The following is a 53,735-nucleotide window of genomic DNA, read 5'->3' on the forward strand; positions in this document are numbered from 1 at the left end:
GAAAAGAGCATGAAACTACTTGACAATGAAGCGCTAATAGCCTAGATTTACACCAGTTGGAGACCTGGATTTTCAACTAAAAAAGGGACAAATTCCAAAGCCCATGAAGGTGGACATGAACCGTTGCGGTTGGTACTATTACGTGTTTTTCGGTGAAAAGGCGACGAATGACGTTCTCTTTTTGCGTAGCGATGCTATTACTGCGGATGAAGGTCTTGGCTTGAATGGTTTACAAGAGACCGGGAAGCCCACTCTTATACCCTTGAGATTTCTGTTTGAATTGAATGATAATATTTTCTTTGTTTCCGATGCCAACTACATTCCGGACAACAATACTCAAGGGATTTATACTACGGATCCTATGGTGGAGGGCGTATGCTCGTATGTGCTTTCGGCGGTAATCTACGATACCGACGCCATGCTGCATCCGTCATTCTCTTGTGCTGTTTATCCTTCTATGGAAGGCTGCCAAAACGGGGCGCTGGGACTGAGTTCCAATGTCGCTCAGGATTATGTAAAAAACTGTATTGGCGTTACGACGGGGATTGTGAAGGATACATTGGGTGCCGATAAAAAGCCCCACTTGTCCGGTTCCGCCAATGCCAAAAAGTGCTTCCCCAGTGACGAAATCTTTAACATGCTTTTCAATCAAACGAATGGCGTGAACGAAATGTCGTGTTACGACTTGCCTTTGACAAAAACAGAAAAAAACCGGTGGATGTTTAACTCGGATTATTTCCAGGGGGAGGGAACTCCGATTGTCGGAGGTTTTTACCCTCTGGAACTTACAACGGATGAAACGATTTTGTTGGCTTCCAGCTCGCAGACTCCTGTTCCGTATGCAAGATTCAAGCGTACCGCCGAAGGCCCCGTATACATGCACCCCTACCTGAGGGCCGTTGATCCTGAAATTGAAGAAGACTTCCCTCGCCAAGATCTTTTGTGCAATGGCCCGGGATGGTCCGGTGGCATGAATTGCGAAGGACTGTATGCTGACGGAGATGATTTGAATACGATTCTGCACTTGCCTATGTCGGAAAGTTTTAACAAAGCATGGTGCTGGGGCTCGTATTGTGCAGATTCCCGACCCGCAGGTTGGCCTTTGATAGTAGAAGGTACAGAAACATTGGCGGGGGCGGGGGCTAATGCAAGTATCCGCTGGGTTTCAAAAGAAAATGCGTCGGGAACGGGTGGCCGTAACCAGCATTTCTGCTTTGAATCCCATTCCAGGTTCGTATACCAGCCTGGCCAGATCTTTAGCATCCGCGGTGATGACGATATTTGGGTATTTGTCGACAATCAGCTGGCGGTGGATCTTGGCGGTACGCATTTGGCTGCTCCGGGCTTTGTAAAACTGGACTCTTTTAAGGGGAAAAGTGGAAAGCTTGTGCCGGGGCAATCTTATGACTTTGACTTGTTCTTCTGCGATCGCCGTACGACTATGAGTAATGTCAAGGTCGAAACAAATGTCCACTTTACTCAGCCTAAGCCGGAACTGAAGGTGGTTAAGAGTGAGAATGGGGATTCGTATTCCGTATGCTCGATTCAGTATAAGGACCCGGGATGCGCGAGTCGCTTGAGTGCTGATCCAGAAATGGATACAGTTTGCACTGTGGAGCCATTAAAAATGGAGCTCGAGTACTCCTTGCTCGGAGAAGACGGAAAAGTTATAGAGAATCAACTGGAATTAGGCCTTGTGCATTATGGCTGCATCGACCTCACTAATTCTTCAAATCCTGTGATTTATAGCGAAAAGTGTACACTTGATGTGGGGCGTTACGCCTTGCAAGTGAAACTAGGTGATAAAACGCATAAAATATCCTTTGTAGTCAACGGTGGGCTCGGCATTGCGACTAGAGACGCGATAACTCCCGAGGGAACCAAATACCAGTTTGTATCTAGGGCGCTTGAGGGCGAGGCTGTCCCGCTGTATATATCTTCGTATGTAGATCCGTGTGCAGACGCATCTGTTTGCGATAGTGCGTTAAAAATGGATTTGACAAACGCCGCAGGCCTTAGCTACGCGTTGGTGTTGCCGGCAAAGATTCGTGCTGTCGCTACTTCTGAAACGGGCGGCCTTGTGAACGTTTCTTCTGGTGTAACAAGAACCGTGGGGCCTGCGGGTGTAGATACGGTATTTGTTGTTTTGGACGCTCTGGACAAAGGCGACTCTGTACAAAAATTTGACATCGCCCTCGTTGGTTCTAGTCAAAAAGTCACCGTGTCCTTCTTCAAGACGGAAGAAGTCCTTATTGAAGATGAAGAGAAGGAAAAAGAAGAAGCTCAGAAAGCGGATTCTACGGGAACGTCCAGCGATAGCAAAGGCTCTAGCGACAGCAAGGGTTCTGGGGACAGTAAGGGCTCCAGCGATAGTAAGAATGTGGATGACGATTCCGATGACGAAGCCGATTTCGCGGAACCCACCTTCAGAATCAAGCTGGTGGCTCCGTTCACCTTCGCGATTGTCTTTGAAGAGAGCTCCGACAAACCCAAGACCAAGAAATTCGCGGTCATGGACTTGATGGGGACCGTTGTCAAGCAGGGAACAGTGAACTCCGCCGAGACCAAGGTGACTTTGCCGCATGCGGGCACGTACATTGTGCGCGTGGGCCGCGGCAAGCAGCTGGTGACGTTCAAGTAAGCGGCATCTTGCGCATCTCGAGCTTCATCAAGGTGAGGCCGAGAATGGCGGCGCCGGTATCGGCGATGGGCTGCGCGATAAACACTCCCTTGAGGCCAAAGAAATGCGGCATAATCAAGAGGAACGGTATAAACAGGATGATTTGACGGCAGGCGTTCAGGAATAGTGAACGACCTGCCTTTCCTGTCCCTTGGAAAAAGCTTCCTGCCGTCATGCCGAGGGGGATCATGAACATGGCGCCCATGAAGATGCGGAGCCCCCAGGCGGCAATCTCCAGTAGGCGCTCGTCGCCTGCGGCGAATGGGGCGATAAAGAACTCGCAGTTCCACTGCAAAATAGCATACGCGGTGAGTACAAAGCTCGTGGAGTACAGAAGTGCAATCTTCATGGTCTCCCGCACGCGGTTGAATAGCCTGGCGCCGTAGTTGTAGCCAATGATGGGCTGCATGCCGTGCACAAAGCCGAGCACCGGGAACAAGACCACCGTGGCGATACTGTTCAAGATGCCGAACGCCGAAATCGCCATGTCGCCGCCCACGAGGCCGCCTTTGAATGTGTAGGTGCTCCCGTAGGTGGTGAGGCTCTTGGCGAGGATCGCGTTCATGAGGCTCGCCGAGATTTGCATCACGGAGGGAGGGAGTCCCAAAATGAAAATCTTGCGCACGTACACGAACTTGAGTTTCATGTAGCGGGTGCGGAACTTGATGGGGGTGCTCTTTTTGAGGAAGAACTGCATCACGAAAATGCTCCCCACGAGCTGCGAGAGCACGGTCGCCCAGGCGGCGCCCTGGATGCCCCACTTGAACACCATGATAAAGAGCCAGTCCAGAATCACGTTGGTCCCAGCGCCAATCATCACGCGGAACATGGCTGTTTTGGGGTGCCCCATGCTACGGATGAAGTGGTTCATGCCGGGGGTGATCGTTTGGAACAGCACCCCGCAAAGAACAATGCGCATGTAGGAGCTGGCGTAGGGCATGAGCTCGTCACTTGCCCCGAGGAGCCTCAAAATGGGGGACATGAACGACTCGCCGAGCACAAAGGCCGCGACGGCCATGATGACGAGCAGCATAAAGCCGTGGTTCATGATGATGGATGCCTGCTCGTACTTTTTTTCGCCGAGGCGGATGGCAAAGAGCGTGTTGCTCCCGACGCCAATGATCATGGACATGGCCGAGATGAACAGCACGATGGGGAAGCAGATGGTGATGCCGCCGATGCCGAGGTAGCCGACCCCCTGGCCCACAAAATAGCGGTCCACTATATTATAGAGGGCCTCGACGAGCATGCTGATGATGGCGGGCACCGAGAACTGCAAAATGAGCCTGCCGATGCTCGAAGTGCCCATGGAGTTGATTCTGGAATTCTTTAGCGCTTCGCTCATTTGGAGGCCAAATGTAGAAATAATGGGGCTTGCCTTTAAAGGGTGGGTCGGTAAAAGGGATTTCCCTCGGGTTTGTGCGACCTATCTTTTTGATGTTCAACGGGTTACGGGTTGTCCCCCTTGCCGGGGGCGCTTTGACGGTCATAATTTGGGCAGTTTTTTACAACTTCTGAAAGCCCGGCGAGGTAGTGGCTTGGGGGCTAAAAATCTATCTTTACACGCGAATTTTACGAGGTAAAGCTCTATGACAGCTGAGGCAGAAAAGCCAAACATCATTACGTCCTCGCTTGACTTTATTGTCAACTGGGGCCGTACGAACTCCCTTTGGCCGTTCCCTTATGGTACGGCCTGTTGTGCAATCGAATTCATGAGTACCGAAGTGGGCCGCTACGACCTTTCCCGTATTGGTTCCGAATACGTCCGCTTTACGCCGCGCCAGTCCGACGTGCTTTTGGTGTCGGGGACCATCACCTACAAGCAGGCCCCGATTTTAAAGCGCATCTACGAGCAGATGGCGGAACCGCGCTGGGTGATTGCGATGGGCGCCTGCGCCTGCTCCGGCGGTTTTTACGACTGCTACTGCACGGTGCCGGGCATTGACCACATTATCCCGGTCGACGTCTACATGGGTGGTTGCCCCAGCCGTCCGGAGGCGTTCTTTGACGCCATGTTCGACCTGCAGAACAAGATCAAGGACGAGTCGTACATGAAACAGCGTGCGGAACGTGTCAAGGAACAGCTCGAAATGATCAAGGCCAAGACGGCCGAGGCGAAGGCTGAAGTCAAGGAACTTGCCCACGAGAAGGTCGTGGACATCAAGGATTTTGTGGTTTCCAAGGAACAGGAAATCGCAAAGAAAGTGCAATTCTGGAAGGAGTAGAAGATGAAGACCGTTGAAGAAATCTTCGCTGTCCTGGAAGAAAAGTTCGGCGTCAAGCGCGAATCGCTCGACAAATGGGGCGTGACGGCGGTAGTTTCTGCAAATTACCTCCACAACGTGGTGCAGTATTTACGTGACGAGTCCGACCCCAAGTTCGAGATGCTCGTGGACATCGCCGGTATCGACTACCTGACGTACCCCAATCACGAGGGACCTCGCTTTGCGGTCGCCTACGCCCTCAAGAGCATGTCCCAGCCGGGGCTTCGCATCCGTCTCAAGGTGCTGGTCTCCGAGGGCAACCTGAAGGTCCCGACCATTAGTGACCTTTATGCGAACGCCAACTGGTATGAGCGCGAGACCTGGGACCAGTTCGGCATTGTGTTCGAAGGCCACCCGGACCTCCGCCGCTTGTTGAACCACGTGGAGTTCGTGGGCCACCCGCTGCGCAAGGACTATCCCGCCCAAAAGCGCCAGTGGCTCTCGACAAACGACTTTTTGCTCCCGGAACTGGAAAAGCGCCTCGAGACCTTGGGTTACAAGGTGGTCAAGCGCTCCAAGGAAGTGGAACCCAATCCCGATGAATTTTTGGAAGGGAGTGTGCAGGCATGATAGTACTGGACAAAAATGGTGAAAAACTGAATTTGATGCCCTTGAACGTGGGGCCTTCCCATCCGGCGACTCACGGCTGCTTGCGTTTTATGGCGGCTATGGACGGTGAAACCATCGTCGCGAGCGTTGAGGAAATCGGCTACCTGCACCGCGGGTTCGAAAAGATGGTGGAACGCGGCACCTGGCAGCAGGTGGTGCCCTACACGGACCGCCTCAACTATTGCTCGGCCATCATGAACAACATTGCCTACTGCCGCACGGTCGAAAAGATGTTCGGCGTGGATATCCCGGACCGCTGCAAGGTTCTCCGCGTGATTGTGAACGAGCTCAGCCGCATTAACGACCACTTTGTGTGCGTCGCCGCGGCGTTCCAGGACTTGGGCGGCACGACTCCGTTCATGTACGCATTCAACCCGCGCGAAGAAATCATGTGCATTTGGGAAAAGCTCACGGGCGCACGCCTTACGAACAGCTTTGCCCGTATTGGCGGCCTCTACCGCGACAGCTACGAAGGCTTTGAGCAGGATGTGCTCGCTGCCCTCGACTCGACCGAGAAGGCGCTCAAGGACTTGCACGCCTGCTTGGATAGGAACCGCATCTTCCTCGACCGTACCGTGGGCATCGGCAAGATCTCTGCCGAGAAGGCCATCAGCTACGGCTGGACGGGCCCGTGCCTGCGCGCCTGCGGTGTGGCGAGCGACCTGCGCAAGGACGAACCCTATTACGATTATGAGACCTACGACTGGGAAGTCGTGGTCGGCACCCAGGGCGACTGCAACGACCGCCTGCAGGTGCGCCTCGCCGAAATCGAAGAATCTGTGAAGATTGTGCGCCAGGCGCTCAAACGCCTCACTCCGGGCCCGGTCGATATCGTGGACCCGCGTATCCGCGTGCCGGCGCACAAGCTCGCCTATCAGGACATGGAGGGCCTCATTGGCCGCTTCAAGAGTGTGTACGAGGGCGTGCGTGTTCCCGAAGGTGAGTTCTATTGCGGCAGCGAGTGCGCCAACGGCGAACTCGGCTTTACCATCATTAGTGACGGCAGTGGCCACCCGTACCGCATCAAGGTGCGCCCGCCCTGCCTTACACAGTTTGCCGCGTTCCACGAACTGGTGGAAGGAGGCCAGCTGGCCGACTCGATGGCCGTACTTTCTGGCCTGAACATCATTGCTGGAGAACTTGACCGATGAGAGAACATATTACTGGTGCAGTTCAATTTGTATCGAACAATCGTTTGAAGTTCGACCGTCCGGAACAGCCAATCTCGGCTCCGGCCGACGCCGCCGATACCTTTGGCCATGTGCACAAGGCCGTGCCGCAGCCGCCTACAAAGGAAGTGCTCGAAAAGCTCAATACTCCCGAAATCAAGGAACGCTGTGCCGACTTGCTCAGCCGTTACCCGGAAGGGCAAGGGGCTCTGCTCGAAGTGCTTTGGCTGGTGCAGGGCGTGTTCGGCTGGGTCCCGCGCGAGGGCATTCGTTGGGCTGCCGGCGTTTGCGGTTGCGCTCCCGCCCATGCCTTGGGCGTTGCCACCTTCTATACCATGTACAACCACGCTCCCAAGGGCAAGTTCCTGTTGCAGTTCTGCCGCAACATCAGCTGCACCATCAAGGGAGCTCCGAGCCTGATCTCGTATGTGGAAAATGCCCTCAACATCAAGACCGGCGAGACGACCCCCGACGGCTTGTTCACTATTCTCCAGGTGGAATGCCTGGGCTCTTGCGGCAATGGTCCCATGATGCTGGTGAACGACGACTTTGCGACCGACGTCGAGAACGACCAGTTGGTGATGAAGCCGGGGACGACTCTTACTCAAGAAAGTATCACCCGTATTTTGAAGTGGTGCTATGCCCACGAGAACAACATGCCCAAGCACGATGTGCTGGGCGGTGTGGTGAAGGGGCATTGCGGTCACCCGGGCGCCCCCGGTGCGACAGCGAAGCCGCAGGTCGCCGACTATGCGCCTCCTTCTCCTGTTTTGAATGTAAAGGCCGAAGCCGACGAAGCGGGTGCTTCGCTTACGTGGAAGGGCGCTCCTGAATTCACCAAGCTTGTTGTCGAAAAGAAGAACGGCAGCAAGTGGGAAGTGGTGGGCGAGCCCGGCGTTAAGGACAAGGTCTTTGTGGATGTCGCCGGCAAGGTCGGCGACGTGTACCGCATGATCGCCACCTCTGGTGAACGTACGGCAAAACCTTCCAAGGAAGCGGAGGCTACCCAGAAGCCCGCTCCGGTAGAGGAGGCTAAGTAATTATGGCTGAAGTAGTAAAAGTTTGTACGCAGAACTTTGGCAAGGGCGCCCAGGACATTGAAGTCTACAAGAAGCTGGGCGGCTATGCGAATATTTCCGAACGCCTGTTCGAGATGAGCCAGTTCGAGCTCATCGACTACGTGCAGCGTTCTAACCTCCGTGGCCGCGGCGGTGCAGGCTTCCCCACGGGCATGAAGTGGAGCTTCGTGCCCCGCAATTCCGGCAAGCCCGTCTACATCGTGGTGAACGCGGACGAAGGCGAAGGTGGTACGTTCAAGGACCACTTCCTCATGATGGAAGATCCACACCGCCTTATCGAAGGCTTGATTATCGCCGCGTGGGCGCTCGGTTCCCGTGCTGCCTACATTTACGTGCGCGGCGAATTCCTCCCGTGCATCGAGAGCTTGAACAAGGCGCTCAACCAGGCTTATGCTGCGGGCTACCTCGGCGAGAACATTTGTGGGACCAAGTTCAGTTTCGACATCTTTGTGCATCGCGGTGCCGGTGCCTACATTTGCGGTGAAGAAACGGCCTTGATCAACTCCCTCGAAGGCCAGAAGGGACAGCCGCGACTCAAACCGCCTTTCCCGGCGGTCTCCGGTGCGTGGAAGTCCCCGACCTGCGTGAACAACGTGGAGACCATCATGAGCCTCCCGTGGATTTTGCAACACGACCCGAGCGAATACGCCAAGATGGGTACGCCCCGTGCCGGTGGCACGAAGGTGTTCTGCATCAGTGGCGACGTGAAGAATCCGGGCGTGTACGAGGCTCCTCTCGGCACTCCGATGATGACAATGATCAACGACTACGCCGGTGGTGTCGTGGGCGGCAAGCTCAAGGCCGTGTTGCCGGGCGGATCCTCTTGCGCTCCGCTGACTGCGGAAGAAGCGGCTGTCGCCACCATGGACTACGAATGCCTCGCCTCCATGAAGACGATGTTCGGTTCGGGCGCCATGATCATTATCAACGATACGCACAACATGGTGGACCTGCTCAACTGCCTTGGCAACTTCTACAGCCACGAATCCTGCGGCCAGTGCACTCCGTGCCGCGAGGGGACTGGCCTGTTGCACCGCATTTTGAACCAGATCGTGGCCGGCAACGGGCACGACGGCGATGTGGAATTGATGCAGAGCCTCTGCGGTGGTTTCGGTGGCGTCACCATTTGCCCGCTCTCTATTTCACTGGGCGGGCCGGTGGGCGCCTACAGCGCGAAGTTCCGTAGCGACTTCGACGAGTATATTGCAAAGAACCCGGATCACGCCAAGCCGCGTATCCAAGAAACCTATCGTCCTGGAATTTTCTGGTAATATTATGAGTAACTACTACAACATGCCGAAACTCCCGACCGAGAATAGCCCGAAGGTGGAAATCTTCGTGGACGACAAGCCGGTGATGGTTCCTGGCGATACGAACCTCCTCGAAGCCCTCAAGGCTGTCGGGATTGAAACTCCCCACGTATGTTACCATCCTTACCTTCCGGTATCGGGTAACTGCCGCCAGTGTCTGGTGGAGCAGGAAGGCCCGCGTGGTCGCATGCTCGTGATTGCATGCTATACGCCGGTCGCTCCGGGAATGAAAATCTACACGCCCGCCTCTAGCGCCCGCGTGAAGAACGCCCGCAAGGCGACGCAGGAGTTTATGCTGGTGAACCACCCGCTCGATTGCCCGATTTGCGACAAGGCCGGTGAATGCACCCTGCAAGAAAACTACATGGAAGCGGGTCAGAACGAATCCCGCATGCGCCCCGAATATGGCAAGAACTACCACGGCAATCCCGAGCACCAGTTCATTGATGCGAAGGGCCAGGTGCGTGGCGGAAAGCACGTCGACATTGGTCCGCGCATTTTGCTTGACGAAGAACGCTGCGTGCAGTGCGACCGCTGCGTGCGCTTTATGCGAAGCATTGCGAAGGACGAACAGCTGCAGCTCGCCGGCCGTGCCGACCACACTTATATTACCACGTTCCCGGGCGAAAAGCTGGACCACGAGTACGACTTGTGCGTGACGGATGTGTGTCCCACGGGCGCCATGACCGCCAAGTACTTCCGCTTCCAGAAGCGCGTATGGCTTTTGAGCCACACGCCGACCATCTCGATGGACGATTCCCTGGGCGCAAACATTTGGTTGGACCATGCCGACGGCCGCATCTACCGTGTGATGCCGCGCTGCAACCCCGAAGTGAACCGCAGCTGGCTCTCCAATACGAGCCGTCTCGCTTTCCAGGGCTTTAACAAGAACCGCTTGCCTTCGATGAACATCTCGAACTACACCTTCGGCAATGGGAAAATCGCCCTGGTTGCCGGCGGCTCCTGCACCATTGAAGACCTTGCCGCTCTCCGCGTCCTCAAGGAATCCCTCGGTGACCGTGCGGAACTCTTTGGTGGAAGTCTCCTCAAGGTCGGTAATCCCGACGGCATCGCCAAGAGCGGTGACCCGGTGGCGAACCGTGCCGGCATGAAACTCTTGGGCTTTGCCGACGTGGCCGACTTTGTGAAGCGCATTGGCGAGTTCGAAACGCTTTTGACGCTCAATGCCGATCTCTATGGCGAAGATCCCTCTGTCGAGAAGACGCTCGATAAGCTCAACTGCCGCATCGCCCTCTCTGCCTTCGACGATGCCACCGCCAAAAAGGCGACGCTCGCCCTTGGTGTGAAGCACTGGAGCGAAGTGCAGGGCACCATGGTGAACTGCCTCAACATTCTGCAAAAGTTGAACCCCTGCCCGGTCTGCCCCGACGAAAACATCCCGGCTGCCTACGAAGTGGTTTCGGCGCTCGCCGGCCAAAAGTTCGAAAGCGCCGCCGCCGCGTTCAAAAAGGCGGGCGAGTTCGCTCCGGTCCTTGCCGGTTTGACTTACGACGCCATCAAGAGCACAGGCAAGCTCCTTGAAGGAGGTAACGCATAATGGATATTATTGAATCCAAAACCTGGATTGAATGGGTCATCACCATAGCGAAGTTCGCCTTCTGCTTTGTGCCGGTCCTTTACATCCTTCTTTTGATCCCGATGGAACGCCGCGGCGCTGGCTTTATGCAAGACCGCCAAGGCCCGAACCGTTCCTACATCAAGATTCCCTACTTTGGCAAAATCCGCCTGTTCGGCTATGTGCAGAACATGTGCGATGGAACCAAGCTGTTCTTCAAGGAAATGTTCGCGCCCGCGGGCGTGAACAGAGTGCTCTACTACGTGGCGCCGGCCATCCCGTTCGCTATCGTGTTCTTGAGCCCCTGCGTGATTCCGTGGTTCGGGCCGATGGTGTTCGACTGGGGCGGCAAGATGGTGCGCATTCCGGGCTCGATTATCGATTCCGACGTGGGCGTGCTCTTGCTCATGGGCTTCTCTTCGCTTTCCGCCTTCGGTGCGATTCTAGCGGGTTGGGCTTCCAAGTCCAAGTACACTTTCCTCGGTGCCCTGCGTACGAGTTCCATGACGATCAGTTACGAAGTCTGCCTGGGCCTCTCCCTCATGGGCGTGCTGCTCCTCGCGGGTTCCTTCAACCTGACCGACATCGTGACTTGGCAGGAACACCACGTGTGGGGCATCGTTGCCCAGCCGGTGGCGTTCTTCTGCTTCCTTATTGCAAGCATCGCCGAGACCGGCCGTGCCCCGTTTGACGTTGCCGAAGGTGAACCCGAACTGGTCGCCGGTTACCATACCGAATATGGCGCCATGCAGTTCGGCCTCTTCTACATGGGAGAATACTCCCACATTTGCATCAACAGCTTCCTCATCGCAACGCTCTTCTTGGGAGGCTATGCGGTTCCGTTCGTGACGACCGAGACCATGCAGGCCCACATGGGTGGCGCTCTCGCCATCCTTTGCGGAATCCTCGCGTTCCTCGTGCTCGCCTTCCTCCACATGCTTTACCGTTATTCCAAAAAGCTCGCTGCGACCAAGCAGACGCACCGCATGGTCGTGCTGCAAGAGTACAAGCTGTACAAGCTGGTCGCCTGGGTGGCGGTTGTTGTGCTCGTCGCCTTGGGTGTCGCCTCCTGGTTCTTCTATAACCCGGCGAACTTTGTGGTGAACGGCGTGGCCGTGGGCAGCCTTGCTACTGCCGTTGGCACAGCGCTTATCCACTTGCTCGTGCTCGTGGTCAAGAGCGTGTTCTTCTGCTGGGTGTGGATTTGGGTCCGCTGGACACTCCCGCGCTTCCGCTACGACCATGTGATGAACCTCGGCTGGAAGATCATCTTGAACGTTGCGTTGCTGAATCTCGTGGTGACTGCGGTCATCGCGAAACTCCTGGGAGGTAACTAATGGCTCGCGTTATTAGACAAAAACCCATGAACTGGATTGAACGCCTCTACATTTTTGAGTGCCTTAGGGGCTTGTTCACCACTTTGAAGCATGCGGCCCGCGGTCTGTTCCGCTACGAGACCCTCCCGACGATTTCTTACCCGGAAGGCCAACCCGAAATCCGCAACACTTACCGCGCCAAGCACCGCTTGATGCTCCGCCCTGATGGCACGCCCCGTTGCGTAGCTTGCGGCATGTGTGCGGCAGCCTGTCCGGCGCACTGCATTTTCATTGAGGCCACCCAGAGCGACGACCCGCGCATCGAAAAGCGCGTGATGCGCTTTGACATTGACCATTTGACTTGCGTGTTCTGCGGTCTTTGCGTCGAAGCCTGCCCGGTGGACGCCCTTCGTATGGATACGAAGAAGATTGTGTTTGAACACCGCACCCGCGAAGAATTTGTGGCCCACTTGAGCGACCTCACGGACTGGGATCCGGCGGATTACCCCGAAGACGCCCAGAGCCAAGTTGCCCCCGGTGGAACCAAAAATGCCGAGGCCCTCAAGGTCTGGGGAATGGAGGTTAAGTAATGCTCGCTCTATTGTACTTCATTATCTTGGCGGTCATCGCCTTGGGTGCCGCGGTTTGCGTGCTCCTGAGCCGTCATCCGCTTTATGGTGGGCTTTCGCTCATCGTCTCGATGGTTTCCCTTGCCGGTATTTACGGCCTTGTTGGGAGCCCGTTTTTGGGAGTTGTGCAAATCATGGTCTACGCCGGAGCCATCATGATGCTCGTGACGTTCGTGATCATGGTGCTGAACGGCGCCCGCGATAGCCACACGCCCATGTTCGACAAGGTCTCGCTCTTTGTGATTCCTGCGGTCATCGTGCTTGCCGGCCTTGTGGGTTTTGCCCTGGTCCGTGCCCCGCTCGCCTTTGACGCGGCGACGCTTCGCGGTTCTGTGGCTCTCACTTCCCGTTCGCTCTTTGACGTGGCCCAGACGGGTCCGGGTTACTTTATGCTTTTTGAAGTCCTCGGTCTTTTGCTGCTTTCGGCTATGGTCGCCGCTGTGCTCCTCGCCAAAAAGCGCCTTGGCTCTGTGGCGTCTGAAAATACGGAGGAAAAACACTAATGGAACTCCAGCCTATATTTATTCAGATTCTCGCCTTGGCGATTTTCGCCATCGGCCTCATGGTGGCGATTTCCCGCCGCAATATGTTCTTTGTGCTCATGGGCATTGAACTTGCCCTGAACGCCGTGAACTTGAGCTTTGTCGGTTTTGCAAAGACCTTGCCTGCCGACATGAGCATTGCGGGCCAGGTGGTTCCGCTGTTCGCTATCGCCGTTGCCGCCGCCGAGGCGTGCGTCGGTTTTGCCATGGTCATCATGTTGTTCCGCAAAAAGGAGAGCATCGATGCCGATAACTATTCGAACATGAAGGGGTAATAAGCTATGACATATTTACCGCTTTGGCTCATTCCTCTGTTCCCGCTGGTGGCGACCCTCTTGCTGGGCGCTATCGCGGTGACTTCCGCTTCCAGCAAAAAGGGACCCGATGAGGGAATCGTTGGCGGTCTTGCCGTCATTTTCCCGGCGCTCTCATTTGCCGTAGTCGCGGTCCTCGCTTACTCCATGCCCGAGGCCGGCATTCGCGAAACGCTTTGCAACTGGATTGACATTCCCATGTTCAAGGCCGATTTCGGATTCCTGTTCGACGGTCTTTCACGCATCATGCTCCTCTTTGTGACGGGCATCGGCACCCTCATCACGCTGTACTCGATTGGTTACATGCATGGCGATCGCGGCTTTGCGCGTTTCTTTGCCTACATCAACCTCTTCCTCTTCAGCATGATTGTGCTCGTGCTCTCCGACAGCTTGCTCTTGACGTTCCTCGGTTGGGAAGGCGTGGGCCTTTGCTCTTACCTGCTCATCGGTTTCTGGAACAAGGACCTCAATAACTGCAAGGCGGCGAACAAGGCTTTCATTGTGAACCGCGTTGGCGATATTGGGTTCCTGCTCGGCATGCTCTGCCTCGTCACTATCGGTGGCGCCGGCATTTTGAATTACGATGCGCTGAACCAGTTTATCCAGATGATTGTTGCCGGGAACCATGTCGACATCGTGATTCCGGTACTCTCTCTGGCAGGCCTTCTCTTCTTTATCGGTTGTACGGGCAAGTCCGCCCAGATTCCGCTCCTCACTTGGCTTCCCGATGCCATGGCGGGTCCGACTCCGGTTTCGGCCCTTATCCATGCGGCGACGATGGTGACTAGCGGTGTCTACCTGTTGGCGCGCCTTGGCAATATGTTCGCGCTTTTGCCGCTGATCCTGAACATCATTACGGTCATCGGCATGTTCACGGCTCTCTGGGCCGCCATTGCAGGCCTCTTCCAGAATGACATCAAAAAGGTGCTCGCTTATTCGACCATCAGCCAGTTGGGCTACATGTTCATGGCGGCAGGCGTTTGCGCCTATGACGCCTCCATTTTCCATGTATTCACCCACGCCTTCTTCAAGGCGGCGCTCTTCCTTGGCGCCGGTGCCGTGATCCACGCGCTCGCCGGTGAACAGGACATGCGCAAGATGGGCGGCCTTATCAAGAAGACTCCGGTGACGGCTTGCGTCATGATTTTCGCGTTCCTCGCGATTATCGGCTTCCCGGGCTTTGCCGGCTTCTGGTCCAAGGACTTGATTTTGGAAAGGCTGTTCATGAACGGCTCTGCCGGTGTGGTGTTCTATACAGTCGGCCTCTTCACGGCTGTGATTACCGCAGTGTACATGAGCCGCCTGATGATCCTCACTTTCTTTGGCGAGTATCGCGGTTCCAAGGAGAGCGAGGAGCATATTCACGAGGCTCCGGCTTCGATGCTCATCCCGATGGTGGTGCTCGCGTTCGGTGCAATCTTTGCCGGTTACCTGTGGGCCGATTCCATGGGCATCAAGTTCTTTAGCGAGACGCTCGCCCCGGTGGTTGGCGCTGCCCAGGCCTACAACGCCCCGGCGCACGCCCATGTGAACCCGATGATCTTTGCCGGTCTTGGAACGCTTGCCGCTCTGGTCGGTATGTTCATTGCCTACAAGGTTTACGGCAAGGCCCGTGTTCCTGCCGCCAAGGGATCCTCTGCCCCCGAGGGCTACAAGGCCACTTGGACGTTCTTCTTCGATATCCTGCACAAGTATTGCGGCATCATTCCGGTGACCATATTGGCTTGGATTTGCGATGTCGTGGTCGACAAGATTTTGCAAGCTATCCAATGGACTGTCGGAGCTATTGCCACAATCGTGGGCGACGGCGCTACGGTTTTCCAGGTCCGCAAGGTTCGCCTGCAGGTGGCGTTTAGCATAGTAGGCGTCGCCGCACTTGTTCTAGTTGTACTTTTGACTGGAGGGATTGTCTAATGCTGTTGCATCTCCTTGTCATTGCCCCGTTTATTGCCGCCATCCTCATGGTGGCGACTTCCAAGGAAGACCCCAGTTCTTCTTCGCGTTTGGCGTTCTTGTTTGGCATTGGCTTTGTCGCCCTCTCGGTGATGCTTGTGGCCAACGGCAACATGGCGACCAACCCCGTGGAATGGTTCCGTATTCCCGGGACCAAGGGCCCGGTCTTCTATTACCTGTATAGCCATGGGCTGGGTGCTTGGATGGTGTTCCTGTCTTGCACCCTCTCACTTGTGGCGCTTGTTATTGCCCGCGCGACAACTTGCAAAAACTACCGCAACTTCGCCATTGGCATCTTTAGCCTGATGGGCGCCATGAACGGCACCTTCCTCGCTGCCGATGCCGTGCTGTTCTTCTTCTTCTTCGAAGCCATGGTGATTCCGGCCGCGGTGCTTATCGCTGGCTTTGGCGGCAAGGACCGTAGCAAGGCCGCGATGACCTTTGCTATTTACACGTTGGTGGGCTCCGCCCCGATGATGGTCGCCTTGTGGTACTTGCTCACGATTGCTGACAACTCTTTGTTGCTCTCCCTCGCGGTCGCTCTGCAGAGCCTCCCGGCCGATAGGCAAATGGTTATTCTCGCAAGCTTCTTGCTAGCCTTCCTTGTGAAGACTCCTATCTTCCCGTTCCACGGTTGGCAGGCAATCACCTATGCCGAGGCCCCGGCTCCGCTTTCGGCCATCCTCACGGGTGCCATGAGCAAGGCGGGTGTGTTTGGCTTTATCGCCTGGGTGCTCCCCATTTTCCCGCTCTCCATGAACGTGGTCACGGTCATGATGTGGCTGGGACTTGTGACGGCTGTTTACGGTGCCCTGATGGCGCTCCGTGCCACCGACGGCAAAAAGCTGTTGGCGTTTAGCTCCATGAGCCACTTGGGTCTTGCCGTGGCGGGTGTGTTCAGCCTTTCGGAGGCGATGCTCCCCGCGGTTCTCGTTCTCTTGGTCGCCCATGGAATTTCTGCCGGTGCGCAGTTCTTCTTGATGGGCGTTGCCGAGCGCATGACTGGCACTCGCGAACTCGACCAGCTTGGTGGTCTCGCCAGCAAGAATCCTGTGTTCAGCACCCTCTTTGGGGCTGCCGGTATTATGAGCCTTGCGGTTCCCGGTACGGCGGGCTTTGTCGGTGAATTCACGGTGCTCCTCTCCCTGTGGGATATGGGGCCGTTCCCGGCCTTGGTCATGGGCTTCAGCATGATTCTCTCGGCCGCCTACATGCTCCGCTTTATCCAGAAGGTCATCTTTGGCAAGCAGGCTCGCGAATACGAAGAAGGCAAGCGGATTTCTGGTTTGGAAGGCGCCTCCATTGGCGTCATGACCGCGCTCCTCTTGGTGTTCGGTTTCCATCCCGCCTTCATTACCAATTCCCTCCACTTGTTCGATGAACAGGCTGTTGAACAAATGGCTGACGTCAACAAGATGCTCGACGGCGATGCCGAAGATGCCGACGAGGAAGAAGCCGATGAACCGGTGCAGGCGATGACCGACGAGGAAATCGCCCGGCTCGATTCGACGCTCAAGGCGAACGGCTTTAGCGACGAGGAACGCAAGTCCCTCATTGCCCAGGTGACGGGCATGACGGACCAGCTGGCTGCCGCCGATTCCGCCGATGCGGCGAAGGCCGCCGGCTCCGCAGCCGCTACGGATTCTGCCAAAACAAATGTTGAAGCTCTGGACAAGGAGGCTTCCCATGACTAATTTCATTAACCTTTTGCCGATTGCCATCGTCGCCGTGGGCGCGCTTGTTTCGCTTGCCGCCGAACCGTTCATTAAGGACGAGAACAAGCACAAGATCCTCCCGTGGATTGCGGCGATTGCCATTGTATTTGGCATGGGCGGTTTTGCCTTTGTCAATACCGATACGCTCTACAACCTGTTTGCCATGGATCCCGTCCGCCGTCTGCTCGGTATCGCGGTGCTCCTCTGCGCATTCCTCGGTGTGGCCGGTACTCAGTGGACTTTAGGCCGCGAAAAGTTCAAGGGTGGCGAAGCCTACGGCCTCCTGCTCTTGGCGACTTGCGGCGCGCTGTTCATGACGCAGGCGATTGACTATGTTGCCTTGTTCCTCGGCATGGAACTGACTAGCTTCCCAGTGTACGCTCTTGTGGGTATCCGTCGTCACGAAGAAAACGCTGGCGAAGGCGTGTTCAAGTACTTTGTCTCGGGTGCGGTATTTAGCGCCTTGTACCTCTATGGTGTCGCCATGATTTATGGCGCTACCGGCAGTACGCATTTCTTTGCCTCGATTCTCGATGGCCGTGGCCCGATTTTTGCCGTGGGCATCTTGTTCGTGATCTTTGGCCTGCTCTTTAAGGCGGGCGCTGCTCCGTTCCACTTCTGGGTGGCCGACGTCTACACGGGCGCATCTGTCGCCGTGACGGGCTTTATGGCCGCCGTCGTGAAGGTGGGCGCCTTGGCGGCTCTCGGTTCTGTGTGGCTTGGCCTTTTGGTGACCAAGGCTGCGACCGCCCCTGCTTGGAATTTGGCGGAGCCGGTCACAATCGGTAGCCAGTCGCGTTCGCTTTACTTGGTGGTCTTGGTTGTCGCCATCCTCTCCATGGTCGTTGGCGCCTTTAGCGGCTTGGCTCAAAAGTCCATCCGCCGCATTATGGCGTTCTCTGCCGTGATGAACGCCGGCTTCATTGCAATCGGTTTCTTGCTCCCGAACTATGCCGGTAACGGTTCTGTGCAGCTCGGCCCCATGGTCTACTTCCTTGTGACCTACGCCGTGGCGAGTGCGGGTGCCCTCACGGGTATCGCTTACCTCTCTGGCAGGGAAGACAAGAAGGAAAATCTCGATGATATCCAGGGCGTAGGACGCCGCCGTCCGTTTGTTGCCTTGAGTGTTACGGTTTGCTTGGCAAGCCTTGCCGGCCTCCCGCCGGTGGCCGGGTTCCTCGCCAAGTTCACCTTGTTCACGGACGCCTTTAGTGCCGGCCTTGGCAAGCTCGCCGCCTTTGGCTTTGCGCTTTCCCTGGTGGCTGCGGTTTACTACCTCCGTGTAGCATACGCCCTGTTCGCTCCGCGCAAGTGCGACTGTGAAGAGGAAAAGTGCTGCTGCAAGGGGACGAACCCGTCTTACGGTTACCTGCTCAAGTTCGGCGTGGCTATTGCTGGCCTGGCACTCCTTTTGGTCGGAGTGATGCCGAGCCTTGCGCTGATAGTGTAAGGCTCGCCCCGGCTCACAAAGAAAAGGTACGAACATGGACAAGATTTATCGTTCGGGCATCGGTTTTGACGTTCACAAGTTGGTGGAAGGCCGCAAGTGCATTATTGGCGGGGTGGATATCCCGTACGAGAAGGGTCTCCTTGGACACAGCGACGCCGATGTGTTGCTCCATGCGATTAGTGACGCCCTTCTGGGAGCCGCGGGCCTCGGCGACATTGGTACGTATTTCCCGGATACCGACCCTGCGTTCAAGGGCGCCGACAGCCTGGAACTGTTGCGCAAGGTGGGCGAGGAAGTCCACAAGGCTGGCTTCGAAATAGTGAACATCGACAGCATCGTGATGTGCGAGCGCCCGAAGGTGAACCCGCACAAGGACGCCATGAAGGCGAACATCGCCCGCGTGCTGGGCCTGGATATCAGGCAGATTGGCATCAAGGGCACCACGACCGAAAAACTCGGGTTTACGGGCCGGGGCGAGGGCATTGCGAGCCAGGCCGTTGCCATGGTAAGAAGTCTGTAAGGAAAAAGGCTCGGGGTACGAGGCTCTCGTTGTCCCTAATTCAACGAGTTTGGTTTACCATTTTTTTTGGTGGTTAAATTTTACCTAATTTTTTCTATATTTTACGCCAGCTTTACAATCAACAATTCACCGCCATGAGCCCGAACTAGCTGAAAGGCAGCGACGATGATCCGGTAGTGGCGCTTCATAGGAAGGTCCTATAATTATGACTTGGATGGCGTTAAAAATGTTAGGGTGCCTAGCCCTGCTCATGTTCGGTATGAAGTCCATGAGCGAGGCTTTGCAAAAAATGGCCGGTCCGCAGCTCAGACATGTGCTCGGAACCATGACCACGAACCGTTTCACGGGGATGCTCACCGGCATGTTCGTTACAGCCTCAGTACAAAGTTCGACCGCCACCACGTTGATGACGGTCTCTTTTGTTAATGCGGGGCTCCTTACGCTCATGCAGGCCATCTCGATTATCCTCGGCGCCCACATCGGTACGACGGTAACGGCATGGATCATGAGCCTCGGGTTCTCGTTCAACATCGCGAACTTCGTCTACCCGGCGTTCTTCATCGGTATCATTCTCGTGTACCTGAACAAGAAGCGCGTGCTAGGCGAGTTCCTGTTCGGTGTCGGTTTCCTCTTCCTCGGTCTTACGACCCTCAAGGAAACTGGTTTCGCGGTAGTACAGGATCCGGGTGCGAGCGCTTCCATCAGTTCGTTCTTTGCCCGCTTCAGCGACCCGAACTTCTTCAACTCGCTGTTCTTCCTCGTGATGGGTACGGTGCTTACCCTGTGCGTGCAGTCTTCTGCCGCCATCATGGCCATCACGATGATCCTCTGCTCCACCGGCGTGCTCCATATTGACCAGGGCATCATGCTCGTGCTTGGCGAAAACATCGGTACGACGATTACCGCGAACATCGTGGCGCTTTCCGCCAATACGCAGGCTCGCCGCGCGGCCCTTGCTCACTTTACGATTAACGTGATAGGCGTTATCTGGGTAATCATCGTGCTCAAGTGGTTCCTCGCTGCCGTCTGTAACGTGGTTGGCTTCGACCTCTCCATCCACATGGGCGAACCGGGTTACGAAAAGAACCTTGCGAAGATTTCCGTGGTGCTCGCCACGTTCCACTCGGCGTTCAACGTCTCGAACACATTCATCCAGATTTGGTTCATCAAGTACATCGAAAAATTTGTTTGCAGGGTCATTAAGCCCAAGAAATCCGATGAAGAGGAAGATTCCCGCCTGCACTTCATTAGCTCAGGCCTGATGGGCACTCCGGAACTCTCGCTCCTTGAGGCCCGCAAGGAAATCAGCCTGTTTGCGACCCGCACTCGCAAGATGTTCAACTTCGTACCGAACCTGCTCGAAATGAAGGAAGAGAACGACTTCGTGAAGTTGTTCGCCCGCATCGAGAAGTACGAAGGCATCAGCGACAACATGGAAATAGAGATTGCGAAGTACCTGAACCAGGTGAGCGAAGGCCGCCTGAGCCCGGAGAGTAAGACGAACATCCAGTCGATGCTCAGGGAAATTTCTGAAATCGAAAGCATTGGCGATTCCTGTTACAACATGGCGCGCGCCATCAACCGCAAGTTCCGCAGCAAGGAAGATTTTACCGCGGAGCAGTACGAGCATATCAAGCATATCATGGGCCTGTGCGACAAGGCGCTCGAGCATATGATAGCTGTTCTCGACGATAGCCAGCAGGTGGATGCGAACCGTACGCTGAACCTGGAAAACGAGATTAACGACTACCGCAAGCTCCTCAAGGAGAAGAATGTCGACGATATCGAAAACCAGAAGTACAGCTACCAGATGGGCGTGCACTACATGGACGTGGTGAACGACTGCGAAAAGCTGGGCGACTACGTGGTGAATGTGGTAGAGGCTCACGCCAACAAGAAATTCTCTACATAAATTTGCCTATAAATGTCGCCATACGGCATCGCGCTCGCACTCGCTGTATTTTTATACAGCTTCGGTTCGCGCTCTTTGCTACTGAGACTCCGCGCTTTAGCGCGGGAAATGGGCTTTGCCCATTGTTCGTCGAAGGATGTCGTAATCATATCTTGTCGGAAACTTGTTTCCGTTTCAAGATATAGATTAGGACCTTGCTCGTTTCTAGGTGAATTTTGAAGATAGGCTTTTCTAGTCAAAGTCTGATTTGTAAAATCCATGTAAAGTATAAATAAAACCTTTGCGAAGTTTTTGTTTTAGACATTGCATTGACTGTATTGTGTTTTTATCTTGGTGATTGGATAATCCGCAAACTATGAATACAATCTACATTGTTGAAGACGATTCCGAAATCCGCGAGATGGAAGCCTACGCGCTTAAAAGTAGCGGTTTTGATGTGAACGCTTTCGACTGCGGGAAGGGCTTAGACGAGGCTGTCAAGACATGCGTGCCCGACCTGATTATTCTCGATATCATGTTGCCGGGAGAAGATGGCCTAAGTATTCTGAGGCGCCTCCGCGCACAGGACGCTACTAAGAGTGTCCCTGTCATCATGATTACTGCCAAGGGCTCTGAAATCGAAAAGGTCAAGGGTCTCGACGCGGGTGCGGACGATTACATTGCAAAGCCTTTCGGTATTCTGGAATTCATTTCGCGCGTCAAGGCACTGCTCCGCCGTGCGGGCACGCTGAAAGCCGATTCCGAGGAACAGACTTCGCTATCGCTCGGGGGTGTTTGCATCGATATGGGCAAGCGCATCGTTACCGCCGATGGCGGGAACGTGGAACTCACCTATAAGGAATACGAGCTCCTGAAACTTCTCATGTCTCAACCGGGGCTCGTCTATTCCAGGCAGCAGATTCTGGAAAAGATTTGGGGCATCGATTTCAAGATGGACACTCGAACGGTGGATATGCACATCAAGACCCTCCGACAAAAATTGGGTGAGCAAGGGTCCATCATTCAAACCGTCCGCAATGTAGGTTACAAGGCGCAATGAAGGACCGCATAAGATATAGCTTGATCTATATGGGGGTGATTGCAGCCCTGTGTGCGGTTTACTTTACAATGCAGGTTTTTGAAGGGGAAATGGCGGGCCAGCTCAAGAGCCAACTTCGCGAGAACTTGCGCCTGATAGAGACTGCGTATGTCGGGGAAGCCCTTGGCGACGAGCCTCAAAAGCTTTCAAAGTTTGCAAGCAAGGACCTTCGCATAACGCTCATCGATTCGAAGGGAGGAATCCTTTACGATAGCGATGCCGAAACGGTCAAGATGGAAAATCACAATGACCGCGAAGAGGTCATAGATGCCTTTGCGAAAGGGGCTGGCGAAGATCTCCGCTATTCCTCTACCTTGCAGGCAAAGGTGTTCTACTTTGCCAAGCGCCTGAATGATGGCAAGGTGCTGCGCCTCGGAATGCGCCAGGCGAACTTGCAGCAGGTATTTTCCAAGACGATTCCGTACCTTATTGTTTTGTTGGCGGCCATTGTCGCTGCGGCAATTCTCATTGCAATCGGGCTTAGCCGAGCCTTCATTAGTCCGCTACAAAAGCTAGTGGACCAGTTGGGAACTCCCGAGTGGATGAAAATCGAGAACGTCTACAAGGAAATCGCACCGCTTGTCAATACCATACGCAAGCAGGATCTTGAGCTGCAGTTGACCATCGAGCAGCTCTCGAACGAAAAGCAGAAGATAACGCACCTGAAGGACGAGTTTACGGCGAATGCTTCTCACGAGCTGAAGACGCCGTTGACCTCTATTTCGGGCTATGCGGAACTTATCGAGAACGACATGGCAAAACCTGAAGATGTCAAGATGTTTGCGGGCAAAATCCACAAGGAAGCGCTCCGCCTGCAGTCCATCGCGAACGACATCATCACGCTCTCGAAACTGGATGGGCAACAAGGCGAACTGTTTGACCTGAACGAAAAGGTCAACCTCTGGAACGTGGCGCACGGCTGCGTCGAGGACCTTAGCCTGAAGGCAAGCAAAAAATCCGTATCAGTCTCGCTGGATGGCGATAAGGCTGCGGAAATCCAGGGAAACTCGAAACTGCTTTACGAGATGGTCTTTAACCTAGTGGATAACTCCATTCGCTATACGGAGCAAGGCGGCAAGGTTGCCGTTATTGTTGAACCGGGCGCTATCGTGGTGAAGGATACCGGCATCGGCATTCCGGAAGAATGCCAGTCGCGTGTCTTTGAGCGCTTTTACCGCGTAGACAAGAGCCGTTCCAAGGAAACAGGTGGAACGGGGCTCGGGCTTGCTATCGTAAAGCACATAGCGGAAGTTCTCCACGCAACAATACAACTGAATTCGGCTGTCGGATTCGGTACTGAAATTAGGATTGGATTTAAAGTATGATTCTTGCAATTCTCAAAATGATCGGTTGCCTTGCGCTCCTCATGTTCGGCATGAAGACGATGAGCGAAGGCTTGCAGAAACTCACCGGCGGTCACCTCCGCGCAGTCCTTGGCACCATGACCAAGCACCGTATCGGAGGCCTCCTCACAGGTACGTTCGTTACGGCCTCGGTGCAATCTTCTACCGCCACGACCGTCCTTACCGTAAGCTTCGTTAACGCTGGCCTGCTCACATTGAGTCAGGCCATTCCTGTTATTATGGGCGCGAACATCGGTACCACTGCCACGGCGTGGATCATGTCGATATTCGGGTTCCAGTTCAACATGAGCTCGGTGGTGTGGCCGTTCTTCGCACTCGGCATCATCCTTTCTTACACCAAGAAGAACTCGACCAAGAGTATCGGCGAATTCGTGTTCGGTTTCGCGTTCATGTTCCTCGGCCTTACTACGCTGCGCGAAAATGCAGTGGCGATGGACTTGGCCCACAACCAGGCCGTAATCAACTTCTTCTCGACGACCGGCGGCTGGGGCATCTTCAGCACGCTCCTCTTCTTGTTGCTGGGCAGCATCCTTACCATGTGCGTGCAGTCGTCTGCCGCCATCATGGCGATTACGCTCTTGCTCTGCAGTAGCGGCGTGCTCCCGATTTACCAGGGCATTGCGCTCGTGATGGGCGAAAACATCGGTACCACGGTGACGTCGAACCTTGCGGCCCTTTCGGCAAGTACGCAGGCGAGGCGCGCGGCCTTGGCCCACATGTTGTTTAACGTGTTCGGCGTGGTGTGGGTGTTGATTGTGTTCCGCCCGTTCGTGAACATGGTGTGCAGCATTGTAGGGTTCGACCCGAATTTCGTACCGCATTCCGAAGAAGAAGTTGCCCAGGCGAGCGTTCGTGTGACCTACGCGCTATCTGCCTTCCATACGGCGTTCAACCTCTGCAACGTGCTTATCCTCATCTGGTTCATCAAGCCGATGGAAAAAATCATCTGCAAGATTATCCGCGAAAAAGAAGATGGCGAAGATTTCAAGGTCAAGTTTATCAGCGCGGGCCTCATGAGTACCGCAGAACTTTCGCTTTTTGAAGCCCGCAAGGAAATTAACTTGTTTGCGGCCCGCACGCAAAAAATGTTCCGCATGGTGCCCGAACTGCTCGAGATGAAGGACGAAAACGAATTCGTCAAGCTGTTTGCCCGCATCGAGAAGTACGAAGGCATCAGCGACAATATGGAAATCGAGATTGCGAACTACCTTAACAAGGTTTCGGAAGGCCGCCTGAGTCCCGAAAGTAAGACGAACATCCAGTCGATGCTCAGGGAAATTTCTGAAATCGAAAGCATCGGCGACTCCTGCTACAACATGGCCCGTGCCATCAACCGCAAGTTCCGCAGCAAGGAAGACTTTACGGAGAACCAGTACGGCCATATCAAGCATATCATGCAACTTTGCGACAATGCGCTCACGAACATGGTTGATGTCATTAGCGATTATGCATCGGCCGATGCGAACCGCACGCTGAACCTGGAGAACGAAATCAACGACTACCGCAAGCTCCTCAAGGAGAAGAACGTCACCGATATCGAGAACCAGGAATACAGCTACCAGATGGGCGTGCACTACATGGACGTGGTGAACGACTGCGAAAAGCTGGGCGACTACGTGGTGAACGTGGTGGAGGCGCATACCAACAAGAAATTCTCCACCTAGTCTAATTCGCCTATAAGCTTCGCGATACTGCATCACGCTCGCACTCGCCGTACTATTTGTACGGCTTCGGTTCGCGTTCTTTGTCTGGCTCGCTTCTAGGCGAATTATTGATATAGCTTTATAAGCTTCGCGATACTGCATCACGCTCGCACTCGCCGTACTATTTGTACGGCTTCGGTTCGCGTTCTTTGTTACTGAGACTCCGCGCTTTTAGCGCGGGCAGTCTCGCCTAGGAAAATGCAAAAAAAAACGGCGCTCTGAAGAGCGTCGTTTTTTTTGATTTGTGTGGATTTAGAGAGAAACCTTGAACGTCTTGTTGCCGACTTTCACGAGGTACTTGCCCTTCGCGCCAGAGAACACCTTCTGTACCATGCCGAGCCCGCGTGTGGTGCGGATAACCTGACCCATGTGGTTGTATACCGTAATCGGCATGCCCTTTGCGCCGGAAACTTCGATGTAGTTGTCTGCGGTCCTGTAGACGGCAACCGCGGAGAAGTCCACAGTTTCAGCCGTGAGTGCGGTGGTCGAAGAAGATTGCGGACCCCACGGATTCGGACCCCACGGATTGGTTGCAGACGAGGAAGATTGTCCCCACGGATTGTTGCGGGATGATGAGGATACCGGCGTGTTGCTGCTGGAAGTCTGCGGAATTTCTACGCTGCTAGAGGATTCTGGAATGGGACCCGAGCCGCCTTCGCCCGCGATGACGATGTCGCCTTCGTTCGGCACGGCGTCGAAGTACACGTAGCCGCCGTCAATCTTGGATTCAAGCTTGGCGCCCGCCTGCGTCACGTTGGCCGTGGAGCCGCTGTACTTGACGCGCAGGGAGAGCGGGTAGTCGTAGTCGGAAATGTTGTCCTTGATGTTGTGGGTCAGCTTGACCGTGATGTTGCCGCCGCTCGTAGAAGCTTCTGCCTTGGAGGCATTGCGTTCCTTGATGTACATGGCGACAAATCCCATCGGAGCGACCCAGATGTCCTTGTCGTTCTGCTGGGCCCACTTGAGGGCACCATCGATGGCGTTGATATCCGTCGGCGAGTAGTTGGCGTTGCCGTTTTGCTTGCCCTGGAAACCATGGGTGAGGAATGCTGCCCAGCCGTTGCTCTGGATGACTTTCTGCATTCTGCCGGTAAAGTCGTTCGTGGTCTTGAGCTGGCCTTCGTCACCGGTCATGGTGGCGGGGGTTTGAGCCCAGTTGGAGGGGCCGTCCTTGCCCATTTCATCATTCATGCCCTTCCAGCTGCCGTTGCAGATACGGCCTACGATGTAGTTCTGCTTGACTGCGCTTTCGTTAGGAACGTTGCAGTTCGGATAGGCGACCGTGATGATACCGTATTTCTGCTTGATTCTGCCCCCGATATTTGTCTTGGAAGAGGCTTCCTCGCCGCTCATGTTATTGCCGTGGCTATTGCTGTGGCTTGCGATTTCGTGCCCCTCATTGGCAAGTCCCTGGAAACCGTTCCAGTCGGGGTTCCAGTTGTAAACCACGTTGAAGGTTGCCTTGTAGCCGTACTTCTTGAACATCGGACCTGCGTCGCTCACGTGGCTCGGCGCGCCATCGTCAAACGTAAAGGAAGCTGCGCCCTTGCGGAAGCCTGCCCAAGTACCGATTTCGGCCGTCTGGGCGTAGACCATGCCGCAACCAAACGAAAAGGCGAGAAGAGAAGAGAGAATTTTTTTGTCCATAATCATACCCTTTTGTATCTATGTTAAAAATAGATTCGGGAACCATGTTTTCCCCTTTTTGGGGGGAGTTTTCGTTGTATAGGTTTGCAACGCAAAAATGCCTTTTTTGAGCAGAATAGCGCAAAAATTCTAGCTATATTAGTGAAATGCTGTTCGACGAGATTGTAAATTCTGCATATACACACCGCGAATACCCCGCCTTGGACTCCCTTTCGGCGGAGTGGAGGCAGTCGCGCCCCTTCGAGGGCCTCCGCGTGCTGGTGGCGACCCCCATCTTCAGAAACACCCTGCTTGAGTATCGCGCCTTGCTTGCGGGCGGTGCAGGACTTGTCGCCGGTCGTGCTGGGGGGGAGGGCGGTACGTCCATGCCCTGCGATGCAAAGATCGTCGACCTGCTCCGTGAAAGCGGCATCCCCTTGCTTACCCCCGCCGAGGTCCTGGCGGGCGAATCCGAAGGCGCCTTTTTTGACCTGATCCTGGACTGCGCCGGGCAATTCTCGGCGTGCCACCCGCGTCACGGCTTTGTGGAACTGACCCGCAGCGGCGTCCAGTTTTTTGAAAAATCCTCGCTGCCTGTTTACGTGGCCGATAGCGGAATCGTTAAGCGTATTGAAACGTGCCTTGGCACGGGCGAGGGCTACTTTAGGGCGTTGGAGCAGCTTGGCTTTGCGGAGGGGGCGTCGGAGGGGGGTACGCCCCCGGCAACAAGGCTACTTGTTTTTGGAAGCGGCAAGGTGGGGTCGGGAATCGCTTTGCAGGGCGTACGTCGCGGGTGCGCGGTGACCGTCGCGACCGATACGCAAAGGGCTGGCGGCGCGAACGATTTTTCGCAGGTGCTTTCGCAGAACGGGGTTGCCGTCCTAGATTTTCGCGACTACGCCGCCGTTTCCAGTGCGATTGCGGAGTCCCGCCTCGTGGTGACGGCGACAGGCGTGAAGGGAGCGCTTGACCACCCGCAAATCGTGGAGGCCTTGCTCGCCTCGGATGCAGTGCTTGCCAACATGGGCGTGGAAGACGAATATGGGCCGGGTGTTCCGGCAGCCCGCGTGCTCGCCGAAAAGAAACCGCTGAACTTTATCTTGGAAGAACCGACGCACCTCAAGTACATCGATGCATCGCTCGCGCTGCATGTCGCGCTTGGCGAACTGCTGGTGCGCGGTACACAAAAAGAAACGGGCCCCATGGACCCGCCAAGTGAATTGGAACAAAAGATAATCATGGTCACCATCAACCAGGGCGCCATTGGCGACGAACTCTGCGGGATGATGGGACTATAGATTTTTCAATTCCCTAGTCGCCGGTAAATACCGGGCGGACTGCGAAACCGTATCTAATCGCCCCGCCATTAGTATTAAAGTTTGATGGTACAAAAGAATTTCCGGCTCTATCAAGCCTATAGCCATGAGAATTGTTGACAAAGCCTGTTTCGTTATAGTAGCCCGCTTTAGGGAGGGCGATTTCGGTCTTGTGGATAGGGTCGATATGGTTATAGCAAACGGTGTGGTGGTCGATAATCGTCTCTGTAGTGGCTCCTCCAAAGTATCGGTAGCGGTATAAGTACCATATTTCGTCATATCTCGGTAATCTCCATTTCCCGCCCAGCTTGGCCCGGGCGATGTCGTAGGCATCGTTGCCAGCTATATCGCTACTATTGATTATCTCCTCCAAGTAGAAGTATCCGCTTGTGTCCCCATGGACGAACAGGTCCAAGGTGTCGGCTTCGATATCGTAGTACATCTCGTTGTGGTACTTGACGCGTGCTCCCTTCGAAATTATTCCGGGGGACGCAGGGACTACGCCTTCGTAGTTGCCTTCGCCTTTCTTGATCAAAAGCAGGTTGGCCTTGGCAAAATAGATTGGTTTTACGCTGACAATGCTATTGTCGCTATCGTAAGTGGTGTCGTTTGCGCCAATGTAAACGCCTTCGATTCCCTTTTCGGTGGCGGTCAGTGGATAGAGTGTATTTTTCAGGCAAACTTTCTGCAAGGTGTCATAGGCGGTACCGCCGCATTCCACCTTGATAGTTCCCCCGTCACAGGTTGCGACTTCCGGGTCGTATTCAGCTTCGCCGCATAGCTTGTAGACGGCATAGTTTCCACTCAGTCGACTCCTGAAGCAGAAGGCGGTATCGGTTGTGTATTTTTTTGAATTGCAAGTTAGGGTGTCTAGTGGAGGAACCATCAATACCGAGGAAGAATGGGTTTCTTCAGAACTGGATGAAGATGATTCTTCATTGACGGAAGAACTTTCCGGTTTTGCGGAAGACGAGGAATTTCCCGGTTTTACGGATGAGGAAGAATCCTACGACTTTACGGAAGAAGAACTCTTTTCAGAGGATTCCTTTTGACTTGACGAGGATGTGTTTTCATTACCACTCGAGACGTTTTCATCTTTGCTGGCTGAAGATCCGTTTTCCGTGCCACTCGAGACGTTTTCATCTTTGCTGGCTGAAGATCCGTTTTCCGTGCCGCTTGAAACTTTTTCTTCTTTGGTGGAAGATGAACTTTCGTCCTTGTCGGTCGTGGCGGACCATACGACACGCGTGGAATCCCCGCAGGTAATTCTCACCCCGGCGTTCCCGGACGTGTTGACGGTGTCCTTCACGTGGCAGGTCCCCTGTTCGGTCTCCTCGTCGTGGATGGTGTCGATGGAATCCCCGTTGCAGATAATGTCGAAGCCTTCTGCGGATTCCTTGACGGTGCAACCGGAATCGACCTGAGCCGTATCTTTTGGGGGAGTGATTTCGGCGGTGCTGGGCGAGTCGTTTTTCGACGCGCTTGTGGAGGAATCGTCACCGCAGGCGACGAAAAAGAACAGGGCGCAGGTTCCGGCCAAGAGAGCGAATTTCTTCATAGGGCGGTCTCCTTAGAGGATTATTCGTTGTAAAAATAAATCAACAAGGGGCGATAGTCAAGAAAAAAAACAGCCGAAAACAAAAAAAGGGGGGATGCCCCCCCCCTTGTACTGCGGCTTCTAGCCTTAGGCTAGTTCCTCTCCTTCTCGAGCTTCACGAAGAACTTCTTCGTCTCGCGGGCGACAATGCCGGAAAGTAGAATCAGAGCAACGAGGTTCGGGAAGGCCATGAGCCCGTTGAAGATGTCGGCGCTGGTCCACACGGCGCTCACCGTGAGGTAGGGGCCCACGAACACGGCGGCGATGTAAAGCCAGCGGTAAGCGAGGATGGCGCCTTTTTTGCCGCGGCCCACGAGGTATTCGAGGCAGCGTTCCGAGTAGTAGGCCCAGCCGAGGATGGTCGTGAATGCAAAGAACACGAGCGCGATGGTGAGCACGAACGGGGCGATGGTCGCACCCGCCGGGAAAATGGAGAGTCCGCGGGTGAAGGCTTCGAGCGTGATGTTCACTCCCTGGAGGCCGAGTTCCGGGCTCCAGGCGCCCGTCACCACGATGGCGATGCCCGTCATGGAGCAGATGACGATGGTGTCGATGAAGGTTCCCGTCATGCATACGAGTCCCTGGCGTACCGGTTCCTTGGTGCGGGCGGCGGCAGCGGCAATGGGGGCGGAACCGAGGCCCGCCTCGTTGCTGAAAATGCCACGGGCGATGCCCTTTTGCATGGCGATAAAGATGGTGCCCACCACGCCGCCGGTCACGGCGCTCGGGTTAAACGCGGCGCGGATGATGGTCTCGATGGCGGTAGTCACCTGCGAGAGGTTGAGGCCGATGATGAGCAGGCAGAAGATGATGTAGAAAATCGCCATAAAGGGCACGATGAGCGTGGAGACCTTCGCGATGCGTTTGAGTCCGCCGATGATGACGGCTGCCGCAAAGAGCGTAACCAAGAGGCCCGCAAGCGCGGTGGAGTACGAGATGGAGTTGCCGCTGATGTTCACGAATTCGGAGGTGGGGATGACGGTCGCGACGGCCGAGGCGATACCGTTCACCTGCGTGATGGTGCCGATGCCGAGCAGGCCCGCGAGGACGCCGAACACGGCGAACATCACGGCGAGCCACTTGAAGTTCAGCCCAAAGCGCTCCTTGATGCCGGTCTCGATGTAGTAGAAGGGGCCGCCCAGGATTTTGCCGTCGGTATCGACCTTGCGGTACTTGACGGCGAGAAGCCCTTCGGCGTACTTGGTCGCCATGCCGAGAAAAGCGGCGACTTCCATCCAAAAGAGGGCTCCCGGTCCACCGGTACCGATGGCGGTCGCGACACCCACGATGTTGCCGGTGCCGACGGTCGCCGCGAGCGCCGTGCAGAGGGCGGCAAAGCTGGAGACTTCGCCCTCGCCATCCTTCTCGTTGCGGATAACATACCGCAAGGCGTTCTTGAGGTTGGTGATTTGCAGTACGCCGAGGCGCATGGTGAGCAGGAGGCCCACGAACAAGATGACGGCGATGAGCGGGATGCCCCACACGAATCCGTCCACGGTATCGAGAAATGCGTTCAATGCTTCCATTGACTCGTATCCTTGTTAAAAAGTGGTCTGTAACTCTTTGATGCTCAAAAAGATAGCAAAGATTCGGTGGTTTGCGGCTTTGGTGATGGCAAAAGTCGGAAAATCGGTCGTATCGCCCTGAGGGCGGGTCTTTTTTTTGCTTTTTTGCTAAATTTGTGACGAAATTTGACCATTTTCAAAGAGGATATCATGTCTGAATCTCGTCCTGTCCGTGTCCGTTTTGCCCCCAGCCCCACGGGCTACCTGCATGTGGGCGGCGCCCGTACCGCCATTTACAACTACTTTTTTGCCAAGGCCACGGGTGGCACGTTCTACCTGCGTATCGAGGACACCGACCGCAAGCGTTACAACGAAGCCGCCCTGCACGACCTGATGCGCGACCTCAAGTGGATGGGCCTCCAGTGGGACGAGGGCCCGGGTTGCGAAGGCGATTGCGGCCCGTACTTCCAGAGCGAGCGCCTGGACATTTACCACAGGGAAATCAAGAAGCTCTTGGATTCCGGCGACGCCTACTACTGTTTTTGTACCGAGGAGCGCCTGCAGGAAGTCCGTGCCGAGCAGGAAAAGAGCCATGTGCCCGTGACGGGTTATGACCGCCATTGCCGTAACATTAGTCGCGAAGAGGCTGAGGCGCGCATCGCCGCCGGCGAAAAGTACGTCATCCGCCTCAAGGTCCCCGAGACGGGCGTCACGGAGTTCGACGACATGATCCGCGGCCACATTGAGTACCAGAACGAACTTCTGGACGACCTGGTGCTTATCAAGCGCGACGGTTACCCGACGTACCACTTTGCAAGTGTCGTCGACGACCACCTGATGGGTACGACCCACGTGCTGCGCGGCGATGAATGGATCAGCTCCACGCCCAAGCATATGCTTTTGTACAAGGCGTTTGGCTGGGAACCGCCCGTATGGTGCCACCTTCCGGTGATTCTCGACAAGAACGGCGGCAAGCTTAGCAAGCGCAAGGGCGCCGCATCCGTAGGCGAATTCCGCGACCTCGGCTACCTGCCCGAAACGCTCATGAACTACCTCGCGCTCCTCGGCTGGAACCCAGGTGACGATCGCGAGGTCATGACCGTGAATGAGATGATCGACTGCTTTACGCTGGAACGCATCAACCCGAAGTCCGCCATGTTCGACGAAAAGAAGTTGCAGTGGATGAACGGCCAGCACATTCACCTGTGCGACGACGCCTTCCTCAAGGGAATCATGAAGGAAGGCTTGGCTGCGAAGGGTATTGACCTCTCGAAGGAGCCGGAAGAACGCCTCGACGAGATCGTGAAGCAGCTCAAGCCGCGCGCCCATTTTGTGCAGGACCTGGCCGACATGGCGGTGTACTTCTTTGTCGCGCCGACGACTTACGACGAGAAGGGCGCAAAGAAGCACTTTGGCGAAGGATCCAAGGAACTGGCGACCCTCGTGCGCGACATGCTCGCTTCCATTGACGACTTCAAGACGCCGGTCATCGAAAAGGGTTTTTACGATCTTGCTGAACGCTGCGGCCACAAGGTGGGCGAACTGGTGGGCGCCCCGCGCCTGGCTGTCTCCGGCGTTACCGCAGGCCCCGGCCTTTGGGAAATGTTCGAGATCATCGGCAAACAAGAGGTTTTGCGCCGCATCGACGTGGCGCTCCCGCTCATGAAGGAATAGTTTAAAGCTCTAAGTTATTAGTTACTAGTGAATTTTTAATGCAAGAAGCTTCTTGGGATTGATAATTCTAGTAACTATCAACTAGTAACTCAAAAATGCGCTCCCAGTTTCCACATAGGTTACATTCGCAACAGCTCTTTTGCAGGCGTTGCCGCAGGGTGACGACCCACGGGCTGTTTGCCAAGGAACCGTACTCGACGTACGGCGGTTTGGACGCGCACATACCGCTTCTATGCAGCTGCGACGAATGCGAGACGACTTTTGTCGCCTTTTCGCACGAGTTCTCCCTCGGTCGTCGCAATGTGGGGACGGAGTACGCCAAGATTTACGGCTACAACCGCGTGTCTCCCGGGAACTGGCTCTACTTCAAGGGCGCCGTCAAGCCGGGCGTGGTCATGAGTTGTTTCCAGACCGGCGACAAGGATGTTTTCCAGGTCAGCTATGACGGCAATGCCCCCGAGCAGATCGAATGCTCCAAGGTTGTCATTTCAAATGAGAATGCTCCCGAAGGCTACCGCCTGGTTCCCGCCCAAACGGCGCATGTGCTGATAGGCGACCATGTCTACCACACCTTGAGGGACCAGTTTGGAGTGGCCGTCGGCTTGGTGAGCGATGCGGGCAAGGACAAGCTCGCCATCCTCCTGGACGACAAGTCGCTTTTGTTCATCACTATTCCGCAGTCCATGCAGAACATCCCCAACGAAAAACTTTCGGAGGTGGTCCGCAGCAAGCTGTTCCAGCTCTTCCCCGAGGACTCCCGCCGGGTCTCTGTGACGGTGGGGCAGGGGATTGTTTACCTGGACGGCATTGTCAGGAGCCTGATGGTTAAGCGCGCCCTTTGCGCCTGCGTCAACAACATGCCGCGCGTCCGCGGCTGCGTGGACTTTATGCGCGTGCAAATGGAGACCTACATTTCGGATGAACGCATCAGGGAGGCCATTTTGCGCATGCTGGAATCGCTGACCGTCCGCGTGTTTGACTATTCGGTAGAGGTCGAGAACAGCAAGGCGAAAGTGCGGCTGTGCTGCACGGAGGAAAATTATCCCAAGGACTTGGAAAACCGCATCGCCAACATGACGGGCCTCCAGGACCTTTCGCTTGTCATCGAGACTGTGCCCGAGAGCTCCCTGCAAAATGTGAACATCTGCAAGGATATTGAACTCGTCTTTAATGTAAGTTCCCGCTTGTCGGGGGCGCACATTCGCGTGAGTTATTACAACAACAAGTATTTGCTAGAAGGGCATGTTGCCAATTCCTTCCAAAAGCAGTGGGCGTTCCTCAACGCCGTGAAAACGGTCAAGACGGCATCCATCGAAAATAGGTTGAGAATTTGTTAAGCAAAAAAAAGGAGATTTCTTATGGCTGGGTATGAGAAAATAAACACCGTGAAGGATTTGTTGAAAAGGGAGATGACCGTGTCCCAACTGGCGACCGCCATTGGCCGCGGCCCCCGCACGGTATTCCGCTATTTGGAACTGCTTCGTAGCGAAAACTGCGGACTTCACAGCCACAAGCGCAACGGTGAAACGGTGTGGGTCATCCAGACCGAAGAAAAGATGAACTTTAACCAGGGCGCTGTCAAGCAGCTTGAAAAAATCAAGAAGAACATGTCGGACGCGACTCCTGCCAATGTCAAGAACCGCAAGTTGCTCGACAAGCTAATCGAGGCTTTGCAGACGACGAATCCCGACGAGTTCAAACCCGAGGCCATCACCACGGACCGTGACCTGGTGCTGGACTATGGCCCGTTCAGCGACAACAAGATCCAGGACGTGATGGTCAACAAACTCCTTGACGCCATCCACAAAAAACTCAAGATCCGCGTGACCTACAGTCATGCCGGCGACAAAAAAGTGGAGACCATGGAACTGAGCCCAGTCAAGGTCATTATGCGAATCGATACTTTGTACCTGGTCGCGGCCGACGAGACCTATGCGCAAAAGAACGTGTTCAAAAATTACCTTGTAGAAAACATTTCCAATGTCACTTTGACGAACAAGCCTATAGAAGACAACTTGGTGTTTGACGCGGCGACGCATTACAAGTACACGTTTGGCAAGTACACGAAGTCAGACCCGGTGCAAAGTGTTTCACTCCTCATCAAGGATGGCTGGCTCAAGAACCAGTTCGAAAAGTCGCATTTCAATCCGCCGGTGGTGCTTCGCAGGGACAGCGGCAAGAGGGATGTGGTCGACATGAAAATCCGTGTCACGCCCGACTTTAAAACTTGGCTTTTGGGAATGTTGCCGCATGTGCAGATTCTCAAGCCGGAATCCCTCCGCGACGAAATGAAGAAGCTTCTTAAGGATACATTGGAAGAAATGTAATGGAACATTCGCTTTCGGATTACAACTTTGAATTTCCCAAGGAGTTAATCGCCTCCCGCACGGCGGGCAAGGGCAAGACGCACATTTTGTATTGCCCGCGCCATGGCGGCGAACGCCGTATTATGAAGGCCCCGGAGATTGTTGAACTCTTCCGTCCCGGCGATTGCCTTGTGGTAAATAATACCAAGGTGATTCCGGCACGCTTGTATGGCGAAACGCTGCACGGCGGCAAGGTCGAGACGCTTTTGGTGCAGGCGCTTATCCCTGCCGAGAACGGGAATGCTCGCTACGAGGCGCAGGTGCGCCCGGGTAAGGCGTTCCAAATTGGGCGCGTGCTCAACATTGCCGGTGTCGAGACGACGGTCGAAGACATCAGGGAAGACGGCGCCCGCGTGCTCCGCTTTGCGGTGACGCCAGTGGAGCTTGAGGCGGTGATGAACGCGCAGGGCCATGTGCCGCTCCCGCCCTACATTGACCGCCCCGATGACGAGGACGACAAAAAGGCTTACCAGACGATTTTCGCCAAGTACGCTGGGGCGGTGGCTGCGCCTACGGCGAGCCTCCACTTCAGCGAGCAGATGCTTGCCGATTTAAAGGCGAAGGGAGTCTCTGTCGCTGAAGTCACGCTTCACGTGGGCCCCGGCACCTTCCAGAACATTTCGGTCGAGGACTTCACTCAGCACAAGATGCACGGCGAACATTACGAACTCACCAAGGAGAACTCCGACATCATCAACAAGGCGAAGCGCGAAGGCGGACGCATTGTGACCGTGGGTACCACGAGTACCCGCGTGGTCGAGACCATCGCCGACGCTAACGGCTTTTTAAAGCCGCAAAAGGGCGTGACTCACGCGTTTTTCTACCCGGGTTACAAGTACAAGGTGATAGACGGACTGCTCACCAATTTCCACTGGCCCAAGAGCAGCCTCATATTGCTTGTGTCCGCATTCTACGGTCGCGAGAATACGCTTGACGCCTACAAGATGGCGGTCGAGAACCGCCTCAAGCTCTTTAGCTACGGCGACGGGATGCTTATTCTGTAACTCAGAATCCAGACGCGATTTATTTGATTCTGTCTAAAAGCCTTCTCGCCTGGACGGCGAGGATGTCTTTGTCGTTCAGTTCAATGACCTTGTTCAGGCGGGCCTTGCCTTCTTCCGGATTCATGTTCTTGAGAATACGGATTTCACCGATGTTGTACAGGGCGCGTCGGGCGAGGGTCGCGTTCCTCTCGTTGAGGAGCCCTTTTTCGAGGAACATCAGGGCGGTTTCGTGGAGGTTCTTGATTTTGGCGATGCCGCCCCATTCCAGCCACTGCGCACTGGAAATGTCAATGTAAAAGTCGGGGCTCACCATGCGTTCGGCATAGCTCTGGAGCGCTTCCTTGTCGGGCGGGGTCTCTTGCAAAAGCGCTGTCATGGCGCGCGTCAGCAGTTGCAGGGCGGCGTCCAGGTGGCCCTTCCTGAATTCGGAGAAACCTTCTTCGAACTGCTCGCGGGTGGCCGCTTTTTTGGCGGCTATGGAGTTCTTTGCCGATTGCTGTTTAAGGCGTGCCTCGATGGCTTCCTCGTTCTTTTCTTGCTCGCTCTTGGTGCGGTTGGGGATTTTCATGCCGCCGATGGTGCCGAGCCCAAAGAACATGAGCGAGGCGAGAGCGACCGCGCCGTAAATGCCGCTATAAATAAAGGCGTTGACTAAAATGTCGATGACGAGCCCGGCAATGGCCAGGTAGCGGATTTTTTCGGGAACGGCGTCCTTGGTGCGCCCGAAGGCGGTCCCGCCCAGCAAAAAGGCGATGGCGACGCTCCCGCCCATGAGGCGGTTCTCCCTGAAGTGGTCAAAGAAACTGGTCGTGGTCAGCAGGGTGACTACGTAGCCGCCGGCGACGTTCGCCAGTACAAATATGCCGCTGGTTAGGGCAGTACCCCAGCGCTCGCAGGTTTGCACAAAGGCGAACCCGCCAATAATGGCGAAAAGCAGGAAGGCGAGGACTCCGGGAAAAAGAAGCCAGCAGGTGGCAAGCCTCAGGTATTCTCCGTCCTTGGGGACAAAAGCCAAACTGTATCTAAGGTGCTTGTCGGTGTAGTTCTTGATCCATTTCCTCTGTTCGTTTTGGAATATCTTTTCGTTGGGATAAATGTTGTGGTCTTGGATGTACTGTTCCTTGCCGCCGCCAATTTCCCACCATTCGCGGAATTCCTTACGCATTTCGGCGATGCGGTCCTCCACAATAAAGGTGTGGTTCTGCTTGAGGTAGCGTTCGCGGAACTGATCGAATTCCTCTTGCCTCGTCTTTTCGTCGGCCTTCAAGCCGACTGCAATAAACTGGGCGGCGCCCTTTTCTTCCCACCAGGAATCGAACAGGCGCTCGATTGTCCTTTCGCGGCGTTCCTGCTGTGCCTTGGGGTGTATCGCGGTAATGACGTTGAACAGTCCCAGTCCAACGACCAGGACGAACAAGATGTAGTAGCTGGGCTTGAGGCGCCTAAAAAACCTTTTGACCTTCCTGTTCATAAAAGCTTCCCCGTCTATCTATTGCCGTATTCCCTTAGCTGGTTCCACAAAAAGTCGGTGTTCACGTCGCGGTAGCCCTGGGCGTTCACCTCTTCGCGCAGCTTGTGGGCGATGTCAAAGAGGTTCGGGCAGTTCTGCATGCGTTCAAAGCTGTCGAAAATGGTGAGGTTCTCAATCCATTGGGTGAGCTCGGGGAAGCGGGAGTCCTCAAAGCGGTTCTCGCGCCCGGTCTTGATGTAGTCCAGGTAGCGGTCCGTAATCCTGTAACCGTCTTCCGTAAAGATGTCCATCGCCTTGGGGAACAGCTTGTAGCCCGTGAGGTACTCGTGAACAATGATGCCAAAGCTGAAGTAGTCCACCGAGTACGAGAGGTTCTCTCCCATAATCGCCTGCTCCGGGGCGCTGTAGCAGGGCGTGAGCTGACCGCCGTATTCGTTGACGGTCTCGCGTAGCTTTGCCTGCGCATAGCCAAAATCGCAAATGAGGATCTTGTGGTTGTTCTTGTGCAGAGGGTTCTGGCACAAAAGCAGGTTCTTGGGCTTCAAGTCCTTGTGTATCACCTGGTAGTAGTGCAACTGGCTTATTGTGTTCGCAAGGTAGGCAATCTGGGCAACGCGGTGCAGTTTCTCGTCGTCGGTCAGGTCGGTTTTGAACATGCGGTCCAGCGAGCAACCTTTGATGAACTCTAGCTTGAGGTAGGGGTGTCTTCCGGCGAGCCCTCCACCCAGGCTCTGGACCACGCCCTCGATGTTTGTGGCGCGGATCAGGTTGTTGATGCGGATCTCATCCTGGAAGGCGCTCAAGAGCATGTTGAGGCGGTGGAGCCTGTTTTTGCCGGGAGCAGCCCAGAACTTGCATATCTTCACGACGATTTCGCGTTCGCCGTAGTGCTGTTCGTCGTTCGGGTGCTGGATCCAGAAGTTCGCACGGTACAGGTTGTTGGTTCCCTCGAGAGTCAGGGGTTCAATGAGTTCAATCCGCTCCATGGCGCCATTGTGCAAAAATTCTGGGTTCTGGTCAAACCACCGCTGGTATTCTTGCATAGAGTACTGAGGGCGAAGCGCAAGGTTGCGCGACACCCTGTCCAAGGTCTCTGCGAGTAAGTTTCTAATCATGGCGCCAAATTTAGCTAACTAGGTCGTTTTAGGCTTGCTTGAGATCGTTCTCCCAAGTCTTACGGCTCCAATCGTCACCCTGTTTTTCGAGAGTCTCGGTAATGAACTTGTAGGCGTCGTCCACGGTATCGCAGAACCGGAACAGCTTGAGGTCTTCCTTGTTGATCATGCCCGTCTCTACAAATAGGTTCCAGTTGATGAGCTTTTTCCAGAACTTGGAGTCGAACACCACCACGGGCATCTGCTGGGCGTACTTGTCGGTCTGGATAAGCGTGAGCATTTCGAACATCTCGTCCATGGTGCCAAAGCCGCCCGGGAAAATCACGAGGGCGCGCGCCTTGCGCAGGAACCAGTACTTGCGGATAAAGAAGTAACGGAACTGGAGGTTCAGCTCGTCGTCAATATAGGGGTTGAAATGCTGCTCGAACGGGAGCTTGATGTTGAGGCCGATGGAGGGCAGGCCCACGTCGGAGGCGCCCCGGTTGCCGGCTTCCATGATGCCCGGACCACCGCCGGTGATGACGGCGAAGCCGCTGTGCTTTTTGTTTGCCCACTTGCCCAGGCGGGCGCCCAGCTCGCGGGCGGCGTTGTACGAGTTGGCGACCTTCTCAAGGCGGGCGAGGCGGGCGAGTTCCTTTTTGTCTCTGCAACCCTTGCGGCGTTTTTTTATTTCGTCGGGAGGGAGGGTGCGCGCCGAGCCAAAGAAAACAAAGGTGTTCCTGATGTCTTCCTGCTCAAAGACGAGTCCGGGTTCAAAGAATTCGGAGAGAATGCGGAGCGGACGACCGGCGTCGCTCTCCATAAAAGCCTGGTTTTCGTATGCCATTTTCCCGGGGACGGGGCTGATTTTCTTTTTGGAAGCCATGGTAGTATCCTTATGTTCTAATTATTTACTTAATATATGCTTCAAATTACGAAATAGTGTTAAAAAAAAGCGAATGTCGTTCTTATTTGGAATAAAAAACTTTATATTTAAAACATGCTAGTAAAGATATGGACCGACAGTTTTATTATTACAGGTGAAATCGACACCCTCCGTGACGAACGTCTTACCGACTACATCCGCGAAAACAAGGACTTTATCGCCGTCACCCAGGTGAAGGTGAGCGACCGTGCCGAAAAGGACTTGTTCCGCACGCATTTTCTCAATGTGAGCACCTGCCACATCGAAATTATTTTACCTGCAGAGTAAAAGACCGCTAGCTCTAAAATTGGGTAGAAAAAGAGTCTACAAAAAAACCGCTCCAAGAGGAGCGGCTTTAAATTTTATGTTCTGTAACGGATTACAGGAAGAACCAGCTGATGAAGCAGCCAGTCTTGAGACCGAAGTCCAAGCGGCTGTAGTCCACCGTGGCGCCACCCTGATCTTCGCTCGAGAAGAGGTAGTTGATGGAGAGGCCGACCTTGCCCGTCAGGTAGAGGTTGTCGGCCAAGTTGGCGCGGAAGCCCGGCAAGATGTTGATGTCGATCTGGCTGTTGTCTTCGCCCCAGTGATTGAACAGGAACTCGCCGCCGATGGAAATCGGGAGCAACTTCTGGGTGATAAAGTAGTCGAAGCCCACACCAATCTGGATCTGGGTGTAATCGTCTTCCTGGTCCGCTTCAACACCGTTGGCTTCGGCGGTGGTTTCGCCGTGGCTGTACAGAGCAAAGATCAAGCTCAGTTCCATATCGGGTGAGATTTTATATGTCAGGTAGAACTTCTGGAGGCCGGCATTGTCAATGGCGTCGACGAGGTCCAACTGGAGCCCGAGAGTCCCTTCGCCTGCGTTAACGGCGGCGGACTTCTTCTTCTTTTTCTTTTCCTTTTTAGGAGCAGGAGCTTCGTCTTCTTCCTCTTCGTCTTCTTCGACTGCCGGAGCCTTCTTCACTTCTTCGGTGGTTTCTTCTTCTTCGTATTCGTCTTCGTCGTCCTGGGCAAAGCCGTAACCGCACAGGGCGAGGGAGGTCACGACAGCAAGAAACATTTTCTTCATAGGTATAACTCCTTAGTGTTAGTTTGCGCTTTAATATAAATCCTTAAAGGCGAAATGAAAACCCAAAATGTAATTTTTTGGGTAAAAAAAGTTTAATTTGTCTTTTTTTACCAAATAATTGCGGTTTTTGCCACCAAGAAGCGTCTGGAGACTTCGTCGAGCTTGGTCGGGTCGATGGTAATCCCGAGGAGCCCTGCGTATATCACGAAGGGGCTTATCGTGGTCCCCTGGTTGTTGCACTTGACCTTGATGACGAGGGTTTTCCCCTGGATGTCGATTTCCATCACGTGCTCGTTCAGGTCGAATTCCTGGCCGCGGTGGTTCACGACGGTGGGGAGTGTCTTGGCGTTGAACCGCTCCATCAGGTCGGCGGGCACGCTCTCGGGGGTGTAGCTGTACACCATCGCCGTGGGGAAGTGCATGCTCAGGCGTTCCTTGAGAGGTTCGATGTCCACGATTTCCATGCCGCGCGGGAATGGCGCCGAGAGGCTCTCGATGAGCTTTGGTTTGTTCTCGGTCGAGAGGTCGAGCTCGCGCAGCAGTTCCACGCTAATGATTTCGCAGTAGGTCTCCATGCCAAGCGGGAGAGCGCCCATGTTCACAATGCGCGGTTTTGGGCTAAAGCCCTCGCTGAACTTGATGGGGATGCCTGCGCAGAGGAAAGTGCGCTCGAAAAAGCCCAGCATGTTCTGGTGCGGCAAAAAGCGGCTGATGCCGGTCTTTTTGAAGGTGATTTTGTAGCGGAAGGCTTCCGTCTTTTTGGGGCGGCGCTCGGCGACCAGCTTTTTGATTTCTTCGGGGGTGCGGCTCGGCGCCTTGTGGCGCACGGGGTTGTCGGCGAGCTTGATCTCGGCTCCAAAGCCGGGGATGCCGCACTTTTGGCAGTCGCCCCACTTGCAGTTGGGCACGGGTGCCGAGTTCGGGTCAAACGCCTTTTCCCATTCGCGGCGCAGGTACTGCTTGGTGGTCCCCGCGTGGATAAAGTCCCAAGGAAACACTTCGCTTGCCTCGCGGGTGCGGTACACCCAGTCGGTTTCGTAGCCTGTCTCCTGCCAAACCTGCAGCCATTTTTCAAAGTCAAAACGGTAGGTGTCGCTCTCGAAAATGATGCCCTTCTTGTAGGCGGCGTAAATCACAGGGGCGAGGCTTCGGTCGCCGCGGCTGTAGATGGCCTCGAGGAAGCTCGTCTCCCAGCTGGCCCAGTTGATTTTCACGTTCGGGTGGCGGAAGAACTTTTCGCGCACGTACTTGATGTGCTGGAGCGCCGTGTCCTTGTCCATGAACGGCGCCCACTGCAGCCCGGTAAAAGACTTGGGTATCAAGATGCCGATGGAGACCGCGATCTGGATTCCCTTGTTGTGCTTGCGGCCGATTTTCACCAGGTTCTGGATGAGGTTACAGAACGCCTCCATGTCTTGCTCGTTCTCGGTGGGGAAGCCGATCATGGTGTAGAGCTTGATCTTGTTGAACCCGCTGCTGAAGGCGTGCTCGGCGGCGTCGTACATGTCCTGGTCGCTAATGGTCTTGTTGATCATTTTGCGGATGCGCTCCGAACCGGTTTCGGGGGCGAAGGTGGCACTGCGTCCCCCCTTCAGGGCTGCCACTTTTTCGGCAAGACTTTGGCCAAAACTGTTCACGCGGATGCTCGGCAGGCTCACATCCACGTTGTCGTAGAACGGGTCGTCAATGATGGAGTCGGTGAGGGCTTCCACGGGCTTGTAGTCGGCGGTCGAGAGGCTCAAAAGCCCGAGCTCGCGTTCACCGGTCGCCTTGAGTCCCGCCTTGGCGATGTCCAGCACGTCGTCGGGGTCCAGTTCGCGGCACGGGCGGTACCAAATGCCCGCCTGGCAAAAACGGCAGCCCTGGGCGCACCCGCGCATCACCTCGACGCTAAAGCGGTTGTGCACCAGCCTCATGTTCGCGATCAGGTTCCGCACCGGGTAGTCCTTGGGGTCCATCACGGGGATAAACTGGCGGCGCACGCCGTTCGTGTTCTGGTAGGTTCCCTTGGCGGGCTCCGCCGGTACCAGAACCCCAAATTCGTTCTTTACAACCGTGCGCAGGCTGGGGACGTATACGCCGTCAATTTTAGACAAGTTAAGCAAAATCTGGGCGCGGGGGAGGTGCGCCTTGCGGCCTTCGCCCACGCAACGAATAAATTCGACAATCAGTTTTTCGCCGTCGCCGATCATGAAGGCGTCAAAAAAGTCGGCGACGGGTTCGGGGTTCGCCATTGAGGGGCCGCCGGCGACCACGATGGGGTCCTCTTCCTTGCGGTCGCGGCTCCACACGGGGATTCTCGCCAGGTCCAGTACGTAGGGCACGTTCGTGAAGTTGAGCTCGGTCTGCAGCGTCATGCCTACTACTTCGTAGTCGCGCACCGCCGTGTAGCTTGCGTGCGTGTACAGCGGGATGTCGTACTTTTGCATTTCTCGCGCCATGTCATCCCACGGGGCAAAACTCACTTCGCAAAGCAGGTCGGGCTCGCGGTTGATCACGTGGTACAAAATGCGGATGCCGTTGTTGCTCATGCCAATCTCGTAGGTGTCCGGGAACACGAACGCCATGCGGGCGAGCATTTTGCTGTGGTCCTTCACCACGCTGTTGGCTTCGCCGCCCATGTACCGGGCGGGGTTTTCGACGGCAGGAAGCGCCAAGGCGATTTTTTCGAGAATGGTCATAAACCCCAATTTAGAAAAAAAAACGCCCGGTACGCCGTGAGCCACAAAGCCCCTTGCCTAAAGCAAGGGGCGGTGGCGAGAGCACGGCTCCATTCAAGAATTTTAGACCCGTGACAAGAGCCGTGCGGTCTCGTGTGAGGCGGGGTTTTCGACGGCAGGAAGCGCCAAGGCGATTTTTTCGAGAATGGTCATAAACCCCAATTTAGAAAAAAAACCGCCCGGTACGCCGTGAGCCACAAAGCCCCTTGCCTAAAGCAAGGGGCGGTGGCGAGAGCACGGCTCCATTCAAGAATTTTAGACCCGTGACAAGAGCCGTGCGGTCTCGTGTGAGGCGGGGTTTTCGACGGCAGGAAGCGCCAAGGCGATTTTTTCGAGAATGGTCATAAACCCCAATTTAGAAAAAATCCGCCCGGTACGCCGTGAGCCACAAAGCCCCTTGCCTAAAGCAAGGGGCGGTGGCGAGAGCACGGCTCCATTCAAGAATTTTAGACCCGTGACAAGAGCCGTGCGGTCTCGTGTGAGGCGGGGTTTTCGACGGCAGGAAGCGCCAAGGCGATTTTTTCGAGAATGGTCATAAACCCCAATTTAGAAAAAATCCGCCCGGTACGCCGTGAGCCACAAAGCCCCTTGCCTAAAGCAAGGGGCGGTGGCGAGAGCACGGCTCCATTCAAGAATTTTAGGCCCGCGACAAGAGCCGTGCGGTCTCGTGAGAGGCGGGGTTTTCGACGGCAGGAAGCGCCAAGGCGATTTTTTCGAGAATGGTCATAAACCCCAATTTAGAAAAGAATCCGCCCGGTACGCGGCGTTATTGTTTTTGAGGACGTTACTTGTGCATTTTGTCGGTATCCCATTGACATCGTCCAAAAATTTTGTGTAAATTTATGGTATGAGCTTCCTATCTTATTTCTTATTCCTTGTCCTTTTTGCCGGTGGTGTCGTCGGGTCGTATTTTATCCCCGAATCAAACATCCCGCTCTATGGCAAGTTTGTCTTTGTGGGCGCCTGGGGCGCCGTGGTATGGTTCATCTACTTTATCTCTTGCAAGCGAAAGTTCCAGGAAGCCGAAGAAAATTACGTGGAATCCCTGAATGAGGCCAAACAGTCCGCCCCCAAGACGGAATACATCCCTGTGGTCCCGACTGTGGGCGACGAAGAGACTAAGGCGGATTCCCCCGTCCCCGTCAAGAATCCGTTCGAGAGCATTTTGCCGCCGGGCGCCATGCCCGCCAAGGAAGTGTTCGAGAAACTGGACGCGGCGGCACGCCCCGTTTTCCCGCTGGAGCCGTGGAACGCCTTTTGCAAGGAAATCCTCAAGAATCGCCCGTTCCCCGAGGTGGTGGGCGCCCTCGAAAAGGCTTTGCCGCTTTTGTTCCCCAATGCCGCCGGCATCCTCTACATGTATGGCGATGTGCAGTCGGAACTCCGTAAAATATTCTCGTTTGGCGACTTCGTGGTGAGCGACGACGTGATTATGCCCGCTGAGTGCGCGAGCTTCAACAAGGGCGACATCGTAATAACCGACTTTGCCTCGGGCAAGTCCGATGGCGGTTGCACCCACCTGCACCACCACCCGCAGGGGATTGCCTTCTGCGCCCCCATCGAGGGGCTAGAAGAGCATTTTGGCATCTTGACCATCCAGGTCGACAAGATACCCGAGGGCGAGACCCTGGAATTCTGGAAGGCGAAGGTGAGCATCGTAGCTGCCACGTTTGGTCTCTATGTGGCGAACCAGAACTTGAATTTGCGTTTCCAGCAACACAGCATTCGGGACGGGCTCACGGGTCTTTTCAACAAGCGCTACATGGAAGAATCCCTCACGCGCGAGATTTCTGCCGCCGCCCGTCACGGGACCCCGATCGGCATCATCATGCTTTGCCCGGACGCCGTCCAAGAGATTCAAAAGACCCGCGGAAGGCATGCCGTGGAGCAGATGCTCTGGGAGCTGGGGCAACGTCTCCCGAACTTCATCCGCACCGAGGACATCCCGTGCCGTTACGAAGGGGACGTGTTCTGCATTATCTTGCCGGGCGCCGACTACAAGATTACGCGCGACCGTGCCGAAAAGATTCGTTACGAGATTTCCCAGTTGCAGGTCAGCTATGGCGACATCATTTTGGCGACGACGCTCAGCTTGGGCGTTTCTGTGCTGCCGGTGCACGCCGTCGATGCCGAAACGCTGATATATGCGGCCCATGCCTCAATGCAAATGGCTGAGACCAATGGCGGCAACCGCGTGGTCCTGGCCGACGCCCTGCAAAAACAGTGACATTAGGAAATAGCAAATGAACCAAAGTAAAATAGAGCGCTTTGCCGCGCATTATGTGAATTTTGTTGAACGGAACAAGTGGAAATCGTTCCTGGTAATCATAGCCATCCTTGTTTTGAGCCTGATTCCCACGGTGCTGAAGTTGCAAATCCACACGGACTTGGCGACGCTTTTGCCCGAGGGGACTCCCAGCGTAATCGCCCTTGAGGAATCGTATCAGCGCTTTGGCAGCACTGACCGCTTTATGATCGCCATCCAGGCGAAGGACCCGTACCTGGTCGCTCGCCTGCAGGACAGCATCCAGGAATACATCAACGCGAACTGGCAAGACGACATCATCAGCAAGCCGCAGGTGAAAAACGACAATGCCTTCTTTACCAAGAACGCCCTGATTTATTTGCCCATCGAGCATCTGGAACGTATCCGCGACAACCTCGAAGACATCCAGCTCGAAATTGGCCGCAAAAACGGACCGCTGGTTGTGGACCTCCTGGCTGCGAGCGACAGTTCTTCTGCCGACTCCGCCGCGCCCGCCAAAAAGGAACGCGTGTGGTTCGACGCCAACCTGCCGCAGGCCCTTGGCCTCCCCGACGAGGCCGCCGATGCCTTTGAGTCGTTCTTCAAAAAGAAGGATGAAAACGGGGCCGAGACCGCCAAGGACGAGGGCCCCAAGCGCAATTTGCCTAAGGAACTCAAGACTCGCCTGATTGGCGAGGACAAGCACGACTCCACTCTCTTCAACGGCGTAGTGCAGTGCAAGCTGGTCCGTCCATCCACCGACGTGGACTTTGTGAAGCACATTATTTCGCGTTCCGACACCCTGATTGAAAAATTCAGCAGCGTCGATTACGGCCAGCCGGTACTCATCACCATGGAAGGTTCCTACGAGGGACTGAACGAGGTAAACGACATCATGAGCGACAGCACCATCTCGATGGTCATTGCCGTGGTGCTCATTTTCTTGATTGTTGCCTTCTTCTTCCGCAGCGCCGTCAAGGCTCCGCTTTTGATGCTTGCCCAGGTGCTTTTGGCCTGCTCGCTCACCATGTGCTTTACCACGCTCTATTACGGTGCCTTGAACCCGTTCACGGTGCTGGTGACAAGCATTATCCTCGGTATGGGTGTGGACTATTCGATTCACTTTATGGGAACGTGCCAGCGCTTCTACACGGCCTGTGGCGACTTGAAGCTTGCCATGGAACAAAGTGTTGCCCGTTTGCTCCGCCCCATGGCGCTTGCCGCTCTCACCACCATTGCTGGGCTCCTCTCGCTCTTGATTGCCAAGTTTGTCGGGTTCTACGAGTTCGGCGTCATCTCGGCGGTGGGCATATTCTTCAGTTTTGCCACGGCCATCTTCGCCATGCCGGTGTTCATCTTTGTGGCAGGTGGGCTCCCGCCGCGCCCGCGCAACTCGTTCTTCCCCAAGTCTTGGGACGACGACAAGGTGATGCGTTTCTTTAGGCGCGCCGCCATTGCCGGAGGCATTTTCTCCATTGTGATGCTGTGCTTTACGCCTTACCTGGAATTCGAGTACAACTTCAAGAACCTGCGCCGCCCGCCCAAGGAGAACGTGCAGGAGACGAGGAAGTCCATCAGTACGGGTAACGCCCTTGCTAGTAACCGCAAGAGTTCCACGCCGGCGGCTGTGATGGCGACCCGCGCCGAACTTCTGGATTCCCTGTACGACACGCTCATGGTGCGCATGCACGTGGAGCACGATTCCACGCTCCGCAGCTTCCTCACGCTCAAAACGTTTATGCCTTCGCAAAAGGACCAACAAGAGCGTATGGAGGTGATTGACGAAATCAAGGAACTTGCCGAGGCCCGCGTGTTTGACCGTGCTACGGGCGACGACAGCGTAAACATCGCGACGCTCCGCAAACTGGCTGAGGAGGTGGCTCCGTTCACGGTCGATTCCCTGCCCGAGTGGGCGGTGGACCTGCTCAAAGAAAAGGACGGCAGCGTCGGCAAGATTGGCTTTATTTACGGTCGCTACAACAGTTCCGACGCCCGCGAGGCGGGCGAGTGGCAAGATCGTTATGGCCATTGGGAATTCGGCGGCGAAAAACTGAAGGTGTTCAGCAGCCAATTCATCTTGGCCGACGTGGTGCGCGCCGTGAAGTACGATTCCATGCGCATGGCTTTTGTGGTGATTCTCGTGATTATCGCCATCCTGGCGCTCTCGTTGCGCAAGCTGAAGCTGGTGCTTATCTCGGCGGGTTCGCTCCTCATAGGTCTTTTGTGGAGTGCCGGCTTGTTGGGCGTTTTGAACGTGACCATAGGTCTTGGGCACATCGGCATTTACAACGTGGTGGTGATCCCCGCGGTGCTGGGCCTTGCCATCGACTCGACCATCCATCTGCTGGTGGGTTGGTCCCAGGACCCGTCCATGACGCCGCGCATGCTTGTCGACAACATTGGCCGCTTGGTGATGGCGAGTTCCGTTACCACGGCGGCGGGTTTTGCCGGGGCTTTGGGTGTTGAGCACAAGGGGCTTCGCACCATTGGCGAACTGGCCTCGACCTCCATTTTGGCGTTCCTGGTGGCATCCCTGATATTCACCATCTTCTTCGCCATAGTCTTCCTCAAAAAGAAGAATTGACGAAAAACCGCCAAAAAAGGCTATAAAACGGAAAAACCCCTCGGCTTTTAGGCTGAGGGATTTTTTTTGGGGGTTAGGAGGAGAACAAAGAGTTCTTGACCATAAGATACCATTTTGAGAAGGCAAAAACATCCTTTTTTGCATTCCGACCGTTGAAAGTGTTGAGAACTTCTCAATGGGAACAACGGCTTTCGGGAACATTTTTCCCGTTTTTTTGAGAAAAAGAGGCTTGTGAAAAACTTTCCGCGGGGCGCCTTTGGGCCCTGGGCGGAATTATTTTCTACATTGTGGCTTGTATGAAGAAAATTCTCGCTCCCATTGTTTTATTCGTGTTGGCTGCTGGGGTGGTTGCGTATTTGCTCATGGATTTTTCCAGGACGGGATCGTCCTTTGACGCCGAAGCCTATTTGCAGGCACGTGCCAAGATTGATTCGCTAGAGATCCTCCTGTGGGAATCTGCCGACAAGCCCGATGCCCAGCTGGCCATTCGTACCGAACTGGAAACGTCTTGGGAGAATTTGAACGCCATGCGTTCCGCCCCCGGTGCAGGTGAACCGGGCGAAGACGGAAAGTCGTTGGGCGGATTCTCGAACGATACGGTTTTGTGGATTGCCGGTGGCGTCGCCGCCGTCGCCTTCTGTGTGATTTTGTTGATGGCGTTGAGCCACCGCAAAAAGGTGCTCACGCAAAAGCTGGAAGCCCTCAAGGCGGAGCAGCGCTTCAAGGAGCCCAAGAACGGTTTCGAGAACGACCCGACGCTCATGGCGCCGCGTCCGCGCCCGCAAAAGCGCTCCATTTTGGACGAAGTCGTGGGTGAGCCCACGGTGACTGAAAAGCCCAAGGTGGTCTTTGAGGACGAGAACGGCGTTCCCGAGAATAAAATCTTGTCGGAGGACCTCGACGCCAAGCCGACATTGCGCCCCACAGCAAAGGAACGCATCACCAGCGCCATGCAGTCGCTTTCCGACGTGCTCCGTTCCCCGCGCGGTGTCGCCCGCGACAGGACCATGAAGATCCGCGCCCAGAGCCACAACACTACGGGTGACGCCAGCATCCAGGGCAGTTCCCCCATGAAGACGAACCGCTTTGACCGCGAGTTCACCGAGAAGACCAAGATATTGCAAATGTCCCGCCGCGGTTTCCCCGCTTCGGCCATCGCGACCAACTTGAAGATCCCGCAAGAACAGGTGGAAGCCATTATCCGCGAAGCCCAGGAGATGGGCGGCTAGTTTTATGCGTTACCGCTTCCGCTGCGAATATCTGGGCAGCGCCTTTTACGGATGGCAGGTCCAGAACGAGGCGGGCAAGACCAAGTTCATCACAGTCCAGTCTGCGCTCGAGGAAGCTTTCTCGATAGCGCTCCGTACGCCCATTCGGCTTACGGGTTCGGGCCGTACCGATACGGGGGTGCACGCCCGCGGCCAGTGCGTACACTTTGACTACGACGGCGAGTTGGACCCGTTAAAGACGGTGCATTCCATTAACGGCCTCACCAAGAGGCTCATCCGCATTCGCGATTTGGAACGTTGTGCCGACGATTTTAACGCCCGCTACGATGCGGTGCAGCGCTATTACCAGTACACCATCTTCACGCGCCCGGTCGCGCTCATGCGCGAGTACGGCTGGGAGTGCGGTTCTCTGCACCTGGATCTCGACGCCATGGAGCGCGAAGCTGCTTCGTTTTTGGGCGAGCACGACTTTATCGATTTTTGCATCCCCAGGAACGACGGCAAGTCGACGCTCTGTACTTTGTACGAATTCCGCCTAGAACGTGTAAACGAATGGACTTGCGTTTTCCACATCAAGGGGAACCGCTTTTTGCACCGCCAAGTACGCGCGATGGTCGGGACCTTGTTCGATGTAGGCCGAGGGCGATTCCCCGAGGGAACGGTAAATCAAATATTCGAAAAAAAATTTAAGGGTGAACGCACATGGGCGCCGCCACAAGGACTTGTACTTCACGACGTGAAGTATGAGGATTATTGATCAATGTGTAGTGATTGATGTGAAGTGTGGAATGTCTTAAACGATACATGGTGCTTTAGCACCTTAGTAGAGTTATCCTCTATGAGGAAATCTCACATCACACATTACACTTTTCACATTGCCGTCGCCGCGTTAGCGGCGAATGGCCTCTAACATTTCTTTTACGGCTTTTTCCATGCCCACAAACACGGCGCGGCTCACAATGCTGTGGCCCACGTTGATTTCTTCGATGCCCTCGATTGCGGCGATGGCGCCCACGTTACGGTAGTTGAGGCCGTGGCCGGCGAGCACGCGGAGCCCGTACTTGCGGGCGAGAACCGTCATGTCCTCGATGGCCGAGACTTCGCGGTCCACTTCCTGGATGCTGCCGAGGTCGCAGGCGGCGGCGTACTTGCCGGTGTTGAATTCCACAAAGTCGGCGCCAATTTTCTTGGCCGCCTTCACCTGTTCGGTCTCGGGCTCAATAAATACGCATACGGCAATGTCGTTGCTCTTGAGAGTCATTACGAATTTGGCGAGTTCGTCAATCTTGGCGGTGACGTTCAGCCCGCCCTCGGTGGTGATTTCTTGGCGGTTCTCGGATACGAGCGTCACCAGGTCGGGTTGCACGTTCGTCGCGAACTGGAGCATCTCTGCCGTCGGGGCGATTTTCAGGTTGAGCTTGGTGGTCACCGTGCCGCGAAGCAGGCGGATGTCGCGGTCCTGGATGTGTCGCTTGTCTTCGCGCAGGTGGGCCGTAATGCCGTGGCAACCGGCGAGTTCTGCAATGAGGGCCGCCGTGACCGGGTCCGGTTCCCTGATTTTGCGGGCTTCACGGATGGTGGCGATGTGATCGACATTGACTCCAAGTTTTGCGCTCATTACGGTCTCCTTGTTAATACGCCATAAAGGTAGATAAATTTATGATGGTGGTGCCTTGCTTGGCCGTTTTATCCTTAATCGATTTGACTTTAGCCACGCTTTCGGTGCTGAGGGGGACTACAATGGCCGCCATCCCGCTTTTGGAGGCGGCGCGGAGCCTGCGCGTAACGTAGTCGTCCAGCGTGCTGTTCGAGGGGTTGTACGGCGAAATTTGCTTGCATTTAATGCCAAAGTCCTCGCAGGTTTCCTGCGTTCTCGACTTTTGGTTCGTCGAGAGGTCGGCAAACCAAAGTCCCTGTTCCTTGGCGGGGGCGAACGTCGCCTGCAAAAGCTGCTTGTGCTCCACCGCCTGCTCGGCAAAGCGCGTGGCGATCCCCTTCGCGCTCGGTACCAGCGCCTTCGCCTCGGTAATGATGTTCTCGATTTGCTGCTGCGTGTGGTGGATGCGGATGGGGCGCAGCTTGTTGTGGCGGGAGTCCAAGCTCTGGGATTCCATCAACAGCCACAGCACCAGTTCCTTGTTCTTAATGCGGTCCAAGTCGGGGAAGAACCCATCGCCCATCCCGAACGGGGTGATCATCAGGTCGTAGGGAAAGTCGAGACTGTTCAACGCGACGATCAGTTCCGGTGTGAGTCGGGTCACTTGGAAGGCAATCGCGAGGTACGAGGCATTGTCGCGGAACACGTTCTCCGAAACCTGCAGGGTGATGTTCAGCGTGTCGCCGTCCGGGGTTAGGGCGTCAAGCTTGGCGGCCTGGGTTCCCACGTCGTCGTGGATTTCTTCCATGTAGAGCACCTTGCCACCGTTCGCCTTCAAAAAACGCTGCGCCTGCAACAGGTAATAAATGATCGTACGTCCCTTGCCCAAGGTCCAAAAGTCGCGTTTCTTCCTTTTAGAGTAGCTGGATTGGATGACTTCGAGCTGGTTTTTGAATCTGTCAACGAACGGGGTGGTGTCCTGGACGGCCGCGGAGTCGGCGACCATCTCGGGTTCGGCGTCCTTGTGCTGCAGCAGGCGCGCCCCGAGGTCGGTCTGTTGCAATACGTAGGCTGCCGTCGCCAATATCGCGAGAACGATAAATATGGCAAGAATGTGTTTCACTTTATTCATCTGGCTCAAATATAGCTACATTAACGGCGTATGCCTATCGTGATTGCACTTGTGGGAGCCACTGGAATCGGTAAGTCGAGCTTGGCGCTGGAACTTGCCGAAAAATTCCATGCCCAAATCGTCAGCGTGGATTCCCGTCAGGTGTACAGGGGCTTTGCCATCGGAACGGCACAGCCCGCGCCGGCGGAGCTTGCCAAGGTGCGTCATCACCTGGTGAATTTCCTCGACCCCATGCAAACCTACTCTGCGGGCGATTTCTGCCAGGATGTCAATAGGCTCCTGCAAAGCAGTCCGCGGCAAAAATACATCTTGGTGGGGGGAACCGGCCTGTACTTGCAATCGCTCATGCTGGGTCTCCCTAAGATTCCCAAAATAGCCCCCGCAGTCCGCGAAAACTTGGAACGCGATGCTTTGGGTTCGGGTTTGATTAATTTGTTCAAAATGGCGAAAGAGGCGGATCCCGAGGCCATGGCGAATGTCGATTCAAACAACGTGCAGCGTATTGTGCGCGTGCTCGAGGTGTGGCAGGGCACAGGCCGCAAACTCTCGGAATGGCAAAAAGAGCGCGAGGGCGGCATAGGCAAACTCCCCGTGTTTTGGCTGAACCGCTCGCGCGAAAACCTCTACGTCCGTATCGATGCACGTGTGGACCAAATGATGGCGGACGGCTGGATGGACGAAGTCCACAGTTTGGCTCAAACCGTGCCGCTTGCAGCGCCTGCCTGGCAGAGCCTGGGCTACCGTGAACTTCTTGCGGCAAAAACAGATCGCGATGTTGATGCCGTATTGGACGGAGTAAAGCGCAAAACGCGCAACTACGCCAAACGCCAGCTCACCTGGTTCCGTTGGCAGGTAGAATCCACCGAGGTCGATTTGGATTTGAATTCGAATCCTGCGGAGACTATCGCAAAGCAAATTCAATCTGCTTAATGCAACAAACTCATTAGGTTATGGATAGATTAAAATAATATGGATGTGGCTTATTCCACTATGCAAAAAAATATTTGCTGCATTTGCGAAGTAAATACAAAGTAATTTAGGATAAATTAACCTTGCGAAATATTTAATTTGTGTGTAAATGGAGATGCCTTCGGGTGGTTTTTATACCATTTTTTGTTCGGGGTTCCCTTTTGTAAACCTTTGTAAGTCAATAATATAGAAGGGCCTGTTGAAAATTCATGTGAATAGAGTGTTTATAGTGTGTGCCGAGGCTGGGTATGTCTAGTTTTTATGCGGTTTTTAGCAAAAAAATGAAAAAATATGAAAAAAAATCTACTTGACCCCTTGCAAAAGTTTCGTTAAATTCTATAATTGGCACCACTCCCGAGACGAGCGGTCCACAAGACCCCGGATCGAAGGGGACGGAGGCCCGAGAGGCCGCCGGGCAGTTTGAAG

At 55.1% G+C, this 53,735-nt stretch carries 42 protein-coding genes and 1 pseudogene; 31 read left to right on the forward strand and 12 right to left on the reverse strand.

Annotated features, from left to right (window positions below):
• Positions 1 to 115: 115 nt before the first annotated feature.
• The gene (locus BUB55_RS10280) at positions 116 to 2,641 is read left to right on the forward strand and encodes a fibro-slime domain-containing protein (RefSeq protein ID WP_159431964.1); all 2,526 of its coding nucleotides are present in this window, start codon (positions 116 to 118) and stop codon (positions 2,639 to 2,641) included.
• Here BUB55_RS10280 and BUB55_RS10285 read toward each other — a convergent pair.
• Positions 2,634 to 4,025: an MATE family efflux transporter gene (locus tag BUB55_RS10285; RefSeq protein ID WP_073190830.1), complete on the reverse strand. Its 1,392-nt coding sequence runs from the start codon at positions 4,023 to 4,025 to the stop codon at positions 2,634 to 2,636. The genes BUB55_RS10280 and BUB55_RS10285 overlap by 8 nt on opposite strands.
• 244 nt (positions 4,026 to 4,269) lie before the next feature.
• Here BUB55_RS10285 and BUB55_RS10290 point away from each other — a divergent pair.
• From BUB55_RS10290 to BUB55_RS10380, 18 genes and pseudogenes are all read left to right on the forward strand, one after another.
• Positions 4,270 to 4,770: pseudogene (locus BUB55_RS10290) on the forward strand (NADH-quinone oxidoreductase subunit B); the annotation flags it as partial.
• 138 nt (positions 4,771 to 4,908) lie between these two features.
• Positions 4,909 to 5,514 (forward strand): NADH-quinone oxidoreductase subunit C, encoded by a 606-nt coding sequence (locus BUB55_RS10295; RefSeq protein WP_073190836.1) that lies wholly within the window; start codon positions 4,909 to 4,911, stop codon positions 5,512 to 5,514.
• Positions 5,511 to 6,704 carry an NADH-quinone oxidoreductase subunit D gene (locus BUB55_RS10300; protein WP_073190838.1) on the forward strand — a complete coding sequence of 398 codons (1,194 nt, stop codon included), beginning with the start codon at positions 5,511 to 5,513 and terminating at the stop codon, positions 6,702 to 6,704. Before BUB55_RS10295 ends, BUB55_RS10300 begins: the two co-directional genes overlap by 4 nt.
• Positions 6,701 to 7,762 carry an NADH-quinone oxidoreductase subunit NuoE family protein gene (locus BUB55_RS10305; RefSeq protein WP_073190841.1) on the forward strand — a complete coding sequence of 354 codons (1,062 nt, stop codon included), beginning with the start codon at positions 6,701 to 6,703 and terminating at the stop codon, positions 7,760 to 7,762. The genes BUB55_RS10300 and BUB55_RS10305 overlap by 4 nt, the downstream gene beginning before the upstream one ends.
• Positions 7,763 to 7,764: 2 nt before the next feature.
• The gene (gene nuoF, locus BUB55_RS10310) at positions 7,765 to 9,072 is read left to right on the forward strand and encodes an NADH-quinone oxidoreductase subunit NuoF (RefSeq protein ID WP_073190843.1); all 1,308 of its coding nucleotides are present in this window, start codon (positions 7,765 to 7,767) and stop codon (positions 9,070 to 9,072) included.
• 4 nt (positions 9,073 to 9,076) lie between these two features.
• Positions 9,077 to 10,669, forward strand: a complete 1,593-nt coding sequence (locus BUB55_RS10315) for an NADH-quinone oxidoreductase subunit G (RefSeq protein ID WP_073190846.1) — start codon at positions 9,077 to 9,079, stop codon at positions 10,667 to 10,669.
• Positions 10,669 to 12,024: a complex I subunit 1/NuoH family protein gene (locus BUB55_RS10320; protein ID WP_073190849.1), complete on the forward strand. Its 1,356-nt coding sequence runs from the start codon at positions 10,669 to 10,671 to the stop codon at positions 12,022 to 12,024. The genes BUB55_RS10315 and BUB55_RS10320 overlap by 1 nt, the downstream gene beginning before the upstream one ends.
• Complete coding sequence (locus tag BUB55_RS10325) at positions 12,024 to 12,593, forward strand: NuoI/complex I 23 kDa subunit family protein (RefSeq protein ID WP_234971898.1); 570 nt, start codon at positions 12,024 to 12,026, stop codon at positions 12,591 to 12,593. Before BUB55_RS10320 ends, BUB55_RS10325 begins: the two co-directional genes overlap by 1 nt.
• Positions 12,593 to 13,135, forward strand: coding sequence for an NADH-quinone oxidoreductase subunit J family protein (locus BUB55_RS10330; protein ID WP_073190856.1), 543 nt, complete (start codon positions 12,593 to 12,595; stop codon positions 13,133 to 13,135). Before BUB55_RS10325 ends, BUB55_RS10330 begins: the two co-directional genes overlap by 1 nt.
• The gene (gene nuoK, locus BUB55_RS10335; protein WP_073190858.1) at positions 13,135 to 13,449 is read left to right on the forward strand and encodes an NADH-quinone oxidoreductase subunit NuoK; all 315 of its coding nucleotides are present in this window, start codon (positions 13,135 to 13,137) and stop codon (positions 13,447 to 13,449) included. The genes BUB55_RS10330 and nuoK overlap by 1 nt, the downstream gene beginning before the upstream one ends.
• A gap of 6 nt (positions 13,450 to 13,455) precedes the next feature.
• On the forward strand, positions 13,456 to 15,402 hold the full coding sequence (gene nuoL, locus BUB55_RS10340) for an NADH-quinone oxidoreductase subunit L (protein WP_073190861.1): 1,947 nt from the start codon (positions 13,456 to 13,458) through the stop codon (positions 15,400 to 15,402).
• Entirely contained in the window at positions 15,402 to 17,135 is a 1,734-nt protein-coding gene (locus tag BUB55_RS10345) for a complex I subunit 4 family protein (RefSeq protein WP_083596977.1), read from the forward strand. Before nuoL ends, BUB55_RS10345 begins: the two co-directional genes overlap by 1 nt.
• The gene (locus BUB55_RS10350; protein WP_073190864.1) at positions 17,128 to 18,606 is read left to right on the forward strand and encodes an NADH-quinone oxidoreductase subunit N; all 1,479 of its coding nucleotides are present in this window, start codon (positions 17,128 to 17,130) and stop codon (positions 18,604 to 18,606) included. The genes BUB55_RS10345 and BUB55_RS10350 overlap by 8 nt, the downstream gene beginning before the upstream one ends.
• Positions 18,607 to 18,640: 34 nt before the next feature.
• Entirely contained in the window at positions 18,641 to 19,126 is a 486-nt protein-coding gene (ispF, locus tag BUB55_RS10355; protein WP_073190866.1) for a 2-C-methyl-D-erythritol 2,4-cyclodiphosphate synthase, read from the forward strand.
• A 202-nt stretch (positions 19,127 to 19,328) separates the two neighbouring features.
• Positions 19,329 to 21,038 carry a Na/Pi cotransporter family protein gene (locus tag BUB55_RS10360; RefSeq protein WP_369828164.1) on the forward strand — a complete coding sequence of 570 codons (1,710 nt, stop codon included), beginning with the start codon at positions 19,329 to 19,331 and terminating at the stop codon, positions 21,036 to 21,038.
• A 355-nt stretch (positions 21,039 to 21,393) separates the two neighbouring features.
• On the forward strand, positions 21,394 to 22,077 hold the full coding sequence (locus tag BUB55_RS10370; protein ID WP_073190877.1) for a response regulator transcription factor: 684 nt from the start codon (positions 21,394 to 21,396) through the stop codon (positions 22,075 to 22,077).
• 29 nt (positions 22,078 to 22,106) lie between these two features.
• On the forward strand, positions 22,107 to 23,441 hold the full coding sequence (locus BUB55_RS10375) for a sensor histidine kinase (protein WP_234971900.1): 1,335 nt from the start codon (positions 22,107 to 22,109) through the stop codon (positions 23,439 to 23,441).
• The gene (locus BUB55_RS10380) at positions 23,438 to 25,144 is read left to right on the forward strand and encodes a Na/Pi cotransporter family protein (RefSeq protein WP_073190882.1); all 1,707 of its coding nucleotides are present in this window, start codon (positions 23,438 to 23,440) and stop codon (positions 25,142 to 25,144) included. Before BUB55_RS10375 ends, BUB55_RS10380 begins: the two co-directional genes overlap by 4 nt.
• 291 nt (positions 25,145 to 25,435) lie before the next feature.
• Here the strand turns inward: BUB55_RS10380 and BUB55_RS10385 are convergent, their stop codons facing one another.
• Positions 25,436 to 26,830 carry a polysaccharide deacetylase family protein gene (locus tag BUB55_RS10385; protein ID WP_234971901.1) on the reverse strand — a complete coding sequence of 465 codons (1,395 nt, stop codon included), beginning with the start codon at positions 26,828 to 26,830 and terminating at the stop codon, positions 25,436 to 25,438.
• A 146-nt stretch (positions 26,831 to 26,976) separates the two neighbouring features.
• Between BUB55_RS10385 and BUB55_RS10390 the strand changes: the two genes are divergently transcribed.
• On the forward strand, positions 26,977 to 28,107 hold the full coding sequence (locus BUB55_RS10390; RefSeq protein ID WP_073190887.1) for an adenosylhomocysteinase: 1,131 nt from the start codon (positions 26,977 to 26,979) through the stop codon (positions 28,105 to 28,107).
• A 13-nt stretch (positions 28,108 to 28,120) separates the two neighbouring features.
• Here the strand turns inward: BUB55_RS10390 and BUB55_RS10395 are convergent, their stop codons facing one another.
• A complete protein-coding gene (locus tag BUB55_RS10395; protein WP_073190890.1) occupies positions 28,121 to 29,011 on the reverse strand; it encodes a hypothetical protein in 891 nt (296 codons plus the stop codon).
• On the opposite strand from BUB55_RS10395, the gene BUB55_RS14020 reads away from it, so the two are divergent.
• On the forward strand, positions 28,992 to 29,177 hold the full coding sequence (locus BUB55_RS14020; RefSeq protein ID WP_143153010.1) for a hypothetical protein: 186 nt from the start codon (positions 28,992 to 28,994) through the stop codon (positions 29,175 to 29,177). The two genes, BUB55_RS10395 and BUB55_RS14020, sit on opposite strands and share 20 nt — an antisense overlap.
• Here BUB55_RS14020 and BUB55_RS10400 read toward each other — a convergent pair.
• Together BUB55_RS10400 and BUB55_RS10405 are read right to left on the reverse strand one after the other, a co-directional pair.
• Positions 29,132 to 29,683: a hypothetical protein gene (locus BUB55_RS10400; RefSeq protein ID WP_073190892.1), complete on the reverse strand. Its 552-nt coding sequence runs from the start codon at positions 29,681 to 29,683 to the stop codon at positions 29,132 to 29,134. The two genes, BUB55_RS14020 and BUB55_RS10400, sit on opposite strands and share 46 nt — an antisense overlap.
• A 131-nt stretch (positions 29,684 to 29,814) precedes the next feature.
• Positions 29,815 to 31,248, reverse strand: a complete 1,434-nt coding sequence (locus BUB55_RS10405; protein WP_073190895.1) for an alanine/glycine:cation symporter family protein — start codon at positions 31,246 to 31,248, stop codon at positions 29,815 to 29,817.
• Positions 31,249 to 31,437: 189 nt separating this feature from the next.
• On the opposite strand from BUB55_RS10405, the gene gltX reads away from it, so the two are divergent.
• The 4 genes from gltX to queA all read left to right on the forward strand — a co-directional run bounded on the left by gltX (position 31,438) and on the right by queA (position 36,271).
• Positions 31,438 to 32,901 (forward strand): glutamate--tRNA ligase, encoded by a 1,464-nt coding sequence (gltX, locus tag BUB55_RS10410; RefSeq protein WP_073190941.1) that lies wholly within the window; start codon positions 31,438 to 31,440, stop codon positions 32,899 to 32,901.
• A gap of 158 nt (positions 32,902 to 33,059) precedes the next feature.
• Complete coding sequence (locus BUB55_RS10415) at positions 33,060 to 34,238, forward strand: BON domain-containing protein (protein WP_083596979.1); 1,179 nt, start codon at positions 33,060 to 33,062, stop codon at positions 34,236 to 34,238.
• 21 nt (positions 34,239 to 34,259) lie between these two features.
• Positions 34,260 to 35,228 (forward strand): helix-turn-helix transcriptional regulator, encoded by a 969-nt coding sequence (locus BUB55_RS10420; protein ID WP_073190901.1) that lies wholly within the window; start codon positions 34,260 to 34,262, stop codon positions 35,226 to 35,228.
• Positions 35,228 to 36,271 (forward strand): tRNA preQ1(34) S-adenosylmethionine ribosyltransferase-isomerase QueA, encoded by a 1,044-nt coding sequence (gene queA / locus BUB55_RS10425; RefSeq protein ID WP_073190904.1) that lies wholly within the window; start codon positions 35,228 to 35,230, stop codon positions 36,269 to 36,271. The genes BUB55_RS10420 and queA overlap by 1 nt, the downstream gene beginning before the upstream one ends.
• A gap of 19 nt (positions 36,272 to 36,290) precedes the next feature.
• Here the strand turns inward: queA and BUB55_RS10430 are convergent, their stop codons facing one another.
• The 3 genes from BUB55_RS10430 to BUB55_RS10440 are packed head-to-tail and all read right to left on the reverse strand — an operon-like array spanning position 36,291 to position 39,722.
• Complete coding sequence (locus tag BUB55_RS10430; protein ID WP_073190906.1) at positions 36,291 to 37,742, reverse strand: hypothetical protein; 1,452 nt, start codon at positions 37,740 to 37,742, stop codon at positions 36,291 to 36,293.
• A gap of 14 nt (positions 37,743 to 37,756) precedes the next feature.
• On the reverse strand, positions 37,757 to 38,857 hold the full coding sequence (locus BUB55_RS10435; RefSeq protein WP_073190909.1) for a protein kinase domain-containing protein: 1,101 nt from the start codon (positions 38,855 to 38,857) through the stop codon (positions 37,757 to 37,759).
• 28 nt (positions 38,858 to 38,885) lie between these two features.
• Positions 38,886 to 39,722 (reverse strand): LOG family protein, encoded by an 837-nt coding sequence (locus BUB55_RS10440; protein WP_073190911.1) that lies wholly within the window; start codon positions 39,720 to 39,722, stop codon positions 38,886 to 38,888.
• 114 nt (positions 39,723 to 39,836) lie between these two features.
• On the opposite strand from BUB55_RS10440, the gene BUB55_RS10445 reads away from it, so the two are divergent.
• A complete protein-coding gene (locus BUB55_RS10445; RefSeq protein WP_073190914.1) occupies positions 39,837 to 40,049 on the forward strand; it encodes a DUF6812 domain-containing protein in 213 nt (70 codons plus the stop codon).
• A gap of 91 nt (positions 40,050 to 40,140) precedes the next feature.
• Here BUB55_RS10445 and BUB55_RS10450 read toward each other — a convergent pair whose 3' ends face one another.
• Complete coding sequence (locus tag BUB55_RS10450; protein ID WP_143153011.1) at positions 40,141 to 40,833, reverse strand: hypothetical protein; 693 nt, start codon at positions 40,831 to 40,833, stop codon at positions 40,141 to 40,143.
• Positions 40,834 to 40,940: 107 nt separating this feature from the next.
• The gene (locus BUB55_RS10455; protein ID WP_073190919.1) at positions 40,941 to 43,514 is read right to left on the reverse strand and encodes a TIGR03960 family B12-binding radical SAM protein; all 2,574 of its coding nucleotides are present in this window, start codon (positions 43,512 to 43,514) and stop codon (positions 40,941 to 40,943) included.
• An 886-nt stretch (positions 43,515 to 44,400) separates the two neighbouring features.
• Here BUB55_RS10455 and BUB55_RS10460 point away from each other — a divergent pair.
• From BUB55_RS10460 to truA, 4 genes are all read left to right on the forward strand, one after another.
• Complete coding sequence (locus tag BUB55_RS10460; protein ID WP_073190922.1) at positions 44,401 to 45,780, forward strand: GGDEF domain-containing protein; 1,380 nt, start codon at positions 44,401 to 44,403, stop codon at positions 45,778 to 45,780.
• 16 nt (positions 45,781 to 45,796) lie between these two features.
• Positions 45,797 to 48,382: an efflux RND transporter permease subunit gene (locus BUB55_RS10465; RefSeq protein ID WP_073190925.1), complete on the forward strand. Its 2,586-nt coding sequence runs from the start codon at positions 45,797 to 45,799 to the stop codon at positions 48,380 to 48,382.
• Positions 48,383 to 48,678: 296 nt separating this feature from the next.
• Positions 48,679 to 49,611 carry a hypothetical protein gene (locus BUB55_RS10470; RefSeq protein ID WP_073190928.1) on the forward strand — a complete coding sequence of 311 codons (933 nt, stop codon included), beginning with the start codon at positions 48,679 to 48,681 and terminating at the stop codon, positions 49,609 to 49,611.
• A 4-nt stretch (positions 49,612 to 49,615) separates the two neighbouring features.
• Positions 49,616 to 50,368, forward strand: a complete 753-nt coding sequence (truA, locus tag BUB55_RS10475) for a tRNA pseudouridine(38-40) synthase TruA (protein ID WP_073190932.1) — start codon at positions 49,616 to 49,618, stop codon at positions 50,366 to 50,368.
• Between the two features lie 132 nt (positions 50,369 to 50,500).
• On the opposite strand, the gene BUB55_RS10480 is transcribed toward truA, so the two are convergent.
• Positions 50,501 to 51,229, reverse strand: coding sequence for a pyridoxine 5'-phosphate synthase (locus BUB55_RS10480; protein ID WP_073190936.1), 729 nt, complete (start codon positions 51,227 to 51,229; stop codon positions 50,501 to 50,503).
• 13 nt (positions 51,230 to 51,242) lie between these two features.
• Positions 51,243 to 52,340, reverse strand: a complete 1,098-nt coding sequence (locus tag BUB55_RS10485; protein WP_073190944.1) for a divergent polysaccharide deacetylase family protein — start codon at positions 52,338 to 52,340, stop codon at positions 51,243 to 51,245.
• Positions 52,341 to 52,370: 30 nt separating this feature from the next.
• On the opposite strand from BUB55_RS10485, the gene miaA reads away from it, so the two are divergent.
• Positions 52,371 to 53,270 carry a tRNA (adenosine(37)-N6)-dimethylallyltransferase MiaA gene (gene miaA / locus BUB55_RS10490; RefSeq protein ID WP_073190938.1) on the forward strand — a complete coding sequence of 300 codons (900 nt, stop codon included), beginning with the start codon at positions 52,371 to 52,373 and terminating at the stop codon, positions 53,268 to 53,270.
• The last annotated feature ends 465 nt before the right edge of the window (positions 53,271 to 53,735 follow it).

Source organism: Fibrobacter sp. UWP2 (assembly GCF_900141705.1).
GTDB lineage: Bacteria > Fibrobacterota > Fibrobacteria > Fibrobacterales > Fibrobacteraceae > Fibrobacter.

Excerpts from the sequence above, each read along its gene's own strand:
- BUB55_RS10280 (WP_159431964.1), top strand. The coding sequence starts at position 116 with ATGAACCGTTGCGGTTGGTACTATTACGTGTTTTTCGGTGAAAAGGCG.
- BUB55_RS10285 (WP_073190830.1), bottom strand. The coding sequence starts at position 4,025 with ATGAGCGAAGCGCTAAAGAATTCCAGAATCAACTCCATGGGCACTTCG.
- BUB55_RS10295 (WP_073190836.1), top strand. The coding sequence starts at position 4,909 with ATGAAGACCGTTGAAGAAATCTTCGCTGTCCTGGAAGAAAAGTTCGGC.
- BUB55_RS10300 (WP_073190838.1), top strand. The coding sequence starts at position 5,511 with ATGATAGTACTGGACAAAAATGGTGAAAAACTGAATTTGATGCCCTTG.
- BUB55_RS10305 (WP_073190841.1), top strand. The coding sequence starts at position 6,701 with ATGAGAGAACATATTACTGGTGCAGTTCAATTTGTATCGAACAATCGT.
- nuoF (WP_073190843.1), top strand. The coding sequence starts at position 7,765 with ATGGCTGAAGTAGTAAAAGTTTGTACGCAGAACTTTGGCAAGGGCGCC.
- BUB55_RS10315 (WP_073190846.1), top strand. The coding sequence starts at position 9,077 with ATGAGTAACTACTACAACATGCCGAAACTCCCGACCGAGAATAGCCCG.
- BUB55_RS10320 (WP_073190849.1), top strand. The coding sequence starts at position 10,669 with ATGGATATTATTGAATCCAAAACCTGGATTGAATGGGTCATCACCATA.
- BUB55_RS10325 (WP_234971898.1), top strand. The coding sequence starts at position 12,024 with ATGGCTCGCGTTATTAGACAAAAACCCATGAACTGGATTGAACGCCTC.
- BUB55_RS10330 (WP_073190856.1), top strand. The coding sequence starts at position 12,593 with ATGCTCGCTCTATTGTACTTCATTATCTTGGCGGTCATCGCCTTGGGT.
- nuoK (WP_073190858.1), top strand. The coding sequence starts at position 13,135 with ATGGAACTCCAGCCTATATTTATTCAGATTCTCGCCTTGGCGATTTTC.
- nuoL (WP_073190861.1), top strand. The coding sequence starts at position 13,456 with ATGACATATTTACCGCTTTGGCTCATTCCTCTGTTCCCGCTGGTGGCG.
- BUB55_RS10345 (WP_083596977.1), top strand. The coding sequence starts at position 15,402 with ATGCTGTTGCATCTCCTTGTCATTGCCCCGTTTATTGCCGCCATCCTC.
- BUB55_RS10350 (WP_073190864.1), top strand. The coding sequence starts at position 17,128 with ATGACTAATTTCATTAACCTTTTGCCGATTGCCATCGTCGCCGTGGGC.
- ispF (WP_073190866.1), top strand. The coding sequence starts at position 18,641 with ATGGACAAGATTTATCGTTCGGGCATCGGTTTTGACGTTCACAAGTTG.
- BUB55_RS10370 (WP_073190877.1), top strand. The coding sequence starts at position 21,394 with ATGAATACAATCTACATTGTTGAAGACGATTCCGAAATCCGCGAGATG.
- BUB55_RS10375 (WP_234971900.1), top strand. The coding sequence starts at position 22,107 with ATGGGGGTGATTGCAGCCCTGTGTGCGGTTTACTTTACAATGCAGGTT.
- BUB55_RS10380 (WP_073190882.1), top strand. The coding sequence starts at position 23,438 with ATGATTCTTGCAATTCTCAAAATGATCGGTTGCCTTGCGCTCCTCATG.
- BUB55_RS10385 (WP_234971901.1), bottom strand. The coding sequence starts at position 26,830 with ATGGACAAAAAAATTCTCTCTTCTCTTCTCGCCTTTTCGTTTGGTTGC.
- BUB55_RS10390 (WP_073190887.1), top strand. The coding sequence starts at position 26,977 with ATGCTGTTCGACGAGATTGTAAATTCTGCATATACACACCGCGAATAC.
- BUB55_RS10395 (WP_073190890.1), bottom strand. The coding sequence starts at position 29,011 with ATGGTTCCTCCACTAGACACCCTAACTTGCAATTCAAAAAAATACACA.
- BUB55_RS10400 (WP_073190892.1), bottom strand. The coding sequence starts at position 29,683 with ATGAAGAAATTCGCTCTCTTGGCCGGAACCTGCGCCCTGTTCTTTTTC.
- BUB55_RS10405 (WP_073190895.1), bottom strand. The coding sequence starts at position 31,248 with ATGGAAGCATTGAACGCATTTCTCGATACCGTGGACGGATTCGTGTGG.
- gltX (WP_073190941.1), top strand. The coding sequence starts at position 31,438 with ATGTCTGAATCTCGTCCTGTCCGTGTCCGTTTTGCCCCCAGCCCCACG.
- BUB55_RS10420 (WP_073190901.1), top strand. The coding sequence starts at position 34,260 with ATGGCTGGGTATGAGAAAATAAACACCGTGAAGGATTTGTTGAAAAGG.
- queA (WP_073190904.1), top strand. The coding sequence starts at position 35,228 with ATGGAACATTCGCTTTCGGATTACAACTTTGAATTTCCCAAGGAGTTA.
- BUB55_RS10430 (WP_073190906.1), bottom strand. The coding sequence starts at position 37,742 with ATGAACAGGAAGGTCAAAAGGTTTTTTAGGCGCCTCAAGCCCAGCTAC.
- BUB55_RS10435 (WP_073190909.1), bottom strand. The coding sequence starts at position 38,857 with ATGATTAGAAACTTACTCGCAGAGACCTTGGACAGGGTGTCGCGCAAC.
- BUB55_RS10440 (WP_073190911.1), bottom strand. The coding sequence starts at position 39,722 with ATGGCTTCCAAAAAGAAAATCAGCCCCGTCCCCGGGAAAATGGCATAC.
- BUB55_RS10445 (WP_073190914.1), top strand. The coding sequence starts at position 39,837 with ATGCTAGTAAAGATATGGACCGACAGTTTTATTATTACAGGTGAAATC.
- BUB55_RS10450 (WP_143153011.1), bottom strand. The coding sequence starts at position 40,833 with ATGAAGAAAATGTTTCTTGCTGTCGTGACCTCCCTCGCCCTGTGCGGT.
- BUB55_RS10455 (WP_073190919.1), bottom strand. The coding sequence starts at position 43,514 with ATGACCATTCTCGAAAAAATCGCCTTGGCGCTTCCTGCCGTCGAAAAC.
- BUB55_RS10460 (WP_073190922.1), top strand. The coding sequence starts at position 44,401 with ATGAGCTTCCTATCTTATTTCTTATTCCTTGTCCTTTTTGCCGGTGGT.
- BUB55_RS10465 (WP_073190925.1), top strand. The coding sequence starts at position 45,797 with ATGAACCAAAGTAAAATAGAGCGCTTTGCCGCGCATTATGTGAATTTT.
- BUB55_RS10470 (WP_073190928.1), top strand. The coding sequence starts at position 48,679 with ATGAAGAAAATTCTCGCTCCCATTGTTTTATTCGTGTTGGCTGCTGGG.
- truA (WP_073190932.1), top strand. The coding sequence starts at position 49,616 with ATGCGTTACCGCTTCCGCTGCGAATATCTGGGCAGCGCCTTTTACGGA.
- BUB55_RS10480 (WP_073190936.1), bottom strand. The coding sequence starts at position 51,229 with ATGAGCGCAAAACTTGGAGTCAATGTCGATCACATCGCCACCATCCGT.
- BUB55_RS10485 (WP_073190944.1), bottom strand. The coding sequence starts at position 52,340 with ATGAATAAAGTGAAACACATTCTTGCCATATTTATCGTTCTCGCGATA.
- miaA (WP_073190938.1), top strand. The coding sequence starts at position 52,371 with ATGCCTATCGTGATTGCACTTGTGGGAGCCACTGGAATCGGTAAGTCG.